Origin of the sequence: Variovorax sp. HJSM1_2 (genome assembly GCF_049316285.1) — a bacterium.
In the GTDB taxonomy this organism is placed as follows: domain Bacteria; phylum Pseudomonadota; class Gammaproteobacteria; order Burkholderiales; family Burkholderiaceae_C; genus Rhodoferax_B.
In genome coordinates this window covers 114,712-172,382 of sequence record NZ_JBMOXA010000011.1, presented here as the reverse complement: position 1 = coordinate 172,382, position 57,671 = coordinate 114,712, and the positions used below count along the sequence as shown (strand labels likewise).

At 61.5% G+C, this 57,671-nt stretch carries 50 protein-coding genes (2 of these 50 only partly in view); 39 read left to right on the top strand and 11 right to left on the bottom strand.

All coding sequences use genetic code 11. The annotated features are described in order from the left end of the window. On the bottom strand, positions 1-557 hold the 5' portion of the coding sequence (gene rfbF / locus ACFQ95_RS14540) for a glucose-1-phosphate cytidylyltransferase (RefSeq protein ID WP_422832053.1). Its footprint begins 214 nt before the window's first position; the window shows 557 of its 771 coding nt (coding positions 1-557); the start codon lies at positions 555-557; its stop codon lies off the left edge, out of view. Next, positions 554-8,254, bottom strand: coding sequence for a tetratricopeptide repeat protein (locus tag ACFQ95_RS14535; protein ID WP_422832052.1), 7,701 nt, complete (start codon positions 8,252-8,254; stop codon positions 554-556). The genes rfbF and ACFQ95_RS14535 overlap by 4 nt, the downstream gene beginning before the upstream one ends. Positions 8,255-8,656: 402 nt before the next feature. Between ACFQ95_RS14535 and motA the strand changes: the two genes are divergently transcribed. The 9 genes from motA to ACFQ95_RS14490 all read left to right on the top strand — a co-directional run bounded on the left by motA (position 8,657) and on the right by ACFQ95_RS14490 (position 17,944). Beyond that, on the top strand, positions 8,657-9,517 hold the full coding sequence (gene motA, locus ACFQ95_RS14530; RefSeq protein WP_422832050.1) for a flagellar motor stator protein MotA: 861 nt from the start codon (positions 8,657-8,659) through the stop codon (positions 9,515-9,517). A 34-nt stretch (positions 9,518-9,551) separates the two neighbouring features. Beyond that, positions 9,552-10,511: a flagellar motor protein MotB gene (gene motB / locus ACFQ95_RS14525; protein ID WP_422832048.1), complete on the top strand. Its 960-nt coding sequence runs from the start codon at positions 9,552-9,554 to the stop codon at positions 10,509-10,511. Positions 10,512-10,584: 73 nt separating this feature from the next. Continuing rightward, on the top strand, positions 10,585-10,980 hold the full coding sequence (gene cheY, locus ACFQ95_RS14520) for a chemotaxis response regulator CheY (protein WP_422832124.1): 396 nt from the start codon (positions 10,585-10,587) through the stop codon (positions 10,978-10,980). Beyond that, complete coding sequence (locus ACFQ95_RS14515; RefSeq protein ID WP_422832046.1) at positions 10,977-11,621, top strand: protein phosphatase CheZ; 645 nt, start codon at positions 10,977-10,979, stop codon at positions 11,619-11,621. The genes cheY and ACFQ95_RS14515 overlap by 4 nt, the downstream gene beginning before the upstream one ends. A 100-nt stretch (positions 11,622-11,721) precedes the next feature. After that, positions 11,722-12,879 carry an EscU/YscU/HrcU family type III secretion system export apparatus switch protein gene (locus ACFQ95_RS14510; protein WP_422832044.1) on the top strand — a complete coding sequence of 386 codons (1,158 nt, stop codon included), beginning with the start codon at positions 11,722-11,724 and terminating at the stop codon, positions 12,877-12,879. After that, entirely contained in the window at positions 12,876-14,957 is a 2,082-nt protein-coding gene (gene flhA / locus ACFQ95_RS14505; RefSeq protein WP_422832042.1) for a flagellar biosynthesis protein FlhA, read from the top strand. The genes ACFQ95_RS14510 and flhA overlap by 4 nt, the downstream gene beginning before the upstream one ends. Then, positions 14,954-16,435, top strand: coding sequence for a flagellar biosynthesis protein FlhF (flhF, locus tag ACFQ95_RS14500; protein WP_422832041.1), 1,482 nt, complete (start codon positions 14,954-14,956; stop codon positions 16,433-16,435). Before flhA ends, flhF begins: the two co-directional genes overlap by 4 nt. Then, on the top strand, positions 16,428-17,225 hold the full coding sequence (locus tag ACFQ95_RS14495; protein WP_422832039.1) for a hypothetical protein: 798 nt from the start codon (positions 16,428-16,430) through the stop codon (positions 17,223-17,225). The genes flhF and ACFQ95_RS14495 overlap by 8 nt, the downstream gene beginning before the upstream one ends. Further along, the gene (locus ACFQ95_RS14490; protein ID WP_422832037.1) at positions 17,225-17,944 is read left to right on the top strand and encodes an RNA polymerase sigma factor FliA; all 720 of its coding nucleotides are present in this window, start codon (positions 17,225-17,227) and stop codon (positions 17,942-17,944) included. The genes ACFQ95_RS14495 and ACFQ95_RS14490 overlap by 1 nt, the downstream gene beginning before the upstream one ends. A 106-nt stretch (positions 17,945-18,050) precedes the next feature. Here ACFQ95_RS14490 and ACFQ95_RS14485 read toward each other — a convergent pair whose 3' ends face one another. From ACFQ95_RS14485 to flgA, 3 genes are all read right to left on the bottom strand, one after another. Beyond that, positions 18,051-18,437, bottom strand: coding sequence for a hypothetical protein (locus tag ACFQ95_RS14485; RefSeq protein WP_422832036.1), 387 nt, complete (start codon positions 18,435-18,437; stop codon positions 18,051-18,053). Positions 18,438-18,465: 28 nt separating this feature from the next. Beyond that, positions 18,466-18,792, bottom strand: coding sequence for a flagellar biosynthesis anti-sigma factor FlgM (gene flgM, locus ACFQ95_RS14480; RefSeq protein WP_422832034.1), 327 nt, complete (start codon positions 18,790-18,792; stop codon positions 18,466-18,468). A gap of 98 nt (positions 18,793-18,890) precedes the next feature. Next, positions 18,891-19,640: a flagellar basal body P-ring formation chaperone FlgA gene (gene flgA / locus ACFQ95_RS14475; protein WP_422832032.1), complete on the bottom strand. Its 750-nt coding sequence runs from the start codon at positions 19,638-19,640 to the stop codon at positions 18,891-18,893. A gap of 253 nt (positions 19,641-19,893) precedes the next feature. Here flgA and flgB point away from each other — a divergent pair, with 253 nt between their 5' ends. From flgB to ACFQ95_RS14415, 12 genes are read left to right on the top strand one after another with little or no spacing between them, the layout of a single operon-like run. Next, positions 19,894-20,307 (top strand): flagellar basal body rod protein FlgB, encoded by a 414-nt coding sequence (gene flgB, locus ACFQ95_RS14470; RefSeq protein ID WP_422832031.1) that lies wholly within the window; start codon positions 19,894-19,896, stop codon positions 20,305-20,307. A 33-nt stretch (positions 20,308-20,340) separates the two neighbouring features. Then, entirely contained in the window at positions 20,341-20,745 is a 405-nt protein-coding gene (gene flgC, locus ACFQ95_RS14465) for a flagellar basal body rod protein FlgC (RefSeq protein ID WP_422832029.1), read from the top strand. A 26-nt stretch (positions 20,746-20,771) separates the two neighbouring features. Beyond that, entirely contained in the window at positions 20,772-21,428 is a 657-nt protein-coding gene (locus tag ACFQ95_RS14460) for a flagellar hook assembly protein FlgD (RefSeq protein ID WP_422832027.1), read from the top strand. Positions 21,429-21,469: 41 nt separating this feature from the next. Continuing rightward, positions 21,470-22,699 carry a flagellar hook protein FlgE gene (gene flgE, locus ACFQ95_RS14455; RefSeq protein ID WP_422832026.1) on the top strand — a complete coding sequence of 410 codons (1,230 nt, stop codon included), beginning with the start codon at positions 21,470-21,472 and terminating at the stop codon, positions 22,697-22,699. Between the two features lie 38 nt (positions 22,700-22,737). After that, positions 22,738-23,478, top strand: a complete 741-nt coding sequence (gene flgF, locus ACFQ95_RS14450; protein ID WP_422832025.1) for a flagellar basal-body rod protein FlgF — start codon at positions 22,738-22,740, stop codon at positions 23,476-23,478. Between the two features lie 48 nt (positions 23,479-23,526). Then, positions 23,527-24,309, top strand: a complete 783-nt coding sequence (gene flgG / locus ACFQ95_RS14445; RefSeq protein WP_422832024.1) for a flagellar basal-body rod protein FlgG — start codon at positions 23,527-23,529, stop codon at positions 24,307-24,309. Positions 24,310-24,351: 42 nt separating this feature from the next. Further along, positions 24,352-25,068, top strand: a complete 717-nt coding sequence (locus tag ACFQ95_RS14440; protein WP_422832022.1) for a flagellar basal body L-ring protein FlgH — start codon at positions 24,352-24,354, stop codon at positions 25,066-25,068. Positions 25,069-25,114: 46 nt separating this feature from the next. After that, on the top strand, positions 25,115-26,254 hold the full coding sequence (locus tag ACFQ95_RS14435) for a flagellar basal body P-ring protein FlgI (protein WP_422832020.1): 1,140 nt from the start codon (positions 25,115-25,117) through the stop codon (positions 26,252-26,254). Position 26,255: 1 nt separating this feature from the next. Then, complete coding sequence (gene flgJ / locus ACFQ95_RS14430) at positions 26,256-27,128, top strand: flagellar assembly peptidoglycan hydrolase FlgJ (RefSeq protein WP_422832019.1); 873 nt, start codon at positions 26,256-26,258, stop codon at positions 27,126-27,128. A 15-nt stretch (positions 27,129-27,143) separates the two neighbouring features. Beyond that, entirely contained in the window at positions 27,144-29,042 is a 1,899-nt protein-coding gene (gene flgK / locus ACFQ95_RS14425) for a flagellar hook-associated protein FlgK (RefSeq protein ID WP_422832017.1), read from the top strand. 34 nt (positions 29,043-29,076) lie between these two features. Next, positions 29,077-30,336, top strand: coding sequence for a flagellar hook-associated protein FlgL (gene flgL / locus ACFQ95_RS14420; protein WP_422832015.1), 1,260 nt, complete (start codon positions 29,077-29,079; stop codon positions 30,334-30,336). A gap of 16 nt (positions 30,337-30,352) precedes the next feature. Then, positions 30,353-31,615, top strand: coding sequence for an HDOD domain-containing protein (locus ACFQ95_RS14415; protein ID WP_422832013.1), 1,263 nt, complete (start codon positions 30,353-30,355; stop codon positions 31,613-31,615). Positions 31,616-31,627: 12 nt separating this feature from the next. On the opposite strand, the gene ACFQ95_RS14410 is transcribed toward ACFQ95_RS14415, so the two are convergent. Further along, positions 31,628-33,052 carry a PLP-dependent aminotransferase family protein gene (locus tag ACFQ95_RS14410; RefSeq protein ID WP_422832012.1) on the bottom strand — a complete coding sequence of 475 codons (1,425 nt, stop codon included), beginning with the start codon at positions 33,050-33,052 and terminating at the stop codon, positions 31,628-31,630. Positions 33,053-33,196: 144 nt separating this feature from the next. Between ACFQ95_RS14410 and ACFQ95_RS14405 the strand changes: the two genes are divergently transcribed. From ACFQ95_RS14405 to ACFQ95_RS14375, 7 genes are read left to right on the top strand one after another with little or no spacing between them, the layout of a single operon-like run. After that, a complete protein-coding gene (locus tag ACFQ95_RS14405) occupies positions 33,197-34,156 on the top strand; it encodes a DMT family transporter (RefSeq protein WP_422832010.1) in 960 nt (319 codons plus the stop codon). Further along, complete coding sequence (locus ACFQ95_RS14400; RefSeq protein ID WP_422832008.1) at positions 34,153-34,749, top strand: LysE family translocator; 597 nt, start codon at positions 34,153-34,155, stop codon at positions 34,747-34,749. The genes ACFQ95_RS14405 and ACFQ95_RS14400 overlap by 4 nt, the downstream gene beginning before the upstream one ends. A 58-nt stretch (positions 34,750-34,807) precedes the next feature. Next, positions 34,808-36,028, top strand: coding sequence for a PLP-dependent aminotransferase family protein (locus tag ACFQ95_RS14395; protein WP_422832006.1), 1,221 nt, complete (start codon positions 34,808-34,810; stop codon positions 36,026-36,028). Positions 36,029-36,031: 3 nt separating this feature from the next. Next, positions 36,032-36,652, top strand: a complete 621-nt coding sequence (locus ACFQ95_RS14390; RefSeq protein WP_422832004.1) for a glutathione S-transferase family protein — start codon at positions 36,032-36,034, stop codon at positions 36,650-36,652. A gap of 33 nt (positions 36,653-36,685) precedes the next feature. Beyond that, a complete protein-coding gene (locus ACFQ95_RS14385; protein WP_422832003.1) occupies positions 36,686-37,636 on the top strand; it encodes a PhzF family phenazine biosynthesis protein in 951 nt (316 codons plus the stop codon). Then, on the top strand, positions 37,633-38,325 hold the full coding sequence (locus ACFQ95_RS14380; RefSeq protein WP_422832001.1) for a VOC family protein: 693 nt from the start codon (positions 37,633-37,635) through the stop codon (positions 38,323-38,325). Before ACFQ95_RS14385 ends, ACFQ95_RS14380 begins: the two co-directional genes overlap by 4 nt. Positions 38,326-38,332: 7 nt before the next feature. After that, positions 38,333-39,289, top strand: coding sequence for a threonine dehydratase (locus ACFQ95_RS14375; RefSeq protein ID WP_422831999.1), 957 nt, complete (start codon positions 38,333-38,335; stop codon positions 39,287-39,289). Positions 39,290-39,293: 4 nt separating this feature from the next. Here the strand turns inward: ACFQ95_RS14375 and ACFQ95_RS14370 are convergent, their stop codons facing one another. After that, complete coding sequence (locus ACFQ95_RS14370) at positions 39,294-40,199, bottom strand: LysR substrate-binding domain-containing protein (RefSeq protein WP_422831997.1); 906 nt, start codon at positions 40,197-40,199, stop codon at positions 39,294-39,296. A 69-nt stretch (positions 40,200-40,268) separates the two neighbouring features. Between ACFQ95_RS14370 and ACFQ95_RS14365 the strand changes: the two genes are divergently transcribed. Beyond that, a complete protein-coding gene (locus tag ACFQ95_RS14365) occupies positions 40,269-41,339 on the top strand; it encodes a YeiH family protein (RefSeq protein ID WP_422831995.1) in 1,071 nt (356 codons plus the stop codon). A gap of 54 nt (positions 41,340-41,393) precedes the next feature. Next, on the top strand, positions 41,394-42,065 hold the full coding sequence (locus ACFQ95_RS14360) for a histidine phosphatase family protein (RefSeq protein WP_422831993.1): 672 nt from the start codon (positions 41,394-41,396) through the stop codon (positions 42,063-42,065). A 3-nt stretch (positions 42,066-42,068) separates the two neighbouring features. Here the strand turns inward: ACFQ95_RS14360 and ACFQ95_RS14355 are convergent, their stop codons facing one another. After that, a complete protein-coding gene (locus tag ACFQ95_RS14355; RefSeq protein ID WP_422831992.1) occupies positions 42,069-42,893 on the bottom strand; it encodes a creatininase family protein in 825 nt (274 codons plus the stop codon). Positions 42,894-42,940: 47 nt separating this feature from the next. Further along, positions 42,941-43,426, bottom strand: coding sequence for a hypothetical protein (locus ACFQ95_RS14350; protein WP_422831990.1), 486 nt, complete (start codon positions 43,424-43,426; stop codon positions 42,941-42,943). A gap of 448 nt (positions 43,427-43,874) precedes the next feature. Between ACFQ95_RS14350 and ACFQ95_RS14345 the strand changes: the two genes are divergently transcribed. The 3 genes from ACFQ95_RS14345 (at position 43,875) to ACFQ95_RS14335 (ending at position 47,412) form a co-directional block, all read left to right on the top strand. Continuing rightward, positions 43,875-45,461 carry a methyl-accepting chemotaxis protein gene (locus ACFQ95_RS14345; protein ID WP_422831988.1) on the top strand — a complete coding sequence of 529 codons (1,587 nt, stop codon included), beginning with the start codon at positions 43,875-43,877 and terminating at the stop codon, positions 45,459-45,461. A gap of 198 nt (positions 45,462-45,659) precedes the next feature. Further along, positions 45,660-46,217: a ferritin-like domain-containing protein gene (locus ACFQ95_RS14340; RefSeq protein WP_422831986.1), complete on the top strand. Its 558-nt coding sequence runs from the start codon at positions 45,660-45,662 to the stop codon at positions 46,215-46,217. Positions 46,218-46,362: 145 nt separating this feature from the next. Beyond that, complete coding sequence (locus ACFQ95_RS14335; RefSeq protein ID WP_422831984.1) at positions 46,363-47,412, top strand: purine-nucleoside phosphorylase; 1,050 nt, start codon at positions 46,363-46,365, stop codon at positions 47,410-47,412. A 28-nt stretch (positions 47,413-47,440) separates the two neighbouring features. Here ACFQ95_RS14335 and mdeB read toward each other — a convergent pair whose 3' ends face one another. Next, the gene (gene mdeB, locus ACFQ95_RS14330) at positions 47,441-50,077 is read right to left on the bottom strand and encodes an alpha-ketoglutarate dehydrogenase (RefSeq protein WP_422831982.1); all 2,637 of its coding nucleotides are present in this window, start codon (positions 50,075-50,077) and stop codon (positions 47,441-47,443) included. A gap of 128 nt (positions 50,078-50,205) precedes the next feature. On the opposite strand from mdeB, the gene ACFQ95_RS14325 reads away from it, so the two are divergent. From ACFQ95_RS14325 to ACFQ95_RS14315, 3 genes are read left to right on the top strand one after another with little or no spacing between them, the layout of a single operon-like run. Continuing rightward, positions 50,206-50,676 (top strand): Lrp/AsnC family transcriptional regulator, encoded by a 471-nt coding sequence (locus ACFQ95_RS14325; protein WP_422831980.1) that lies wholly within the window; start codon positions 50,206-50,208, stop codon positions 50,674-50,676. Positions 50,677-50,695: 19 nt separating this feature from the next. Beyond that, complete coding sequence (locus tag ACFQ95_RS14320; RefSeq protein WP_422831979.1) at positions 50,696-51,169, top strand: hypothetical protein; 474 nt, start codon at positions 50,696-50,698, stop codon at positions 51,167-51,169. 32 nt (positions 51,170-51,201) lie between these two features. Further along, on the top strand, positions 51,202-52,083 hold the full coding sequence (locus tag ACFQ95_RS14315; protein WP_422831978.1) for a DUF2145 domain-containing protein: 882 nt from the start codon (positions 51,202-51,204) through the stop codon (positions 52,081-52,083). On the opposite strand, the gene ACFQ95_RS14310 is transcribed toward ACFQ95_RS14315, so the two are convergent. Beyond that, the gene (locus tag ACFQ95_RS14310; RefSeq protein ID WP_422832123.1) at positions 52,076-53,116 is read right to left on the bottom strand and encodes a zinc-binding alcohol dehydrogenase family protein; all 1,041 of its coding nucleotides are present in this window, start codon (positions 53,114-53,116) and stop codon (positions 52,076-52,078) included. The genes ACFQ95_RS14315 and ACFQ95_RS14310 overlap by 8 nt on opposite strands. Before the next feature lie 114 nt (positions 53,117-53,230). On the opposite strand from ACFQ95_RS14310, the gene ACFQ95_RS14305 reads away from it, so the two are divergent. The 3 genes from ACFQ95_RS14305 to aspT all read left to right on the top strand — a co-directional run. After that, positions 53,231-54,166: a LysR substrate-binding domain-containing protein gene (locus tag ACFQ95_RS14305; protein ID WP_422831976.1), complete on the top strand. Its 936-nt coding sequence runs from the start codon at positions 53,231-53,233 to the stop codon at positions 54,164-54,166. 424 nt (positions 54,167-54,590) lie between these two features. After that, positions 54,591-57,317 (top strand): decarboxylase, encoded by a 2,727-nt coding sequence (locus tag ACFQ95_RS14300; protein ID WP_422831975.1) that lies wholly within the window; start codon positions 54,591-54,593, stop codon positions 57,315-57,317. Between the two features lie 56 nt (positions 57,318-57,373). Further along, positions 57,374-57,671: the 5' portion of an aspartate-alanine antiporter gene (gene aspT, locus ACFQ95_RS14295; protein ID WP_422831972.1), read on the top strand. 1,394 nt of this gene lie beyond the right edge of the window; 298 of the gene's 1,692 nt are visible here — the first part of the coding sequence; it begins with the start codon at positions 57,374-57,376; its stop codon lies off the right edge, out of view.

Genomic DNA, 57,671 nt, shown 5'->3' with positions numbered 1-57,671 from the left:
TTGATCAAACCGCCGTCGCCGCGCGGCTTTTCGGTAAAACCGCGCACCTGCTCGCCATCAAGCTGCAATGCCCCGTAACGCCCTGGTGGCTGCACCGCCGTGACGGTGGCCAGCTTGCCGTGCGCGCGGTGGAACGCGATAGAGGCGCCGATATCAACATCGGCTACACCATCACCATAAGTAAAGCAAAACGCCTCTTCATCACGCACGTAATCGCCGATGCGGCGCAGCCGCCCACCGGTCATGGTGTCTTCGCCAGTGTCGACCAAGGTGACGCGCCAAGGCTCGGCGTGTTTGTGGTGCACTTCCATGCGGTTGCTGGCCATGTCGAACGTCACATCCGACATGTGCAGGAAGTAGTTGGCGAAGTACTCTTTGATGATGTAGCCCTTGTAGCCACAGCAGATCACAAACTCGTTCACGCCATGTGCCGAGTACATCTTCAGAATGTGCCAAAGAATCGGCTTGCCGCCTATCTCTATCATAGGCTTGGGGCGCAAGTGGGTTTCTTCAGAAATCCGGGTACCCAAACCACCGGCCAGTATTACGGCTTTCATACGGTCTCTCTACACCATTGGTCAAACATTGAGCGATACGCTTTTTCCACGTTCTGGGCAAATGCCGGCTCATCCATAAATCCGCTGGCCTGCAACTTCTGCCGTAGCCCGGCCCTGAGCTGGCTCAGCCTTGCCACATCCTGCGCAAGAGCAGCGGCCTTTTCAATATATTCAATCTCGGATTCGGCAATCCATTCGGCGTGTCCTACCCCTTGAAGAATCGAGCTGCCCAAGCGGCCCACACTCGGCCTGTCAGCCAGGGTCACGTAGGGCACGCCCATGTACAGGGACTCGAACAAGGTGGTGCCCGAATTGTGCGGAAAACAGTCCAGGCTGATGTCGATGCCACGCAAGACGTCCCACCCCGGGCTATGAAAACCGATCAACAAACGCTCGTGCTCAATGCCCTGCGCCACAAAACGAGCGGCCAACGACTCTTGGGTTTCACTATCTTTGTAGCTGCTGCTGTCGATCACCAAGCGCGCATTCGGCACACGGCGTAACAGCTCCGCCCAGACACGCACCGTTCGGTGGTTCACACGGATGGCGCGGGTCAGGGTGCCGAAGGTCACGTATCCATTGTTGAGGGCCGGCAGCGGGCCGACCTCGCCGATCTGCGCGACACCAGCCGGCCGGTACACCCACCCCACGGGCATTCGCCAGGGCTTTTCAGAAAAGTAGACTTCGCTGCCGGGAGGTGCGCTCACCGCATCCGTCAGGAAATAATCCATGGCCCGCAAGCCGGTGGTATAGCCGTAGCCCAGCCACGACACCGATACAGGCGCTGGTCTGCGGGCGAAAACGCCAAGCCGGTTGCCGCCGGTATGACCCGCCAGATCCACCAGAATATCGATCCCATCGGCCCGAATACGCTCAGCCAGTGCGGCGTCACTCATGCCCCGTGTCGGCACCCAGTGGTCTACCCAGCTCTTGTAGCGAGCGGTCGCAGCATCTTCGTTACGCAACTCCGCATAGGCATAGACATGAACCGCATCTTTGTTGTGTTGCGACAGCAGCGGCTCCAGAAAATAGCAACATGAATGGTTGCGGAAATCAGGGGAAACATAGCCGACCTTGAGGACTCGCTTGCTTCGTTTCTGGTTGGTATGCGGCGCCCACTCCGCTTGCAAGGGACGAAAGAACTTCTCGTCCAATGCGCAATACTCGGAAAACACCTCTTCGGCTGTTTTATCCGGGTGGTAGTTCATCACAAAAAGCAAATTGCTGTGCGCAGATACGTTTTCTGGACTCAGCTCCATGCAGCGTCGCATAAAAACCTCGGCTTCTTCAAGCTTCCCTTGGTTTTGCAACACGATGCCCAAATTGCCATGTGCCGGGCCGAGATTGGGGTCAAGAGCCAGGGCCTTGCGAAAGCCCTCCTCGGCCTCCACCAGTCGTCGCGTCGAGTTCCAGACCTCGGCTAAATTGTTCCAGGCAGTCGCGGATCCAGTGTCGAGCGCCAAGACCGCTTTGCAGCTGGCCTCAGCCTCTTCATAACGCCCGAGTTCATTCAATACCGCGCCCATCTGCAAATGCAGCGCTGTATTTTCCGGCTCCACGGACAATCCCTTGCGCACACAGGCCAAGGCTTCGGCACCGCGCTGCAAGGTGCGCAGTGCATTGCTCAGGCAGAGGTAACCAGGTACGAACTCTGGATTGCGCAGCAACACCCCGCGCCACAACATCTCGGATTCAATCCAGCGGCTCTGTCCTTGCAAAAGCCGGTCCAGACCAAACAAGGCTTCTGGGAACTCTGGGCGCAGCGCAAGCGCCGAGCGCAGGCTCAGCTCAGCCTCGCGGAAACTGCTTTGCAGACTGAGGTTCTGTCCCAAGTTGTAATGGGCCGTTGGCGACTCTTTCTGCAATGCCAAGGCCTCGCGAAAGTGGCCTTCGGCGGCAGCAAGTCCACCTTGCCTTTGCAGCAAAATGCCCAAACGGCTATGCGCTTCGGCGAACTCCGGAATGAGTTGGATCGCATGCCGGAAGTGTGCCTCCGCCGCCTTCAGTTGCTCACCATCAAAGCTCGAAATTCCTTTTTGGTAAGCCGCCTCTGCCTGCAAGATGCGCGCCTCCAAGGGGTCGGAACTGCCCTCGCACCAAAGCTGGAACATGCGGGTATAGGCCTGCTCCACTTGATTGGCAAAACCGGTCTCATCCATCAATTGGCTGGCCAGCATGTCTGCTCGCAGACGCTGCCGGATGGCGTCCAACGCTGGCAGATCAAGCGCCAGCGCCACCACCTTTTCAACATAAGCGGCGTGGGAGTCGGTGATCCACTCCGCATGCCCCGCCCCTTGCAAAACCGCACTGCCAAGACAGCCTACACCGGGACGCCCGGTCAAGGTGACATAGGGGACCCCCATGAACAATGACTCAAACAAGGTTGTGCCTGAGTTATGGGGAAAACAATCCAAGCCGATATCGATGCCACGCAACACATCCCAGGGCGGGCTGTGGTAGCCGATATGCAGGCGCTCGGCTTCAATGCCTTGAGCCAGGAACTTCTCCACCAACATCTGTTGCGCCGCTGCGTCGGAGAAACTGCGGCTGTCTACCACCAGGTGGGCCGTGGGCAAGCGTCGCATGATTTCCGACCAGACAGAAATCGTGTGTTGATTGAGACGCACACTGCGCGTGAGCGCACCCAAGGTGATGTGCCCATTCTTCAAAGCGGGCAGGGCTCCCGGCTCACCCATACCCTCGGCGGGACGAAACGTCCAGGCCACCGGCAAACGCCATGGTGTTTCTGCAAAAAAAGGCTCGCTTCCCATAGGCACGCTGGCGCCGTCGGTCAGAAAGTAGTCAATGGCCGTCAGCCCTGTGGTGTAGCCAAAACCTAACCACGACAACGACACCGGTGCTGGCTTGAGCGCAAACACCCCCAGTCGATTGCCCATCGTGTGTCCGGCGACGTCGACCAAAATGTCGATTCCATCCGCTCGTATGCGCGCAGCCAATGCAGCATCACTCAAACCACGCGTAGGCACCCATTGGTCGACGTAACTCCGATAACGTTGTGTAGCCGCGTCTTCCTGCACAAGCTCAGAATAGGCCGTGATATGCACAACCGACTTGTTGTGAGAAGCCAGCAGCGGCTCCAAAAAGCGGCAACAGGCGTGGTTACGAAAATCTGGAGAAACGTAACCGACCTTCAATACCCGTGCCGCAGTTCGATTGTTTGTATATGCCTGCCATTTACCGCGAAACGGCAAACCAAACCTTTGGTCGTACTCCCGGTAAAGCGCATAAATACGCTCAGAGCTCCAGTCAGGGTGGTAATTTGCCGTGAACAATAAATTGCTGTAGATGTCTTCCTGGTGCGGATTCAATCGCAGGGCGGTTTGAAACTCTGCAATGGCCTCATCGTGTCGGCCAAGCTTCTGATACGTAATGGCAAGATTGTTGTGCGCCTCAACCGATGCCGGCTGCAGACTGAGCGCACGCAGAAGCGCACGCTCAGCCTCCATAAAGCGCCCCTGATCCTGCAGCAAGTGCCCCAGATTCGCGTGCACTTCAGGATCTTGAGGTAACAACTCTGCAGCACGCAGCTTGGCCGCCAGGGCCTCTGCATCGCGCCCCTGCGGTTGCAGCATCACCCCCAAGGCCTTCCAGGCAAAGCCACTATCCGGGAAGCGCTCGACCATCGCCCGGGCAAGCACCTCACCCTGCTGAAACTTATGCGCCTTGAACAAGTCGGCCAACTGCTGCATGGCCTCGACACTGGGCTCCGCAACTTGTCGCTTGCGCACGCCCAACTGGCCTGCTGCGGTCGCGAGCGATCGCGCAGCTCCTACCGCGGACTTTTCGCGTCCATTGATAGGCTTGCGAATAACTTGCTGGTGACCACTTGCCTCGACTTTTCCGCCCCGTTTTTCTGCTTTTTCAAGCTCCCATTGCGAAAACATCTGCAGGTAGGCCGCTTCCACTTTGCGCGTGAATCCAAGTTCATCCATCAGCGGGCTGGCCATCATCTCGTCGCGCAACTTGGCGCGCAACTTCGCCAGTTGCGGCACATCCGATGCCAACTCGATCACTTTTCTGACGTACTCTTCTTCGGTGGCGGCAATCCACTCTGGGCGGCCCAATCCCTTCAAGATCGAGCTGCCGATCAGCCCCACACTCGGCCGACCCGCCAAGGTCACGAATGGAATGCCCATGTAAAGGCTTTCAAACAGCGTGGTGCCCGAGTTATGCGGGAAGCAGTCCAGGCCTATGTCTATGCCACGCAAGACATTCCAGGGCGGGCTGTGAAAGCCGATGTCCAGACGATGGCGCTCGACGCCATGGGCTTCAAACTTTTGCAGAATGTTTTCACTGACACCCAGGTCAGCAAAACTTTGACTGTCCAGAACCAAACGCGCGGTGGGCAGGCTGCGCAATATCTCGGACCAAACTCTTACGGTCTTGTGATTCAGCCGAATACTGCGTGTCAGCGCGCCAAACACCACGTAGCCATGCTCCAAAGCTGGCAAGGCGCTGACTTCCCCCATGCCATCCATAGGTCTGAAAGCGGCCAAGGGGGCGTCGGGCAATCTCCAGAGTTGTTCCGAGAAAACCGCGCTGGCGCCTGCGGGCGCACTCGCCTCATCCGTGAGGTAGTAATCAATGGCACGCAGGCCAGTGGTATAGCCATAACCCAGCCAACTCACGGAAACCGGCGCTGGCTTGCGCGCAAAAACACCCATGCGGTTGCCATTGGTATGCCCCGCCAGATCGACCAACACATCGATGCGATCGGCCCGGATTCGGTTGGCAACTTCCTCATCACTCATGCCCAGGGTTGGCACCCAGTGGTCGACAAGAGCCGCGTATCTTGTGGATACAGCGTCACCAGCCGCCAACTCCGCATACGCAAAGACCTCAAATTTCTCCCGGCTGTGCAGCTGAAGCAAGGGCTCTACAAAACGATTGCTCGCATGTTGCCGAAAGTCCGGTGAAACATAAGCTATGCGAAGCACCCGACCTGCGGCCGGGGCGTTTTGGTGTGACTGCCAACTGGATGCATAAGCTTGACCAAAACGCGCGTCGTAATCGGCGTAGGTTTGGAAAATCTGCTCGGCTGACAGGTCTGGGTGATAGTTGAGCAGGAACAGCAGGTTGTCGTACAGATGCTGTGAATCGAGTCCGTAGGACAAGGCCCGCTGATAACACGCAACGGCCTCGACCACATCACCCAGGTGTTGCAGGGCATTGCCCAAATTGTGATGCGCCAGCGCATAGTCGGGGCGAACGCGCAGTGCCGCCTCATAACACGCTACCGCTTTTTGCAGCTGGTTTTTGTCCTGGTAGACCAGGCCCAGGTTGTTGTGCGCCTCCGCAAAGCCAGGACGCAGGGCGAGTGCGGCAGAAAAATGCGACAAAGCCTGATCCAGGTTTTTTTCAGCACGTGCTTGATTGCCCTGGTTGTAAAGCGACTCGGCTTGCAGGGCAGCCATGGGATCGAGTTCGAGACACTGCAGGAAATCCTCGCCCTCTCCTTTGGGCTGAGCCTCAAACCAACGCGCGAACATCTGCCGATAGGCATCTTCAACTCGGCGGGCAAAACCCGTTTCGTCCATCAACGCACTGGCTTTCATCTGGTCACGCAATTGCAGGCGTATCAACTCAAGCTGCGGCAGATCTTGTGCAAGCCCGACCAGTTTTTCCACATATTCATCTTCGGTCGTGGCAATCCACTCTGGTCGCCCCACTCCGCGCAAGATCGCGCTGCCAATTCGCCCAACGCTTGGACGCCCCGCCAGGCTCACAAACGGAACCCCCATATAGAGGCTTTCAATGAGCGTTGTGCCAGAGTTGTGCGGAAAACAGTCCAGGCCTATGTCTATGCCACGCAAAACATCCCACGGCGGGCTATGGCAACCAATATCCAGTCTGGCCCTGTCGATCCCAAATGCCTCAAAACGTCGGATCATCGCCTCTTGAATCGCCGCATCCAGGAAGGACTTGCTGTCGATGACCAAGCGTGCATTCGGCACACGCTTGAGGACACGAGACCAGACGCTGATGGAGCGCTGGTTGATTCGAACACCCCGGGTCAGGGTTCCATAAGTCACGTATCCCCTGGACCTGGCGGGCAAGGCATTCACTTCACCCATGCCTTGCGCAGGACGATAGGCGGTGAAGGGAGAGTCGGCCAGCCGCCACAGGGTTTCAGAAAATAGATGCTCACTCCCCTGCGGAGCACTTGTTTCATCCGTCAGGTAATAGTCGACGGCTCGCAACCCCGTGGTATAGCCATAGCCCATCCAGCTCAATGAAACCGGTGCAGGTTTGCGCGCAAAAACCGCCAGACGATTTCCTTTGGTATGCCCGGCCAAATCCACAAGCACATCGACACCATCGTCGCGAATGCGCTGCGCAAGTTCGTCGTCCGACATGCCCTGAGTGGGCACCCAATGGTCAACATAGCCCTTGTAGCGCTGAGTGACTTCGTCTTCTGTCGTTTTTTCTGAATATGCGTACACCTCCACAACCGAATGGTCGTGACAGGCTAACAATGGCTCGACAAAGAACGAACAAGCATGACGGCAAAAATCAGGCGACACATACCCGACCTTGAGACGTCGCCCCAAGTGAGACTTACGCATAAAAGGTCGCCAGGCTTGACGCAGGGGCTCGCCAAATCGTCGCTCGTACTCCTGGTACATGCGGTAGATTTCTGTCTCCGATTTGTCTGGGTGGCAGTTCAGAATGAACAACAGATTGTCAAATGCGGTGCGATAGTCTGGCTTGATCTGAATCGCCTTTTCCAAGGCCGCAAGGGCTTCATACACCAGCCCCTGCGTGGTGTAGACACCACTCAAATTGTTATGCACCCCGGCCGCATCGGGCTTGATCTCCACGGCACGTAAAAAGCAGTCGTGTGCATCGACGACACGCCCTTGCGCATTCAAGGCCAGGCCAAGGTTGTTGTAGGACTCGGCGTGATCCGGTCGCAGTTCCACCGCCCGCCGCAACGCCACAACCGCGGCGTCGATCTGGCCCAACTCAAACTGCGAGCGCCCCAAATTATTCAAAAGCTCTGCGTCCTCGGGCATCAACTCTGCAGCGCGCAGCTTTACCTCGAGTGCCTCGGTTTTTTTTCCCTGAGACTGCAGCATAGACCCCAAGGCTTTCCAAACGAAGCCCTCGTCCGGGTAAAGCTGCAACAGATCCCTGGCGTGCGCCTCGCCTTGCGCGTAGCGCCCCGATTGAAACAAATCAACCAGCTGGTGTTTCTCGTGTTCCGGCATCGGAACATGCGGCAGCGGCTCCGGCACAACCATCGACGGCGGCAACGCTTGCTCTGCGGGCTGTTCGCGCGAGGGCCGCTCAACCAGACGGTCATCCAAAGTGGCCGCAATGGCGGGCTGCAAGCCATTCGCACGGGCCATCATCAACACCTGCTGCGCCAGCGGGTGTTGCCCGTCGCGAATCAGCGCATCGACGTAACTGAACCAATATTGCTGCTTAGCGCTATCCGCATTGAGCGCAGCCTCAAAATGAGGCAATGCCGCCGCCGGCTGCAGCCCCTGGATCGCCAGCAGCACACCCAAATTGTGATGGGCGTCCCCGTGCTCGGGCTGCTCGTCCAGGACCTGGCGGTAAAGGCGTTCAGCGCCTTCAAAGTCCCAGGCCTGATGCAGGGCCATGGCTTGCTCGAACAGGTTCTCCACTTCGGACGACTTGCTTTCCATCGGTGCGGGGGCTTCAATCATGTTGATCCATCGTTTCAACGCTGATCGCCCATAGGTAGATGGGCGCACCAGCTTTGCCGACTGAGGATAAGACCATCAAGGCACACGAATGAGCCGAATAGACGGCAATATCACCAGCACTTCGCCGCATGCGAAACCGCACAATCCGCGCCTCAGATGCTACGCTGCACACACGCTCGGATGCTGCGCAACGGATGTGCACAAACGTCTTTTTACTCCCCTTGCCGGAACCCCTGTCACGGCAGCGTTATGGCGATTCAGTTGAATGGGCCGATTTAACCCGGCTACTTTTGCTTTAAAACGTCACCGACTGCGGCACCATCCGATACATTTATACACAGCGGTTCGTTGAACAGGGTTCACCGCTCTTTTACGGATCTTTGTCCAGAAATACAACCAATCATGATCGTTCTCATTGGTTATGCCGTCGCGATGGGCTGCATCTTCGGCGTGTACATCCTCCACGGTGGCAACATCGGGGTAATTTTGACCGCCCTGCCCTTCGAACTGATCACCATCTTCGGCGGCGCCTTGGGCGCCTTCGCGGTGAACAACCAGCCCAAGGTCTTGAAGGCCACACTGAAGCTGTTGCCCACGGCGCTGAAGGGGTCCAAATACACCAAAGAGCGTTACCTCGAGCTGTTGACGCTGCTCTACGACATCTTGCAAAAGGCGCGCAAAGAAGGCCTGATGTCGATCGAAAAGGACGTTGAAGAACCGCACGATTCGGAGATCTTCAAGAAATACCCGGTGGTCGGCTCCGACCACCACGTGGTCGAATTCATGACCGATTACTTGCGCATGATGGTGTCGGGCAACCTGAACTCGCATGAGATCGAAGCCCTGATGGACAGCGAAATCGAAACCCATCACCAAGAGACCCATGCACCCATTGCCGCACTGACGCGCTTGGCAGGCGCCTTGCCTGCCTTCGGGATTGTGGCGGCCGTGTTGGGTGTGGTGAACACCATGGGCTCGGTGGGTCAACCCCCGGCAGTCCTGGGCGGCATGATTGCCTCGGCCCTGGTGGGTACGTTTTTGGGCATTTTGCTGGCGTACGGCGTGGTTGAACCATTGGCCGGCCTGCTGGAGCAAAAGACCGAAGAAGGCTCGAAAGAGTTTCAGTGCATCAAAACCACCCTCCTGGCCAGCATGCAGGGTTACAACCCAGCGACAGCCATCGAATTTGGCCGCAAAGTACTGTTCTCCACCGAACGCCCGAGCTTCCTGGAACTGGAAAGCCACGTTCGCGGGAAGAAGTAATTGAATTCACCGAAACAATCAGTAGGACGCTGACATGGCAGGCGAAGGCAGCAAGCTTCAACCCATCATCATCAAACGGGTCAAAAAGGGTGGTCACTCGGCGCATGGCGGCGCTTGGAAGATCGCCTACGCCGACTTCGTGACCGCCATGATGGCGTTTTTTCTGCTGATGTGGCTGCTAGGCTCCACCACAGAAGGCGACCGCAAGGGACTTTCCGACTATTTCAATGCCCCACTGAAAGTGGCCATGCAAGGCGGCACGGGCGCGGGCGCGAGCAACAGCATCTTGAACGGCGGCGGCGCCGATCTCACCAAAGACGTGGGGCAAGCCAATAAGAGCCCGCAGAGCGCAGAAGAAGCTGCGGCACAAAAAAAGGCCGCCGAAGCCGCCGCCAAGGCTGAACTGGCGCGGCTGGATCGCAACCGCATGGCGGCACTGCGTGCCAAGATCGACGCCATGATCACCAACAGCCCCAAGCTGACGGAATACCGCTCGCAGATCAAGATAGAACAAACACCCGACGGGCTGCAGATACAGATCATCGACGACCAGAGCCGCCCCATGTTCGACAGCGGCAGCGCCCTGGTGAAGCCTTATATGCGCGATATCTTGCGCGAAATCGGCTCGGCCCTGAGCGGCATTGAGAACCGCGTCAGCCTGGCCGGGCACACCGACCGCACACCCTATGGCAACGGCGAACGTGGCTATAGCAACTGGGAATTGTCTGCCGACCGGGCCAACTCTTCACGCCGGGAATTGGTGGCGGCGGGCATGCCAGACGACAAAATGGCTCGCGTCGTGGGCCTGGCATCCAGCAGTTTGTTGGACACAAGCAACCCATTGGCCCCGGTCAACCGCCGCATCAGCATTACGGTGATGACACGTGAAGCTGAAGCCCGCTTACTGGGCAATAGTAGTGCCACAATACCGTCCGAGACACAATCTGCGGCCGAGCCTGTGCAAAATCCGCAACCGACGGGGCAGAAACCGTAGGTTTGTGATCGGAGTTACCGAGGATCCATTAGATGCGCCTCTTTTTAGCAACCCCACATCGAAAGGGTCACCCGTGGCAAACGAACTACGTTTTCTAATCGTAGACGACTTCTCCACAATGCGTCGCATTGTGCGCAACCTGCTCAAAGAAAGCGGCTTCGCCGATGCCGAAGAAGCCGAAGATGGCGCCGCAGCATTAAACAAACTGCGCAACGGGCATTTTGACTTTGTTGTCAGCGACATCAACATGCCCAATATGAATGGGTTTGAACTGCTCACAGCCGTCAAGGCAGACGAGAAGCTCAAACACATTCCGGTGCTGATGGTGACCGCGGAAGCCCGCAAGGAAGACATCGTGATGGCCGCCCAAGGTGGTGCCGCCGGCTACATCGTCAAACCCTTTACCAAAGCGATTCTCGAAGACAAGGTGCTGGCAATCCTGAAGAAACTCGGGCTGCAACAAGAATGAGCAACGATCCGACCTCAACGCAAGTGGAGTCGGATGCCGTTGAATCCGATGTTCACCACAAGATTGGGTTGTTGACTCGGCAATTACACGACTCGCTGAATGAGCTCGGATACACCGACAAACTCAAAGGCAGTGTCAGCGAACTGCCGGACGCCCAGTCCCGCCTGTCCTACATCGCCCGCCTCACCGGCGAAGCCGCCGAAAAGGTGCTGATGCGGGTGGAAATGGCGAAGACACAACACGACTACATCGCCGACGAAACCCGCCGCGTCGGTGCCTTGCTTGTCAAGGACCCCGTACATGCGGTCGCGACCGGTGCGGTCTACAACTTCGTGGCAGATGTGGAGCGAGCCACCAAGGACATCGACAGCCACCTCACCGAAATCATGATGGCCCAGGATTTTCACGATCTGACGGGCCAGGTCATTGCGCGGGTGGTGAATCTCGCCGCCACCATTGAAGACCAGTTGGTGCAGCTGCTGATCAAGACCGCACCACCTGGCACCGAGTTGGCGGTCGCTGCGGCGCCAGCCAAGCCACCAGAAAAACTGGCCGGCCCGGTGGTTGACGCCAATCCAGGCGGAGACGTGGTCACCGACCAATCGCAGGTCGACGATCTGCTGGCAAGCCTCGGGTTCTAAGCCCGCAAGGCTTGGGATAAGAGGGGCAAGCGCCCCACTTTTCCGCCTTTAGCCCTGGCATGGGGTGCAGACAATGGGAAACCGTTAATGCCCCATTGCCATGGAATCATCCAGCCAAGACAAAAACCTACCCGCCACTGAGCGAAAGCTTCAGCAGGCGCGCAAGGATGGTCAGGCCTCCCGCTCGAAAGAACTGTCCCACCTCGCCGTGTTAGGCGTGGGATTGACGTCCTTGCTGATCTTCGGACCAGCCGCTTTCGAGCGCTTCAAGCTCAGCATCAGCCAGCAGCTGACGTTTGGCACGGGCACGGTCAACAACCCCAACATCATGCTCGACCGCCTGATGAACATGACCGCCATCGGTCTTTTGTCCAGCGCGGCGTTTGCGTTCATCGTGCTCGCTGCCGCCATCGGCAGCACCATTGCCGCAGGCGGCTGGATCGCCAGCACCAAGCCGGTGATGCCCGACCTGACCCGGCTCAACCCCCTGAGCGGTATCACCCGGCTGTTCTCCCTGCAGCAGTTGACCGACGTGGCCAAGCTCGTGCTCATCACCTCGATTCTGTTTGCGGTGTCCTGGAGCTACATCTCCAGCAGCCTGCAATCGGTGGCTTCACTCATCATGCAACCTTCGGTGTCGGCCTTGTCCCAGCTGGCGCAATGGATTACCTCCGGCCTGGCGATGCTGATGCTGGTGGTGTTTGCCGTGGCGCTGATCGATGTGCCGCTGCAGCGCTTCCTGCTGCACAAGCGCTTGAAGATGTCGCACCAGGAAGTGAAGCAGGAACACAAAGAGGCTGACGGCAACCAGCAGATGAAGGGCCGCATGCGTAGCCGCGCACGCGAAATCGCCAACCGCAGCAGTGTCAGCGCGGTGCCCAAGGCCGACTTTGTGTTGATGAACCCGACCCACTTTGCCGTCGCCCTGAAATACGACGAAAAGACCATGGTTGCGCCGCAAGTCATCTCCAAGGGTGCCGACCTGGTCGCCATGAAGATCCGCGAAGTGGCCAACGCCCATTCCATCCCCGTGCTGCAGTCCCCCACCCTGGCGCGCGCCCTGTATGCCCACGCCGATCTGAACAAAGAAATTCCCTCCTCGCTCTACACCGCGGTGGCGCAGGTGCTGGCCTATGTGTACCGCGTCAAAGCCGCCATGCGTGGTGAAGGCCCCATGCCCGATATTTTTGCCCAGCCTTTTGTCCCGCCCGAGCTGGACCCCCTTAGCAAGACTGTTCTCCCAGAGAGCGCCACATGAACACGCAAGTCAATTCCATGAAACTATGGGTGGGCAAGAATGCCGCACTCATGCAAGGGGTGTCGGCACCAATCCTGGTGATCGCCATCCTGTCGATGATGGTTCTGCCGATGCCGGCCTGGCTGCTCGACATCTTCTTCACCGTCAACATCGCCGTGGCGCTGATGGTGATGATGGTCGCCGCCTACATGATCCGGCCGCTGGACTTCGCGGCGTTTCCATCGGTGCTGCTGCTGACCACCCTGATGCGGCTGTCGCTCAACGTCGCCTCCACCCGGGTGGTGCTGCTCGAAGGGCACACCGGCCCCGGCGCTGCAGGCGCGGTGATCGAAGCGTTCGGACACTTTCTGATCGGTGGCAACTTCGCCGTCGGCTTGATCGTGTTTGCCATCCTGGTGGTCATCAACTTCATCGTGGTGACCAAAGGTGCAGAACGCATTGCCGAAGTCTCGGCGCGTTTCACCCTGGACGCCATGCCCGGCAAACAGATGGCGGTGGATGCCGACTTGAACGCCGGTCTGATCAACGAAAAGGAAGCCAAACGCCGCCGTGCCGAAGTGGCCGAGGAAGCCGATTTCTTCGGCTCCATGGACGGTGCCTCGAAGTTTGTGCGCGGCGATGCCGTCGCCGGCATCTTGATTCTGCTCATCAACATCGTCGGTGGCTTCACCATCGGCATGTTGCAACACGACCTCAGCGCCAAACAAGCCGCCGACAGCTACATCCTGCTGGCCGTGGGTGATGCGCTGGTGGCGCAAATTCCCGGCCTGTTGGTCTCTGTGGCAGCGGCCATGGTGGTCTCGCGCGTGGGCAAGGACGACGACATCAGCAAACAGATCGTTGGCCAATTGTTCACCTCCCCCAAAGTGCTGGCCATCACCGCTGGCATTCTGGCGCTGCTGGGCCTGGTGCCCAACATGCCGCACCTGGTGTTTCTGTCCATGGCCGCGGTCCTGGGTTATGGCGCCTGGCTGATTGCACGCCGTCCGCCGCCCGCAGACACCGCGGTCGTCGCACCGCCCTCGCCCACCGATGGCGAAGCCACCTGGGACGACTTGCAACCCGTGGACCTGCTGGGCCTGGAACTGGGCTACCGCCTGATCACCCTGGTCGACAAGTCCCGCCAGGGCGATTTGCTCACCCGCATCAAGGGGGTGCGGCGCAAGTTTGCGCAGGAGGTGGGTTTCCTGCCACCTGCCGTGCACGTGCGCGACAACCTGGAACTGAAACCCAGCGCCTACCGCATCACACTGCGCGGCGTGGTGGTGGGTGAAGGCGAAGCCTTCCCCGGCATGTACCTGGCCATCAACCCCGGCGGCATCACCACACCACTGATTGGCACCGCCACCACCGACCCCGCGTTTGGCTTGCCAGCCCACTGGATAGACGAACGCCAGAAGGAAGCGGCGCAATTGGCAGGTTTTACCGTGGTTGATTCGGAAACCGTGATGGCGACGCATTTGTCACACTTGATGCAAGTCCAGGCAGCCCGTTTGCTGAGCCGGACAGAAACCCAGCAGCTGGTGGATCACATCAGCCGCCAAGCGCCAAAGTTGATCGAAGAAGTTGTTCCCAAAATGGTCTCGATTGCCACATTCCAGAAAGTCCTGCAGTTGCTGCTGGAAGAGTCTGTGCACATCCGCGACATTCGCACCATCGTCGAGTCGCTGGCCGAGCATGCCACCAGCACCACCGACCCCGCCGAACTCGCCCGCCGCATCCGTGTGGCGCTGGCCCCGGCCATCGTGCAGCAGATTTACGGCCCGGTGCGCGAACTGAACGTGATTGCCATAGAGCCCAGCCTGGAACGCATGCTGGTGCAAGCCCTGGGCAACACCGCCGGTCCGTCGCTGGACCCCAGCGTCGCCGAAATGCTGACCCGCAGCGCCGCCGACGTGGCACTGAAGCAAGAAGAACTTGGCGTGCCGGCCTGCCTGCTGGTACCCGACCCGATTCGCAATGCCATCTCGCGCCTGGTTCGCCGCGTCGCCCCGCGGCTGCAGGTGCTGGCGCACAGTGAAATTCCTGAAACACACACCATTCGCATCGGCCCTATCCTTAGAGGTGCACTCACATGAACATCAAACGCTTCCACGCCGCCACTTCCCGTGAAGCACTGGCCAAGGCCCGCATGACTTTTGGCGAGGGCACACTGATTCTCTCCAACCGCCCCACCGCCACCGGCGTTGAGGTGGTCGCCACTGCCGAGGACTCACTCGCAGCGCTGGACCAGGTGCACTCCAACATCCAGGCCGGCAAGATTTCGCAGAAAGCCGCCGAAACCCTCAGCCGCCCCAGCGCCCTCAGCAATTTTGCCGAGGAAGAAATCATGGCCAACGCCGTCGAAGACGACGTGGAGCAGCTCACCATGAGCACCTTGTCGTTCCAGGACTACGTGCGTGAACGCATGCTGCGCCGCCGCCATGAAGTAGAGCTCGACAGCGGCGACACCGGCCTGGGCAGCAATACTACATTTGCCGCCACGGCGCCCGCACCAGCCCCCGCTCCCGTGCAAACCGCCGCGCCACGTGCCAACCATTCGGCGCCATTTTCCCGGCCCACAACGAGGCCTGCGGCAGCACCATCGTCGATATCTTCGAACAATGCGCCTTCGCAGAGCATTGTCAAAGAGTTGAATGCCATGAAGGAGTTGATTGAAGAACGCTTCAATACCTTTGCCTGGCTGGGCCAAGCCAAACAGGACCCGATCCAATCCAACCTGATGCTCAAGCTGATCCGTGCCGGCTATTCACCCGCATTGGCCCGCGCCATCTTGGAACGTTTGCCTGAGGACACCGCGCCAGCAGAAGCCGTGCGCTGGTTGATGGACGTGCTGGAACGCAACCTGAAGACCGACGCAGCCGGTCAGTCGCTGGTACAGGAAGGCGGCATCTACGCCTTGGTCGGTGCCACTGGCGTGGGCAAGACCACCACCGCCGCCAAGCTCGCCGCGCAGTGTGTGCAGATGCACGGCGCCAACAGCGTAGGCCTGGTCACGCTGGACACCTATCGCGTGGCCGGTCACGAACAATTGCGCGCCTATGGCCGCATGCTGGGTGTCGTCGCCCATCTGGCCCACGACCGTGCTGCACTGCAAGATTTGCTGAGCCTGCTGGCGAACAAGAAGATGGTGCTGATCGACACCACCGGCATCGCCCCGCGCGACCCGCGCAAGCGTGACATGCTCGGCGTACTGGACCTGCCGGACATCAACCGCCTGCTGGTGTTGAACGCTGGCGGCCATGGCGACATGTTGGAAGACGTGCTGACCTCGTTCAAAACCACGGGCACACAACAGGCCATCCTGTCCAAGGTGGACGAAGCGGTCAAGCTTGGCCCTGCTCTTGACGCGGTGATTCGCCACCAGTTGGTGTTGCGTGGGGTGTGTAATGGGCAACGGGTGCCAGAAGATTGGGAATCCGCCGATGCCGGCAAGCTGATCCGCAACTCCATGCGCTCAGCGACCAAATCGGTTTTTGATCCCAAGGCAGCGGATTTGAACTTCTTCTTCTCACCCGCATCTCCTGTTGACTACAAGGACCGTGCTCATGCTTGAACCCAGCATTGACCAAGGGGAAGGACTCAGGCGCTCCATGCCACATGTGGGGCTGCGGGTCATTCCGGTGGTTAGTCGTGGAGAATCAAAAGCGGAACAACCGCTGCTGCTGCAGGTCTGCCTGTCGCTGCAGAAGTTCGGGCAATCGGTGGCCGTGCTGGATGGCACCGCCACCGAAACCGAAGACAACCCGGGCCTGAGCAGCCTGCTGAACCGTGGCAACTGGCTGGCCGACTTCCAACAGGAATCCGCAGCCTTACACATCATGCCGGCGCGTTTGGGGCTGAGCCAATTGGTGGCGCAGCGCAGCACCCACCACAGCAGCCTGCAAACGCTGACCAATCACCTGAAAAACTACGACGTTGCCGTGGTTTACGCACCTGCGGCACAGTTGATGGAATTGATGCCCGAAACCGCCTCGCGGCCGCTTCTGATGGTGGCGCCATTCAAGAAATCCATCGTGAATGGTTACCAGACCTTCAAGCAGTTTTTGGTGGAGACCAACATGACGCCTACGCTCGTGTCCCTCGTCACCGACGCACAAGGTTCGGCAGAGCGCCGCGCCAACTCGGCGGGTGAAACCCTGCAGCACTGCGCCCGCACCTTTCTGCACATGGACACGGAAGTCATGACGGTGCGCTCGTTCGCGGTGCGTGGCAAAGCCCGCCCGAACACCCCTAAGCTGGCGATGCGCCTGCTGGAAGACTCGTTCGCCGTGCACAAGGCTGGCTTTCGCACAGCCGCGGCCGAACCTCCGCTGCAAACCTGGCCAGAGGGATGGAGCCGCTGATGTACACAGCCAAAGGCCATCTCGATCGCGAACACATGATTCGCCAGTACGTGCCGCTGGTGCGGCGCCTGGCACATCACATGATTGCCAAACTGCCCCCCAACATCGAGTTGGACGACCTGATACAGGTGGGCATGATCGGCTTGACCGAAGCGTTGACCCGGTACGAAGTCAACCAGGGCGTGCAGTTCGAAACCTTTGCCACCCAACGCATTCGCGGCGCCATGATCGATGAGTTGCGCGAGGGCGACTGGATGTCGCGCAGCTCGCGCAAGAGCCAGAAGGACATTGAACAGGCGGTGCGCCGGCTGGAGCAAAAGCTCGGCCGCGTGCCTATCGAATCCGAGATCGCCGCCGAGCTCGACATGAGCCTGCCCGATTACCAGGAACTGCTGGGCAAGGTACGCGGCACCCAGTTGGTCTACCTCGAAGACATGTCCGGCGGCTACGATGACGAATCGGGCTTTCTGGATCACCATGTCTCCGACGAAGGTGAAGCCGACCCCATGCAACTGTTGCGCGACCATCGTTTGCGCGCGGCCCTGGTGGAAGCCATCAAGACCCTGCCCGAACGCGAGCAGCACATCATGAGCATGTACTACGAAAAAGATCTCAACCTGAAAGAGATCGCGGCTGTCCTGGGCGTGACCGAATCGCGCGTTTGCCAACTGCACAGCCAATCCATCGCCCGCCTGCGTGCCAAGATGCGCAGCCACTGAGTCTGTTGGGCGATCTCGCCGCTGGAGGCGCCAAGCGTTACGCCATAAAAAAAACGCCCTTGAAAATCTCAAGGGCGTTTTTGTTTGTGAAACAAATGCAATCGCGTCAGGTGGCCAGGGCTGTGTAGATGCGCGGCGGAGATGAACGTTTGCGGCTGGCCATCACTTGATTGGCGTAGGTGGTTTCGTCTTCACCCGGCAGGACCGCAGATAACGCACGGTCGACCACCACCGCACGGCGACGCACACCTTCGCGTTGACGGGCCATTTGCAAAGACAACTTTTCCATGCGCTCGCGCAAAGCCGGATCCAACATCGGCTTGAGGCCGGACTTGCCACGGGACACACCGGCCAGCGAAGCCACGGCATCACGCAAGGCCGCGCTGGCAGCCGTCAATTCATGCACATCACCCGAGACCAGGGCTTCGGACACCGCTTCAACCAAGGCCTCAATCCGATTCAAATCAGGGGTATCAGACAGTTGTGCGGTCATGTGCCGGCCCAGTTCTCGGTAGTTGTATTCAGTAATTGCGATTCACGCTGAGCATTTCGCTCGCGTTGGCCAGCAATTTGTCGGCGATCGCTTCTGCATCGACCTTGAAAGTGCCATTGGCGATGGCGGCACGCAACTCGGCCACCTTCTTTTCATCAAAATCGGCCGTCACGCCTTTGCTGGACTGCTCAAGTGAACGCACCATGGTCGATACCGATACAGATGCGCCGCTAGTGGTTGCGCGCACCCCTTCACGCGCCACGCCGGCCGGCGCCGCTTCTTTTTCCTGCACAACTTTCTTGTTGTCAGGCACACCAGCCAAGGCTGGCAATTCAGGGGTCTGTCCAATCTTCATCACACGCTCCGTAGTTCCCATGTGCGGGACCTTGTAGTCATGGTATCGACCATCTGGCGGCTTACTTTAGACATTTTCACTGCGTATACGCAATTTGTCTACATTTCTAATTTGATGGTGCGTGCATCCAAAACCACGCCCGACATTACCCGGCCATTTTCCATGCGCACACGTGCGGGTTGGCCGATCACGCCGGCCTGCATGGCTTGCCCATCCGAAGCCACCTGGAAACCATTGCCTTCAGCCACGACACGCACCTGGGCTCCGGCCTGGAACACTTGCGGCTGCTTCACCATATGAAATCGCATCGCCTGCCCAGGCATCAAAGCCCGCGCAGCCACCGCACCTACCCATTGGTCAGCATTGGCGACGATGGGGGAAAAATCTTCGGCCCAATCGATCTCGCCCTGCATGGCATCGTCCTGGGTGAGTACTGCGCCTGCGGCCACCGGTCCACGCAAGATCCAGGCCGGGCCATAGGCTTTGACGGTGATGGGCAAAAACACATTCCAGCGCGTCACGCCATCCACACAGCGCAGGCCAATGCGGCTTTTGCCCCAGAGCTTGCCACCAGTGGGCAAATAGGGTTCAACCTTGCCGCAGGACGCCAGGCGCAGACGCGAATCCAATGCGCCCACCGTGACCTCCATGCGCAGTGGCATGGCGTTGGTGGCACTGGATTGGGCCAGAGCGTCGTCCACCCATTGGCGGGTCGCGGCGGTGTAGCCGCCGTCTGCCGTTGCCGGCGGCTGCGCTTGCTGCGCAAAACCACTCAGCGCCGAGCCCGATAACGCCAACGCAGCAGCAAGCCCACGGGCCCAGGGCATGACTTTTGAAGATGTGTGCATAAAACCTCCTGGCGACACCGCCTGGACATCTGCCACAGAGTCGGCAAACCACCACACGGTCCCAGCACTATAGGGAGAACAGGCTGCGGCAAACCCTGGAACTGCACCGCATTCACCCCCCTCTTCGCCACTTCGCGCGAAGCTGGCGTTCCCATAATTTCCCCATCGCATCAGCGGACCACTCCTATGGCGCCGCTGCCGTGCAACTACTGCACAAAAGACCGCACATACGACCGCATTCAAGGGGAACACTATGCTGGACAAACTGGTTGGAAGCCTGGACATTCAAACCAAGGCACTGCTGCTGCGCGCCGAGCGCCAGCGCACGATCTCCAGCAACATCGCCAACGTGGATACCCCCGGGTATGTGGCGCGCGATTTCAAATTCGGCGATGCCATGGCAGCGGCCATGGGTGGCGGCTCCACGATTGCCGGAGCCAGCCAGACCGACAAGCGGCACATGCAGATCCCCAGCCCCGATCTCTCGGGTGCCAGCACTCTTGCGCTGGGTTACAGCGTGCAAAGCCAGCCCAACATGGACAACAACACCGTTGACCTGGACCGCGAACGCGCCAACTTCGTCGACAACGCCGTGCGTTATGAAGCCACGCTGCGCTTCATCAACGGCCAAAGCAAAACCATGCTCAGCGCCATCCAAGGCCAGTAAAGCACCTCATTTCAAACATCCAAGGAGCACCTCATGTCGATGTTTTCCATTTTTAGCGTCTCTGGAAGCGCGATCAGCGCGCAGTCACAACGCCTCAACGTTGTGGCCAGTAACCTGGCCAATGTCGACGCCGTAGCCGGCCCCGATGGCAGCGCATACAAGGCCCGCCGCGTGGTGTTCCAAACCGAACTGCTGGGCGCAGAAAGCTCAGCCGGCGTGCGCGTCAAGGAAATCACCGAGGACGACACCCCCGGCCGCAAGGTGCTCGACCCCAACAACACCCTGGCCGACGCTGATGGCTACGTGACCCACTCCAACGTCAACCAGGTGGAGGAAATGGTCAACATGATCTCCGCCTCGCGCTCCTACCAGAACAACGTCGAGGTCATGAACACGGCCAAGACCCTGTTGCTCAAAACCCTGCAAATGGGTCAATAAACAAAACAACAACCAAGGACCAAATCATGGCAGTCAATGGCATTAGCAGTTCGTGGGACACCGCGAGTTCCTCCAGCACCAGCTCGTCGTCCTCGACGATTGGTGACCAGCAAGATCGATTCCTGAAGCTGCTGGTGGCGCAGTTGAACAACCAGGATCCGATGAACCCTATGGACAACGCCGAAATGACCACTCAGATCGCACAGATCAACACGGTCACCGGCATCCAGCAGCTCAACGAAACAATGAAGAGCATGTCGGACCAATTCACCTCGCTGCAGGTCATGCAAGGCGGCACCATGGTCGGCCGCACGGTGATGACCGAAGGCGACACGCTCAACCTCGACACCGAATCGAAAACCGGTGGCGGAGCCTTCGACCTGGACGGCAAGGCCGCCAATGTGACGGTACAAATCTACTCGTCCTCCGGCAAGATGATAGGCACGCTGCCCATGGGCTCGCTGGAAGCGGGTCGTTACTCGTTTGCCTGGGACACCTCCACCTACAGCGGCACGGGCGACCTGACGTTCAAGGTGGTCGCCACCAATGGCTCCAGCGCCGTCGGCTCCACCGCGCTGATGTCCGACAAGGTCTTGTCGGTCGGCGCCGAAGACGGTGCGCTCAAGCTGTCGCTGCTCAAAGGCGGCACGGTCGACTACAGCGCCATCAAGGCCATTCTCTAAACCAACCTCTTCATCACCTCCATTTCTAACAGGAGTTCATCATGAGTTTTCAACAAGGCCTGTCCGGGCTGAACGCAGCCAGCAAGGGATTGGACGTCATTGGCCACAACATCGCCAACGCCAACACCACAGGCATGAAAGCCTCGCGCGCCGAGTTCGCCGAGCTCTACGCCAGTTCCCTGACCCAAGCCGCTGGCGGCGGCGCCGGCATCGGTGTGGTGGTGAATGCCATCTCGCAACAATTCACACAAGGCAACATCACCGTCACGGGCAATGACCTGGACGTGGCCATCAACGGCTCGGGCTTCTTCCAGCTGCAGCTCACCGACGGCAGCATGGCCTATGGCCGCGCCGGCAACTTCAAGCTCGACGAAAGCGGCAACATCATCACCAATGATGGTGCCAAGCTGATCGGCAACGTCACCGACCCCATCACCGGCGCCGTGCAAACCGGCGTGCCGCTGACACTGCCCACGGGCAAGGGTGTCGCGGGCACGGTCACGGACAATATTTCGCTAGAACTGAACCTGGACACACGCACGGCGATTGCCGCCAGCACCACACCGCCGACCGCCGTCACCACCTACGGCACTTCGCTCGACGTGTATGACACCCAGGGCGCCTCGATCCCCGTGGGCGTCTATTTCTCCAAGACCGCAGCCAACACCTGGGACGTCTACGCCGACTACTCCAAAGGCGGTGGCACCACCAGCGACATGACCACACCGATTGGCTCCGTCACCTTCGACGCCGACGGAAAATATGTGTCGTCCACACCAACTGACCCGTTATCGCTGACCGGCGTGCAAGTGGCCTCGAGTGCAACGGCCGCGTTCGACATTCCGCTGGACCTGAGCCGTCTGACGCAGGACGCCAAGTCGTTTGCCGTGACCGACATCACGCAGACCGGCAGCGCGCCCGGCCAATTGACCGGCATCAGCATCGCCGACAACGGTGACATCACCGCTCGCTTCTCGAATGGTGTGACGCAAATCGCCGGCTCCATCCAGCTGGTGAACTTCCGCAACGTGCAAGGCCTGAACCCGCAAGGCAGCTACTGGCTGGCCACGTCGGAATCGGGCGCACCCGTGCCCGGCACACCAGGCAACGGCAACTTCGGTTCGCTGCAGGCCGGTGCGCTGGAAGACTCCACCGTCGACCTGACCGCCGAGCTGGTCAACATGATGACCGCGCAACGCGCCTACCAGGCCAACGCACAAACCATCAAGACACAGGACCAGGTGATGTCTACCCTGGTCAACATGCGCTAAGCACGCGCCCTTTAGCAGTCACATAGAGGCCCCGCGCCATGGACCATTTAATCTACACCTCAATGACCGGTGCCGCCACCGCCTCGCAACGGCAGGCGGTGCTGGCCAACAACCTGGCCAACGTTTCCACCAACGGATTCCGCGCCGAGTTGTCGACCTTCCGTTCGGTGCCGCTGAATGGTCCTGGTTCGAGCACCCGCGTGTTTGCCCTGGAAGCCACGGCCGGCCACTCCAACCTGGCCGGCCCTATCCAGCGTACCAACCGCAACCTGGACGCCGCAGCCTCGGGCAACGCCTGGTTCGCGGTGCAGGGCCTGGATGGCACTGAAGCCTATACGCGCAACGGCACCTTTGAAATTTCGCCCGAAGGACAACTGGTCAACAGCAAGGGTTTGCTGGTGTTGTCCGACGGCGGCGCGCCGATTGACGTGCCCCAGGGCGCCCAAGTGAACATGGGTTACGACGGCAGCATCACCGCCACCGTGGAAGGCCAGGCGCCCACCAAATTGGGCCGACTGAAACTGGCCACGCCGGCCGATGACGAGCGCCTGGTGCGCAGCGACGATGCGCTGTTTCGCACCGCCACTGGCGAGCCGCTGGCGAATGATGCGAATGCCAAGATGGAGCCGGGCGCAATTGAAGGCTCTAACGTCAACGCCGTGGAAACCATGGTCGGCATGATCCAGGTGGCACGCCAATTTGAAGCCCAAATGCGCCTGCTGCAAAACGCCGAAACCAATGACAAGACCGCCAGCCAGTTGCTGAGCGTCCAGGGTTGATAGGCCCTAAAGCCTGCTTCGACCCACGCACCTAATCGAGGAAATGACATGATCAACTCTCTGTGGATCTCCAAAACCGGCATGGAAGCCCAGCAAACCCAGCTGGACGTGATCTCCCACAACTTGGCCAACGTGTCCACCACCGGCTACAAGCGCGCCAACGCCGTGTTCGAAGATTTGATCTATCAAAATCTTCGCCAGGTGGGCGCCGACACCACCGAACAATCCCAATTGCCCACCGGCCTGCATTTGGGCCTGGGTGTGCGCACCGTCGCCACCAGCCGCTCCTATACACAAGGTAGCCTGCAGCAGTCGACCAACGCGCTCGACGTGGCCATTCAAGGCAACGGTTTCTTCCAGGTGAACATGCCCGACGGCTCGATTGGCTACACGCGCGACGGCACGTTCCAGCTCGATTCACAAGGCCGCGTGGTCACCGCCAACGGTTTGACCGTGGCCAACGGCATCACCATCCCGCCCACCGCACAAAGCATCACCATCAGCGCCGCCGGTGCCGTGACCGTGGTGCTGCCGAACAACCCCACGCCACAACCCGTGGGCAACCTGGCGTTGGCCACGTTTATCAATCCGGCTGGCCTGGAGCCAAAGGGACAAAACCTGTTCACTGAAACCGCCGCCTCTGGCCAGCCGCAAAACGGCACGCCCGGCACCAACGGCATGGGCCAGGTATCGCAGGGTTTCCTGGAAACCTCCAACGTCAACGTGGTGCAGGAGCTGGTCACCATGATCCAGACGCAACGCGCCTACGAAATGAATTCCAAGGCCATCCAGACCTCGGACCAGATGCTGCAAAAGCTGGCCCAGCTCTGAGCAGCCCTGAAAAGTTTGCTCCCGCGTTTCACCGAGACTGCCATGAACACAAACACCAACCTCGATTCCTCCTCACGGCTGTGGTGGCCCCTGCTCGTGGCGGTCTGCATTTTCTGCACCGGCTGCGAAACGCTGCGCCAGTCGCCCAAGGTCGACTTCGTACAACCCACCGTCCCGCTGCAAATTCCAGCCGAAGCACCGCAGGTCATACCCACCACCGGCGGCATCTACATGGCCTCGCGCTACCGTCCATTTTTTGAGGACCGCCGCCCGCGTCTGGTCGGCGACAGCCTGACGATTCAAATTGTGGAAAACGTGTCGGCCAAGCAGTCGTCCACCTCCACCATTGACCGCACGGCTGAGAACGAAGCCGGCATCACCGCATTGCCGCTGGTCAAACCTGGCGCCTCCATTTTTGACAAGCTCAACCTCGGGGCCAGCTCGTCAAACAGCTTCTCCGGCAAGGGCGGAACCGAAAGCGCCAACACCTTCACGGGCGCCATCACCACCACCGTGGTGCAAGTGCTGCCCAACGGCCATCTGGTGGTCAGCGGCGAGAAGCAGATTGGTGTGAACGAGAACGTCGACGTGCTGCGCTTCACCGGCACGGTAGACCCACGCGCCATCCTGCCCAACAGCATCGTCAGCTCGAATGCTGTGGCCAATGTGCGCATCGAATCCAAGGGTCGCGGGGCCCAGGGCGAAGCCCAATCCATGGGTTGGCTGTCTCGCTTCTTCATGAATATCGCCCCGTTCTAAGCCACACAGAATGCTCTTCAACCAGCTCCAAACAGGACGGTCTGCCATGTTTTCCCTGCGACTACCCCTACTCAAAACCGCCTCCCTCTGGGCCACTGGACTGGCGCTCGCGCTGGGCCTGGCCGCCACACCCGCGCAAGCGCTTCGTATCAAGGAAGTGGCTGGTGTGCAAGGCGTACGTACCAACCAGTTGACCGGCTACGGCCTGGTCGTTGGCTTGGACGGCACCGGCGACCAAACCACCCAGATGCCCTACACCACGCAGAGCTTGGCCAACTACCTGCAGCAGATGGGCATCGTGCTGCCCGCCAGCGTGGCGTCCTCTTTGCAATTGAAAAACGTGGCGGCTGTGGTGGTCACCGCGGAACTGCCGGCCTTTGCCCAGCCCGGCCAGCAGATCGACGTGGTGGTGTCCTCCATGGGTAATGCCAAGTCGCTGCGCGGCGGCTTGTTGATTGCCACACCCATGCGTGGTGCCGACGGCGAAATCTATGCACTCGCCCAAGGCAACCTGATGGTCGGTGGCGCGGGCGCTGCCGCAGGTGGCAGCAAGGTGCAGGTCAACCATTTGAACGCAGGCCGAATTCCCAGCGGGGCACAGGTCGAGCGTGCCGTGCCGTCGCCACTGCAGACCGGTGATTTCGTCACCCTGGATCTGAATACCAACGACTTCCAAACCGCGCGCCGTGTGGCGGCAGCGATCAACTCGCGTATGGGCGCGGGATTGGCCAACGCCCTCGATGGCCGCACAGTGCAGGTGCGCGCACCCATCAACACCAATGCCCGCGTCAGCTTTTTGGCCGATGTGGAGGAAATTCCGCTCGAGGCCAGTGTGCCCGCGGCCAAGGTGGTGATCAACTCGCGCACCGGCTCGATTGTGTTGAACCAGGCCGTCACGCTGGGGCCATGCGCCATTGCCCACGGCAACTTGTCCATCAGCATCAGCACCACGCCGGTGATCAGCCAGCCCAACGCGTTCACCCAAGGCGCCACCGTGGTGTCGCAGCAAAGCAGTGTCGAAATCAAGACGGGCCAGGGCAAGGTCATCCAGGTGCCTGCCTCGCCACAACTTGGAGATGTGGTGCGCGCACTCAACACGCTGGGCGCCACACCACAGGATTTGCTGGCCATTCTGCAAGCCATCAAGGCCGCAGGTGCCCTGAACGCTGACCTGGAGGTAATCTGACATGACCATCTCTTCCACTTCCACCATGTCGCCGCGCAACGTGCTGGCAGCCGATGTCAAGTCGCTTGATGCACTGAAGTTCCAGGCTGGCAATGACACCCCTGCGGCGATCAAGGAATCGGCCAAACAGCTGGAATCGCTGTTCATGCGTGAGCTGATCAAGAGCATGCGCGACGCCACCGTCAAATCCGGCCTGCTCGATAGTCCTGCCGGTGACCTGGGCTCCGACATGCTGGACCAACAACTGTCCTTGGCCATGTCGGGCCAGCCCGGTGGTTTGTCCGAAGCGATTGAGCGCCAGCTTTCGCGCCAGGTGGTGCGGCCGGACGGCACTACGGTGGGCGGCGCTGGCGGCAAAATCAACCTGGCCCCGCCGGTGAGCAACTTCAAGACGCCACCCAGCGCGAGCCAGACCAACTTTGTGCAGCAGCACAACGAGGTGGCCACCAAGGTTGAACAAGCCAGCGGCATTCCCGCCAGCTTCATGCTGGGCCAGGCCGGCCACGAAACCGGCTGGGGCAAAAGCGAAATCCGCAAGGCCGATGGCAGCAGTTCGTTCAACCTGTTCGGCATCAAAGCAGGGGCGAACTGGACCGGCAAGACCGCCAGCGTGACCACCACCGAATACATCAACGGCGAGCCGCGCAAAGTGGTCGCCAAGTTCCGCGCCTACGACTCGTACGAAGAGTCGTTCAAAGACTATGCACGCCTGATCAACGAGAACCCGCGCTACGCCGAAGCGCGCGACAAGACCTCGGCCCTGGCCTATGCCACCGAGCTCAAACGTGCCGGCTACGCCACCGACCCGCAATACGCCAGCAAGCTCAGCCGCGCCATCGACCGCACCGAGCAACTACGCCGCGCCTACGTTTAAAAAAAGGGAACTACTGTGAGCAGCTTACTCAACGTCGGTGCACGTGCACTCCAGGCCAACCAAGCCGCGCTGACCACCATTGGTCACAACATCGCCAACGTCAACACCGCCGGTTATTCGCGCCAAACGGTGGTGCTGGAACAGGTGGCCGGCCAATTCACCAATGGCGGCTACATCGGCAAGGGTGTGGACATCCTCACGGTGCAACGCACCTACAACCAGTTCCTGACCAAGCAAGCCGCGCTGACCGAATCCATACAGTCGGCCGACACTGCGCGCGCCGACAAACTCACCGGCCTGCAGGACATCTTCACCACCGGCACCTCGGGCCTGGGTGCCGCCGTCAGCGACTTCCTGAACTCGTTCTCGGACATCGTGAATGCGCCTACCGACCTCACGGCGCGCAATGTGGCACTGACCAGCGCTGATGAACTGGCCGCGCGTTTTCGCACCACGGCGCAGCAGATCAGCGACATCCAGGACAGCGTGACGGCCGAGCTCAAGGAACAGGTGTTGTCGATCAACAGCCTGACCTCGCGCATCGCCACGCTCAACGAGCAGATCGCCCGCACCAACGGCACCGGCCAGGCCCCCAACGACCTGCTGGACCAGCGCGACGAACTGATCAAGAACCTGAACTCGCTGGTGCAGACCTCCACCGTGGCCGCCGATGACGGCACGGTCAGCGTGTTTGTCGGCAGCCAGGCGGTGGTGCAGAGCAACCGCTCCGTGCCGGTGATCCTCACCGACAACAACACCAAGCTGGCGGTGCAGCGCGACACCATCGTCACACAAATCGACGAGGCGCAGATTGGCGGCGGCTCCATGACGGGCCTGCTGAAGTTCCAGAACGACGATCTGGTCAAGGGACGCAACCTGCTGGGCCGCATGGCGCTGGCGATTGCCACCGAAGTCAACGACCAGCACAAGCTGGGCCTGACCATGGACGGCACGCAGGGCGGCAACCTGTTCACGCCCATCAGCATCGACCCGGTGTTGTCCGACTCGGGCACAGCCACGATGGGCATCACGGTGACCGACGGCACACAGCTCAAGGCGACCAACTACGAAATCAACATGACCAGCGCCACCGCCGGCACGCTCACGCGTATTCCGGACGACGGCTCGGCCCCGGTCGCGTTCACCTCGGTGCCGGTCACCGTCGACGGCCTGACCTTCACCCCCAGCGCCAGCGCGGCGGCGGGTGACCGCTTCGTCATGCAGCCGCTGGCCAACGTGGCGGCACAGATGGGTGTGGCGATCAGCAACCCACGCGACCTGGCCGCGGCCAGCATCATCGAGCCGGTGATAGGCGCGGCCAACACCGGCACCGTCGCCGTGGCCTCGCTGGAAGCCACCGCCAACGGCTTCGACATGCCCGGCGCCACCGGCGTGACGCTGACCTTTGATGCCAGCACCTCACCAGCCACCTATACGCTGGCCGGCTCCACCAATCCAGCCGCAGGCTCCTACACCTACACCCCAGGCAGCACCATCACCATCGACGGTTGGGCGCTGAAGCTGACGGGCACCCCCGCCACCGGCGATGTCATCAAAGTGCAGGACGCCACGCCAGCCAACGGCGGCACGGGTTACTACACGCTGAACGCGGGCAACGCCGACAAGCTGATGGACCTGCGCGACCTGGCCACGTTTGACGGCGCCACCATGACCGACGGCTACGCCAGTCTGATCGCCGAAATCGGCGTACGCACCCAGAGCGCGCAATACGCGGCCACGGTGTCGCAGGCGATTGCCGCCAACGCGGCCTCCGACAAGGCATCGGTCAGCGGTGTCAACCTCGACGAAGAAGCCGCCAAGCTGATCCAGTACCAACAGGCCTACCAGGCATCGTCCAAGATGATCCAGGTGGCGCAGACGATCTTCGACTCGATGCTGCAAAGCGTGGGCTGAGCTTCTTTTCGAACTGTATTTACCGGAGCCTTTCATGTCCTACTCCCGCGTCAGCTCTTACAACACCTATGACTCCGCCATCCGCAATCTGCAGACCCGGCTGAGCACCCTGTCCACCCTACAAGAACACATCACGGCCGGCAAGCGCGTGGTGCGCCCAAGCGACGACCCGACCGCCGCTGCCCAGGCCGAACGTGCCCAGACGCGTATGGCGCGCGTGGAAACCGAGCAGCGCGCCCTGGCGGCGCAACGCAACTCCATGGAAATGGCTGAATCCACGCTGGGCAGTGCCACCGACCTGCTGCAAACCTTCCGCGAGAAGGTGGTTGCCGCTGGCAACGGCAGCTACAGCGCCACCGAGCGCAGCGCACTGCTGCAGGAACTGCAATCGCTGCGCGACCAACTGTTCAGCTATACCAACAAGACTGACGGCAGCGGCCAGCCGCTGTTCAGCGGCCTCAACAGCTCGGCCACACCTTTTGTCGATGCCAGCACCGGCACGCAATACCTGGCCACGCCGGGCCAAAAGCCCAGCAGTGAAGTGTCCGTGTCGCCCACGCTGGACGGCCAGGCCGCCTGGATGAGTGTGCCCACCGGCAATGGTGTGTTCACAGTCGATTACGCCAGCACCAACACCGGCGGCGCCTGGGTCGATCTGGGACAGGTGGAAACCCCATCTTTATTGACCGGCAACGACTACAGTCTTACATTCACGGTGGACCCGACCACCAAGGCCACGACCTACTCCGTCATGAACACCACCACCGGCTTACCGGCTGAATATCCTGTGGGGACGCCCTTGACGAATATTGCCTACACCTCGGGCACACCGATCAAGTTCGACGGCATGATCATCACCCCCAGCGGCGCACCCGCCAACGGCGACAACTTCACCATCACCGACAGCACCAAGACCGATGTGTTCAGTGTGCTCGACAAGACCATTGCCGACATCCGCAACGCCGGCGCCAACAGTGGCACCAACACCACGGCCAACACACTCACCGGCAACCTGACACACGGCATCACCCAAGCGCTGACACAGATCGACGCCGGCATGGCACGCATCGAATCCTCGCGCGGTTACGCTGGCGACCTGCTCAACCGGGTGGACCGCATCGATGCGCTGCAGCAAACCCGCTCGGTTCAGCTGGAGTCGGACCGCTCGCGCGCCGAAGACATTGACATGGTGCAAGGCCTGTCCGACCTGGCCACGCAACAAACCGCTTACTCGGCCGCGCTACAGTCGTACGCACAGATCCAGAAACTCTCGTTGTTCAACTTCATCAGCTGAAAGCGCACCCTCATAAATGTCTCCTTCCGTCCTCGGCAGCATCACTCTGGGTTACCGGCCACTCTGGGGCCGCGACCGCGAACTCGCAGGCATTCAGCTTTTGATCGAGGCGGTGCCGAATGCGCCCGTCGACGCACCGCATCTGCTGCATACCCTGACCGAAATCGGCACCCTGACCGCGCCGCCATTGCTGCTGTCACTGCAATCGGTGGAACTGCTGATCGACGCGCTGGAGCACGCCCCCACCAACACCACCACGCTGTGGATCGAAGTACCCCAGCGCTGGCTGGAGAATGACGCCGCCATGGAGCAGCGTGTGCGCGCCGCACACGCGCGTGGTTTGCGCATGGTCTGGCGTGGTGCGGTGGACGCCCAGCCGGATGCATCGCTCGCTCCCTGCTTCTCCCGCCAGATGCATACGCTGTCGCCCCAGCAGGCACTCACGGCATTGCAGGCCGCGGCCGCGCTGCGTGCCAACCGCGCCGCTGGCGGCGCCGGCCAGACCGTGCGCTCGGCCGGCAGCCCGGTCACCGCAGGCCACATTTACGAAGACATCCACAGCCGCCCGCTGATGGAGCACTGCCTGGACCAAAGCGACGCCTTCGCCTTGCTCAACTGGCCCGACGAAGATGTGTTGCACGCACACCGCCACCACGCCATTGCCCCCGAGCATCGCACCATGCTGCGCATCATCAAGGGGCTGGAAGCCGACAAGTCGATGGAGCAGATCGAATCCATCATGGGTGAGGAGCCGGTGCTGGCCTATCGCTTCCTGGCGCACGTCAATTCCGCAGGCATAGGTCTGCGCACCGGCATCTCATCCTTGCGCCACGGCTTGATGATGATGGGTTATGGCTCGCTGGCGAAGTGGCTGGCAGCGCAACTGCCCAAGGCCTCGAACGACATCAACATGCACCCCGTCAAGGTGGCCATGGTGCTGCGCGCGCGCCTGATGGAACACCTTCTGGACGCCGGCATAGAAGAAAGCCTGCGCCGCGACATCTACCTCTGCGGCCTTTTCTCGCAGCTCAACCTGCTGCTGGATGAGCCCCTGCCAGGGCTGCTGCGCCGCCTGCCGCTGTCGGACCGCATCTACGACGCCACGGTGAACCACACCGGCCCGTATGCGGCCGCACTCGACATCGCCTGCTCGCAAAGCCGCGACGACACCGCCGCCATACGCGCCACCTGCGCCAAACACAATATGCCCATGGATGACGCCAACCGCGCGCTGCTGCGCACGCTGGTCACGCTCAAGGTGCAGCCGGTGGTGAAGTAAAAGCTTTAGCGCTCAACCCGCGCGCATCTCATCCCGCGCCAGCACAAACGCCTGCCAGAAAGCCGGCTCCTGTGTCGCCGCAAAGTTGATACGCATCAGCGTAGAAGGTTTGCGCTCGGCGTGGAACAAGGCACCGGGGGCGATCATGTAGCCCTGGTCAAGCAGGCGCTGCAGCAAGGCGTCGGTGTCCACACCGGTGTCCAGCCAACCAAACAGACCCGCCGGTTCCGAGGCCAGCGTACAACCCGAGGCCAGCGCCAGCTTGACGCTGCGCACACGCGCCTGGTCGAGCTTGGCGCGCACACGTTCGGCGTGGCGGCGCAGCTGGCCCTGGTCTATACACCAGGCCAGAGCATGCTCCAGCAATGAAGGCGTTGACAGCGTGGCCAGCAGCTTGGTCTCGATCAACGGCTCGACCAGTTCTTGCGGCGCGGCGATGTAGCCCACGCGCCAGCCGGGTGCCAGGATTTTGGCGAAGCCGCTGACGTAGATGGTGCGCTGCAGGCCGTCGAGCACACACAGGCGGGTGGCGTGTTCGGGCGCAAGATGGCTGTAGGTGTCGTCTTCGGCGATGTAGAAGTTGTGCGCGTTGGCCAGCGTCAACACGCGGTGTGCGCTGCCCGGCGAGATGCTGTGGCCCGTGGGGTTGTGCAGCACACTCACACTGACGAACAACTTCGGCGCATGCGCCTGGCAATAACGCTCCATCACCGCCAGGTCCGGGCCGTCGGCACCCCGCGGCACCGGCAGAATACGTGCGCCCAGCGCCGCCAGGCGCGCAAACTCCACGCTCCACCCAGGCTCTTCCACCATCACGTAGTCGCCCGCACGCAGCAGGGTGCGGCTCACGATGTCCAGCCCGTGGGTGGCGCCCACGGTGGTGATGAACTGCTCTGGCCCCACATGCAAATGAATGGCGGCGAGCTTTTTCGACAAAGCGCGGCGCAACTCTATGCTGCCCGCCGGGTCGCCGTACTGAAAAGACTGGTCGGCGTACTGCGCGGCGGCGCGGCGCAGCGCCCCCGCCACAAAATCGTTGGCCAGCCATTCGGGCGGGAACACCCCCATGCCGGGCTGCAGGCGGTCGTTCTGCCCATGGAACATGCCACGCATCAAGGCTGCCGCATTTACCGGCTTGGGGCGTGCTGACGACACCGGTGGTGCTTCTGAATTAGTAGCTGCTCGCGCTTGTGCCATCAGCGCAGAAGGCGTTTCTCGTATAAAAAAACCACGGTTTTTACGGGCTTCGACCAAACCCTCGGCCAGCAGTCGGTCGTAGGCCGCCACCACGGTGGACGGACTCACCTGGTGCTGCGCAGCACATTGGCGTACCGATGGCAAACGCGAGCCGGCCACCAGCAAATGGTTGCGGATACGCTCGGCAAAGTGGGCCGCCAACTGCTCGGTGAGCGAGTGGGCGTCGGTTTTCATCAGCATCTCAAACTCCGAACACCGGGTGAAGTGTATTGATCGATCCGCCGGTACAGATCTCAGTGTGATACGGTCAACTGTATTGGTTGTGTATTGCTTAAAAGCATAGACTACATCCCTCACCAACGCAAGCCAATCCCCGTCTTTCCCATGTCGTCACCCAGCCGCGCCAAACTTTCCATGAAGCCCGAAACCCTGGGCATGTGGCTGGGCGTCTTGGGTGTCTTCATGTTCGCCATCACCCTGCCCATGACACGGCTGGCCACGGGCACCACGGAAGCGCCGCAACTCTCGCCGTGGTTTGTGACCTTTGCGCGCGCCGCTTTGGCGGGCACGCTGTCGGCCATCTTTTTGCTGGTCACGCGCTCGCCACGGCCCAGCGCCAGCCAGGCCAGGTCGCTGGGCATGGCCATGCTGGGCAATGCCATCGGTTTTCCGCTGCTGCTGGGGTTTGCGCTGCGCAGCGTGAATGCCAGCCATGCCGCGGTGATCACGGCGCTGCTGCCGCTGGCCACGGCGGCGGTGGCCGCCCTGGTGCTGCACCAGCGCGCGCGGCTGGGCTTTTGGCTGTGCGCCGTCGCCGGCAGTGCCCTGGTGCTGGTGTTTTCGCTGCTGCGCGGCCACGACGCCGCATCACCCTTCGGCCTGGCCTGGGCCGACCTGTTGCTGGTGGGCGCGGTGATGGCGGCTTCGGTCGGTTATGTGTTTGGCGCGCAGGTCACGCCGGCGCTCGGCGCCGAACGTGTGATTTGCTGGGTGTGTGTGATGGCGCTGCCCATCACCTTGCCCGGCACGTGGCTCAACTGGCCGACGCAGGCCGTGCAAGCCAGCGCCTGGGGCGGCTTGTTGTACGTGGGCCTGTTCTCGATGTGGATTGGCTTCTTCGCCTGGTACCGCGGCCTGGCCATGGGCGGCGCGCTAAGGGTCAGCCAGACGCAGTTGCTGCAACCGTTTTTCTCCATCCTGGCCGCCGTGCCGCTGCTGGGCGAATCGCTGGACATGGTCACCGTGGGCTTCGCCCTCGCCGTGGTGGCCACGGTTTTTGCCGGCAAACGCCTGAGCCAGGCACCAACCCCTTCCCCCGTTCACCGCCTGGAGAAAGCCGCATGAGCTTGGACACCTGGATCGCCTTCGCCTTGTTCGCCTTCGTGAGTTCGGCCACGCCCGGCCCCAACAACACCATGCTGCTGGCCTCGGGGGTGAACTTCGGCTGGGTGCGCACCATTCCGCACATGCTGGGTGTGACACTGGGCTTCAGCGCCATGGTGCTGCTGATCGGCCTGGGCCTGGGCCAGGTGTTTGAGCGTTTTCCCATGCTCTACAGCGTGCTGCGCTACGTCGGCGGCGCCTACATGTTGTACCTGGCCTGGAAGATTCTCAACTCCGGCCCGGTGGGCAACGCGGCTGAAGCCGGCCGCCCCATGGGTTTTTTTGCGGCCGCCGCTTTCCAATGGGTCAACCCCAAAGCCTGGGTCATGGGCCTGGGCGCCATCACCACGTTTTTGCCGGTTGACCATTCGGTCTGGCAGTTGGTGCTGATGTGCCTGGTGCTGGCCCTCATCAACCTGCCCAGCTCAGGCAGTTGGGCGGTGTTTGGCAGCGCCATGCGGCGCTTTTTGCAGAAGCCGCGCTTTCTGCGCATCTTCAACGCCGTGGCCGCTCTGGCACTGGTACTGTCGCTGTATCCGCTGTTGCATACCTGACTGAAAGCCATTTTTTTTGAACAAGCACGATACTGTGCCCACGTCTTTCGGAGAAAACATGTCGAACCCCAACAAACCCAACCACTGGACCCTGTCGGCACGTGCCGAAAAAATGAACCCCTCGGTGCTGCGCGAGATCCTCAAGGTCACCGAAAAACCCGGCATCATCAGCTTTGCCGGCGGCCTGCCCTCGCCCAAGACCTTTCCCGTCGAAGCCTTCCGCGAAGCCTGCGACAAGGTGTTGCGTGAGGACGCACAAGCCGCGCTGCAATACGCCGCCAGCGAAGGTTTTGGCCCGCTGCGTGAACTGGTCGCCTCGCGCCTGCCGTGGGACGTGTCGCCTTCGCAGGTGCTCATCACCACCGGCTCGCAGCAAGGCCTTGATTTGGTCGCCAAGGTGTTGATCGACGAAGGCAGCAAGGTGCTGGTCGAGACCCCGACCTACCTGGGCGCACTGCAAGCCTTCGCTCCTATGGAGCCCAAAGTGGTGGGCGTGGCCTGTGACGAAGAAGGTGTGGACATCGAGGACTTCAGCCGCAAGGCCGAGGGCGCGCGTTTCTTCTACGTGTTGCCCAACTTCCAGAACCCCACCGGCCGCACCATGAGCGAAGCGCGCCGCGCCGCGCTGTCGGCCGCCGCAGCCAAGCTGGGTGTGCCGCTGGTCGAAGACAATCCCTATGGCGACCTGTGGTTCGACCAGGCCCCGGCGGCGCCGCTGACCGCACGCAACCCTGAGGGCTGCATCTACCTGGGTTCGTTCTCCAAGGTCCTGGCCCCTGGCCTGCGCCTGGGCTACATCGTCGCACCTGCGGCCATCATGCCCAAGATCCTGCAAGCCAAACAAGCGGCCGACCTGCACAGCCCAAGCTTCACGCAGCGCATGGTGGCCGAGGTCAGCAAGAACAACTTCCTCGACGAACACATCCCCACCATCCGCGCGTTGTACAAGCGCCAGTGCGAAGCCATGCAGGACGCGATGAAACGCGAAATGCCCGCCGGCACCGAATGGAACACGCCCACCGGCGGCATGTTCCTGTGGGTGCGCCTGCCCGAAGGTGTGGACACCGTGAAGCTGCTGCCCGAAGCCGTAGAGCGCGGCGTGGCGTTTGTGCCCGGCGCGGCGTTTTATGCCGACAACGCCGACAGCCGCACCATGCGCCTGTCGTTTGTGACGGCCAGCGTCGAGCAAATCAACATCGGCATCAAAGCCTTGGGCGAGGCCATTCGCGCGCACCTGGCCGCACGCTCTGCCAAGCCTGAACCAGCCCTGGAGACCTGAAGCATGCTGCACCTGTGGGGCAGGCTGAACTCCATCAACGTCCGCAAGGTCGTGTGGGCAGCCCAAGAACTTGGCCTGACCCTGCAGCGCACCGATGCCGGTGGTCAGCATGGCATCGTGCGCGAGCCGCATTTTTTGCAGCGCAACCCCAACGGCCTGGTGCCCTTGCTGGAAGACGGCGACGTGCGGCTGTGGGAATCGAACGTCATCGTGCGTTACCTCTGCGCGCGTTATGCGCCGGGCACACTTTGCCCCGAGCCCATGGGTGCGCGTTTTGCGGCCGAGCAGTGGATGGACTGGCAGCAGACCAGCTTCAACCCGGCCGCGCGCCCGGCGTTTATGCAGCTGGTGCGTGTGCCCGAGGAACAGCGCCAGCCCGCGGTGATTGAGCAATCGATCCAAGCCATAGAGCCGCTGTTGGACCTGCTGGATCAACACCTGGCACAACACGCCTATCTAGGCGGTGCGGCGTTCACCATGGCCGACATCCCGGTGGGTTGCGAAATCCACCGCTGGCGCCAGTTGCCGATCGAGCAGCCTCCGCGCCCTAACCTGGAGCGTTGGTATGCGGCGCTGAATTCCCGCCAGGCCGCCAAAGGTGTGCTCACCTTCGTCTGTACTTAGTCTTTTGTTCCGTTGACCTTTTTGAAGCTGATCATGCAAACCCCGTCCTCCGCCCGCAGCCGACCCTTTACCCAGGTCGACGTTTTCACCGGCCAGGCCTACTACGGCAATCCGCTGGCGGTGGTGCTCGATGGCGAGGGCTTGACCGAGGCGCAGATGCTGCGCTTCGCCCATTGGACCAACCTCTCGGAAACCACCTTTCTGCTGCCACCCACGCCCGAGGGCGCGGCCAAGGGTGCGGACTACCGCGTGCGCATCTTCACGCCCGGTGGCGAAATGCGTTTTGCCGGCCACCCCACGCTGGGCACCTGCCACGCCTGGCTGCAAACCGGCGCCAAGCCGCGCAATGCCAAACGCATCGTGCAGGAATGCGCTGCCGGCCTGGTGGCGATTCAGCCGGTGGATGGCAAGCTGGCCTTTGCCGCACCCGCGCTGCAGCGCCGTGCGCCCGGCCCCATGCACCTGGCCCAGGTAGCCGCCGCGCTGGGGCTGAAGTCGGCGCAAGTGGTGGCCGCGCAAATGCTGGACAACGGCGCCGCCTGGATGGGCATTCTGGTGGACGACCCGAACACCGTGCTGCAATTGCAGCCCGACTTTTTTGCACTGAAGCAGCTCAACGCCGACGTGGGGGTGGCCGCGTTCTACCCCGAGGTGTCGAGCAGCAGCGCGCTCATCGGCCGCTCGAACCGTGAAGCCCGGGCGTTTGGTTCCAGCGCTTCACCGGCCAGCCCGCAACTGCGTCAAATGGAAGTACGCGCCTTTGCCCCCGCTGCGGGCATTGCCGAAGACCCGGTCACCGGCAGCTTCAACGCATCGCTGGCGCAATGGCTGATGGCCGATGGCCTGGCGCCCGAGCACTACGAAGCCATACAAGGCACCTGCCTGGAACGTGCCGGCCATGTGAGCCTGCTGCGCGACGCTGACGGCCAAGTGTGGGTGGGCGGCGAAGTGGTCACCTGCATACAGGGCCACGTGACCCTATGAGCCTGCGGCCCGAGCCCGACCACCTGGTGATTTTCGCGGCCAGCCTGGATGAAGGTGTGGCCTGGTGCGAAGCCACTTTGGGCATCACTCCCGGCCCTGGCGGCGCACACCCGCTGATGGGCACACACAACCGGCTTTTCAGCATCGCCACAGCGCAGTTTCCGCGCGCCTATGCCGAGATCATTGCTATCGATAATGAAGCAATCCCCGCACGTGCAGCGCCGCTCAAGCGTTGGTTTGACCTGGATTCTGCGGCTTTGCGCGAGCGCGTGGCACAACACGGCCCGCAACTCATCCACTGGGTGGCGAATGTGCCTGATCTGACCGATGCGCTCGCCAAGTTGGCTGCACAAGGCATTGACCGAGGCCCATCGATTGCGGCCTCGCGCCCCACGCCGCGCGGCCTGCTCGAATGGCAGATCAGCGTGCGCGACGATGGCCAGCGCCTGTTCGACGGTTGCCTGCCCACGCTCATCCAATGGGGCAGTGTGCACCCGGCGCAGCACATGCCGGCCAGCGGCGTCACGCTGCAAGGCATTCAACTGCAACACCCCGAGGCCACACGTTTGCAAGCGGCGTTCGACGTGCTGGGTTTGCAACACATACAGATTCAAACCGGCCCCGCGCAGCTCACAACGATGCTGCACACCCCACGCGGTGACGTACGCCTTGCCTCCCACCTGACCTGAATAACCCATGCACACGCTCGCCCAGATCGAAGCCGCCGCCACCACCGTTTACCGCTCGTTCCAGGCCACACCGCAATACCGCTGGGGCTTGCTCAGCGAACGCCTGGGCAGCGATTGCTGGCTGAAACACGAGAACCACACCCCAGTGGGCGCGTTCAAGATCCGTGGCGGCCTGACCTACTTCGAGGCCCTGCGCCAGCGCGGTGCCCTGCCACGCGAGGTGATGAGCGCCACACGCGGCAACCACGGCCAGAGCATTGGCTGGGCGGCGCGTGCCAATGGCATTGCCTGCACCATCGTTGTTCCCAAGGGCAACTCGGTCGAGAAAAATGCCGCCATGCGCGCACTCGGTGTGCAACTGCTGGAGCATGGAGAAGACTTTCAGGAAGCGCGCGAGTTCGCCATCCAGCTCGCTTCTGAGCGCGGCGCCCACATGGTGCCCAGCTTCCACACCGACCTGCTCAGCGGTGTGTCCACCTACTGGTGGGAATTCATGCGCGCCGTGCCGCAGTTGGATGTGATTTATGTGCCGATTGGCCAGGGCTCGGGCGCCTGTTCGGCCATCACCGCCAAACTCGCGCTGGGCCACAAGGCGCGCATCGTCGGTGTGGTGAGCGCACATGCCACCACCTATGCCGACTCGCTGACGGCGGGCCGCGTGGTGGAAGCGCCGGTCAACACGCAACTGGCCGATGGCATGGCCTGCCGCATCGCCGATGCCGAGGCGCTGGCCTTGATGGCGCCGCATCTGGACCACATCGTGCAGGTGACGGATGCCGAGGTGGCGCAGGCCATGCGCTGGATTTTTGCCGACACGCACAACGTCGCCGAAGGTGCGGGCGCTGCGGCCTTTGCGGCCGCCATGCAAGAGCGCGACAGCCTACACGGGCAAGTGGTGGGTGCGGCGCTCAGCGGCGGCAATGTCGACAGCGCAGTCTTCGCCAAGGTGCTGGCCGCGAGCTAGGAAGTCACCCCAGCAGCGCCACCATGCGCTGCGTGGCCGGTGATGGCGGGCGCCCTTTCAGCAGCAACTGGTACAGCGGCCGCTGCAACGGCACACGCGTCATCGCTGCTGGCAACGGCAGCTCCACCAGAGCGCCCAAGGCCAACAAGTCAGCCACCACGGTACGCGGCAACATCGCAATACCCGCGCCATGCGCCACGGTGCGGGCGATGGCTTCGTTGCTGGCCATTTCCATCCATGGCTTGGCGCTGATGCCATTCGCAGCGCACAAAGCCTCGGTGGCCTGGCGTGTGCCGGAGCCGGGTTCACGCATGATCCAGCGCGCCTGGTCCAGTGTTTGTGCATCTGCCGCCTGGCCCGGCGCGGCAACGATGGTCAAGGGTTCGTCTTTCCAGGGCCGCACCTCGATGCGGTCAAGCTGCGCGTCGTCCACCTGCCCTTCCACCAGGGCCAGGTCTATGCTGCATTCGAGCAACTGCGCACACACCCATTCGGTATTGCCCACCAGCACACGCGGCACGATGTCCGGGTATTGCCGGCAAAAAGCGGCCATGGCTTCGGGCAGCCAGTAACTGGCCACCGTGGTGCTGGCGCCTATGACCAGGCTGCCACGCTGCACCCCCACCCGGGCGCGCACGTCTTCCATGGCGGCCCGCTCCATCGCAAAGATGCCACGCGCATGCGCCAGCAGCGAGCTACCGGCCTCTGTTAAACGCAACCCCTTGGCGGCGGCATTGCGGCCACCGCCCGCGCCGCGCTCGATCAACACCAGGTCGAGCTGATGCTCCAGCTCACGAATGCCCTTGGAGACCGCAGGCTGGCTGATCCACAGCGCCTCGGCGGCGCGCGAAAAGCTGCCGTTGTCGGCCACGGCGACAAACAAGCGCAAAAGGTGCAGATTCAGCCGCATAACTTAACTTCATGCATTCGTGAATTTTATGTCTTTGACTCATTATTTGACTGTTTCTACAGTCGCTGCATGTCTGTTCATGCCGCCGCCCTAGCCCTGATACCTCGTTTTTCACCACGCCATTGGGCGCAGGCAGCTCTCCCGGGCCTGGGCCTGGCCGCCGCGCTGGCCGGACTCGCAGCACTGCTGGCGCAGGGGTCGGCGATGCAGCAAATGGGCTTGAGCGCACTGACCTTGGCGATTGCGCTGGGCATGCTGGCGGGGCACAGCGTGCTGCCGGTGCTGCCGCCCAGAGCGTCGCAATCGCTGGACCGGGGTGTGGACTTCGCGCGCAGCACGCTGCTACGCGCGGGCATCGTGCTGTATGGCTTCAGGATTTCGTTCCACGACATCGCCGGCGTGGGCTGGCCCGGTGTCTGGATCAATGTGGTGATGGTGGCCATGATCCTTGGGGCGGCCATACTCATCGGCACCCGCTGGCTCAGCCTGGACCGGCAATCGGCCTTGCTCATCGGCGCCGGCAGCGCCATTTGCGGCGCCGCTGCGGTCATGGCCACACAACCCGTGGTGCGCGGCGACGAACACAAGGTGTCCATGGCCATTGCCACCGTGATGGTGTTTGGCACCTTGTCTATGCTGCTGTATCCGCTGGCCTACCCCTACCTGGGTTTGAGTGCACACAGCTTTGGCCTGTTTGCGGGTTCCACCATCCACGAGGTGGCGCAGGTGGTCGCGGTGGGCGACAGCATTGGTCCCGCAGCGGCGCAAGCGGCGGTGGTCGAGAAAATGCTGCGCGTGATGCTGTTGGCGCCGGTGCTGCTGGTGTTGTCGTTGCACGGCGGCTCTGCCCCACAAACACGCAGCAGCTGGCGCCAGGTGCAAGTGCCATGGTTTGCTTTTTTGTTCGTAGCCGTCAGTGGCCTGCACTCGGCACAGCTGCTGCCAGCCGCCTGGGTGGCCGCGCTGGTGCAGCTGGACACACTACTGCTGGCCACCGCTATGGCCGCCATGGGCTTGCGTACCCGCGCCAGCAGCCTGCGGCGCGCGGGCGTGCGGCCGCTGCAACTGGCCGGCTGGCTGTACCTGCTGCTGACCGTGGGTGGTTATGCCGTCAACGTGGGCATCACCGCCTTGTTTTGAAACTGGTCACGCCCGTGACTTCCGCGCATGCGCTTTGTCGCCAGAATGCCTGGCATGGGAACACTTTATCTCGTGCGCCACGGCCAGGCCTCGTTTGGTGCAGATGACTACGACCAACTCAGTCCACTGGGGCTGCAGCAAAGCCAGCAGCTTGGCGCTTATTTTGCAAGCCTGGGCCTGTCATTCCACGCGGTGTTGACCGGCACGCTGCGCCGCCACACACAAACCCTGGCCGGTATTGCCGAAGGCATGGTCAGCCCACTGCCCGAAGCACTTGCGCTGCCCGGCCTGAACGAATACGACAGCCACGCGCTGATCGCCACCATCCACCCGCACCCACTGGCCAAGCCCGACACACCCGAGGTCTACAAGCAGCACTTTCGCCTGCTGCGCGATGGCCTCACGCAGTGGATGAACGGCGTGGTGTCACCCCTGGGCATGCCCACGTATGAAGTTTTTCGCCAGGGTGTGGCCGACGCGCTGGAACATGTGCGCAAGCAAACCCAAGGCGATGTGTTGCTGGTGTCCAGCGGCGGGCCGATTGCCACCGCCGTGGGCCAGCTGCTGGGCTGCACACCCGAGACCACCATAGAGCTGAACCTGCGCATCCGCAACACGGCGGTGACGGAGTTCGTGGTCACACCCAAACGCCTGTTGTTGCAGAGCTTCAACGGCTTGCCACATTTACCGCTGCCAGCACGCCAGGCCTTGCACAGCTACGCCTGAACTTCAGTCCGCCAGGCGCGGTTGATCCACCAGCGTAGACAGCGGCAAATCGGCCACTTCCTGCAGCAGCGCTGCCAATTGCTGGCCGGCCGCCTGCACGATGCTGTGGCCATGCTCGGCCTTGGCCAGGGTGGCGTCGCCGGCGGCGCCGCAGGGGTTGTAGTCCTGCATGTGCCAGCCCCATTTGGCGCTTTTGCCATTGCCCAGAATCGGGTACCTGGCCGCGCGGTCCTGCGAGCTGGAGTGGAAGTTGCGCGCCTGCGCCATGTCGACCAGATCAGGCCGCAGCGCCAGCATCATCGAGGTCTCCACCGCTCCGGCGTGGATGCCAAAGCGCTGCTCATGCGCCGGAAACAAGTTATCCACCGCGTCGCCCAGCGGCAGGCTGTACCAGCTGCAGTGGTAGACGATCATGTCGTGTTCGGTGCGTAGCGCACGCGCCACGATGTCCATCACGCTGAGCTGACCACCATGTGAGTTGAACAGCACCATCTTTTTCACACCGGCACGCGCCACCGAAGCGCCTATGTCGCTCCAGACACGGATCAGTGTCTCGACCGACAAGCTCAGTGTGCCGGGGAAACGGATGTGTTCATCACTTTTGCCAATCTGCTGGGTGGGCAGGAACAGCGCCGGCAAGTCCGCAGGCAGGTGCGGCAAAGCGGCCGCGACCACACCGTCGACCAACGCGCTATCGACACACAAAGGCAGATGTGGACCATGTTGTTCAATGGCCGCCACCGGCAACACGGCCACGGTGCGCGCCGGGTCCAGGTGCGCAAAGTCACGTGTGCCCAGCTCGGCCCAAAAACGGGATTTGAATTGCATACGCCGATCTTAACGACCAGCGCTCCGCAGCGCCGCCGAATACGCGCTCAGCGTCGATAGTCGTCGCGGTCACGGTGGTCGTGACGGTCGTCTCTACCGTGTTTGTCGTGTTTATCGTGTTTGTCATGCTTCACATGGCCGGGCGGTGGGCCGCGGCGGCCGTTGTCCCAGTCACGGCGATCGTCGTAGCGGTAGCCGGGGTGGGCACGTTCATAACGGTCACGCACCCAACGCTCCTGCACAAAATACACCGGCTGGCCGCAGGCGCTGTAGCGGCCGCAGTATTGCGACCAGTGCTGCTGGTGCGCGGGCGGCACATACAGGTAGATGGGCTGGCGTGGAATCGGCCGTGGTGGCGGCGCGATCACCACCGGTTGGGGGTAGACCAGCATGGGCTGGGGCGCATTGCCGATATCGATCCGTCCATAAACACCGGGCTGGTTGATGCCTATCGACACACCCACATTGGTGGAGGCCGAAGCGCCCGCCACAGCGCCCAGGCTCAAGGCGGCGGCGAACAAATACTTTTTCATGTGTTTTCCATCAGTCATAAGTACTGTTTATAACGCAGCAAAATGCCTGCGGCCGACCTGAAACCGCGCTTATTACCTCCGCTTACCAGCACCCAGGCTGTGGTCCTACAAGCCCGTGGGCATCTACACGCCGAAAGAGTTCGCCACCCCCAAGGCCAGATCTTGGAGCTGCCTTTCATAAAGCTTTAAGACTTGCACCGGGCGCAAATGCCGCTCAGGAAATGACTGGAAAAGCCGATATACGTTCAGAGCGGGGGACGTAGCGCAATCACCTCAACCCGTGCAGACGGAACGGCTGCATAAGTAACAGTTGAAAGATTTACGTTACGTTTCGAGATAATCGCGCCGCAGTTTTGGCTGTTTTTCGTCCGGGCCAATGGACGACATGCAGCGGGAATTGCGTCGCGGCCCGCCGTCAACGTCAGATCACTTAGCTATTGGAAATTGCATGCCTTCCTCCATCTCCGGCCTTTCGGTCGCCAAACGCTTGGGGCTCGGCTTCGCCTTGCTGCTGGTCCTGTCAGCCGCCATCCTCGTGGTGAGTATTTCGCGCCTCAGCGATCTAGCCCAAAGCACCCAGCAAATGGTGGCCAGCCCCATCAAGACCGAACGTCTGGTCGGCGACTGGTACCGCAACATCTACACCGGCGTGCGCCGTACTGCTGCCATCGCCAAGAGCAGCGACCCCAGCCTGGTGGCCTATTTTGCGGAAGATGCGGCGGCCTCGACCAAGCAGTCGGGTGAGCTGCAAAAAGCAGTTGAACTGCTGATGGACACCCCCGAAGAAAAAAGCTTGTTTGCGCAGATATCGGAAACGCGCCAGGCCTACCTCAGCGCACGCGACGCCACCGTCAAGCTGCGCAAAGACGGCGCGGCGGACGAAGCCAACAAGATGTTGGAAGAAAAGTTCAATCCCGCGGCCAAAGCCTACATGGCCAAAGCCGAGCAGTTGCTGAACATGCAACGCACTGAAATCGACGAACAAGCCAAGCTCACCGACGAGATTTACGCCCACAGCCGCAACCTGATGATCACCCTGGGGGTGATCAGCCTGGCGCTGAGTGTCTTGATTGCCTGGCTGCTGTCCAAGTCGATCACCGGGCCGCTGGCACAGGCCAGCCATATTGCGCGCCGCGTCGCCGCTGGTGACCTGACCAGCCGCATCGACAACACCCGCAGCGACGAACTGGGCCAACTGTTGACCAGTCTGCAGGACATGCAAACCAGCCTGGCCGGTGTGGTGTCCAACGTGCGCTCGGGGTCGGAGAGTGTGGCGACGGCCAGCGCGCAGATTTCACAGGGCAACAACGACCTGAGCGCACGCACCGAAAGCCAGGCCAGCGCGCTGGAGCAAACCGCCGCGTCTATGGAAGAACTGAGCTCCACCGTCAGACAAAACGCCGACAACGCACGCCAGGCCAACCAGTTGGCCATGAGCGCCTCCAGCGTGGCGATCCAGGGTGGTGAAGTGGTGAGCCAGGTGGTCGAGACCATGAAGGGCATCAACGACAGCTCGAAGAAAATCTCCGACATCATCAGCGTGATCGACGGCATTGCCTTCCAGACCAATATCCTGGCGCTGAACGCCGCCGTGGAAGCCGCGCGCGCCGGTGAACAAGGCCGTGGCTTTGCGGTGGTGGCCAGCGAAGTGCGCAGCCTGGCGGGTCGCTCTGCCGATGCCGCCAAAGAAATCAAGAACCTGATCAACGCCAGTGTGGAGCGTGTCGACCAAGGCACGGCGCTGGTGGATCGCGCGGGTGTCACCATGACCGAGGTGGTGAGCTCCATCCGCCGCGTGACCGACATCATGGGCGAGATCAGCGCCGCCAGCACCGAGCAGTCCTTGGGTGTGGGCCAGGTGGGCGAAGCCGTCACCCAAATGGACCAGGCCACGCAGCAGAACGCCGCGTTGGTGGAAGAAATGGCCGCCGCTGCCGGCAGCCTGCGCAACCAGGCGCAGGACCTGGTGCAAGTGGTGGCCGCATTCAAGCTGGGCCAGGGCGATGGTGGCCCGGCACTGGGCTTTACTCGCTAAATGACCCACTAATTGACCCGCTAACTTACCTCTAAGCGCCACAACGCAGCGCTCTTGAAGTGCCCCGGCCAAAACGAAGCGCGGGGGCACTTCCGCATGTCCTACACCATGGGGCTGGCATCTCTGACACTTGCCAAGCCGCCGGCCTTCTAAGCTGGAGCCATCAGACCCACAGATGGACGCCAACCAAGGAATGCCATGACCAAGAATCCCCCCACCACAGCACCCACGCTGAGCGACATCCCAACCCTTAGAGCGCGCGCACGCCAACACATAGAGGAAGGCGCTGTGACCGAAGGTTATGCCGCCGACCGCCAAGCGGTGTTGAAGATGCTCAACGAGGCATTGGCCACCGAGTTGGTCTGTGTGTTGCGCTACAAGCGCCACTTCAGCATGGCCACCGGCATTCACTCCGCGCCCGTGGCGGCCGAGTTTGCCGAGCATGCAGCCGAAGAAATGGCGCACGCCGACATGATTGCCAAACGCATCGTCGAGCTTCAGGGCGAACCCAATTATTCGCCACAAGGTCTGGCAGAACGCAGCCACGCCGAATATGTGGAAGGCAAGACACTGCACGACATGATCCGCGAAGACCTGGTGGCCGAGCGTGTGGCGATCGAAAGCTACCGCGAGATGATTGCCTACCTGGGCAGCGCCGATCCCACCACGCAGCACATGCTCAAGACCATACTCGCCAGCGAGGAAGAACACGCCGATGATTTGGCGTCGTTTCTCGAGGACATGAAAGAGCACTAGGCGGTACGCTCAAGCGAGACCTTGAGCTCTCGCGTGAAACACCAAACGGTTGGTCCGTCTACTGTAGAAAACGCCGAAAAACATGCGAACGGCATGAATGCTGCTTCATTGGCTTAGCATTCCTTGCTTCATTCAAAGGGTTCTCATGTTTTCCTCTTCTTCAACACCTTGGACACACAAGCGCAGCGTCTGCGCCCTGGCAACTCTCGGCGCCGCCGCACTCCTGGCGGGCTGCGCCACCAGCCCAGCCCCGAAAGCTGCAGCGCCGGTACATGTAAAGGTTTTCGTCGCTACGATGTTTGAAATCGGCAAAAACACCGGCGACCGCGCTGGTGAGTTCCAGCACTGGTACGAGCGCTACTGGAAAGACGCCACGCCCATCAACGTGCCCGGCGCGCTGGGCCCGGTTTATTGCAACAACGACGGTGTTTGCGGCGCGGTGCTGGGCATGGGCAAGGTCAACTCTTCCTCGTCCATGCAGGCAATTCTGTTGAACCCGGCGTTCAACTTCTCCCAGGCTTATTACGTGATCTCGGGTGTGGCCGGCACGCCGCCGCAGCGCGGCACCATTGGTGAAGTCAGCTGGGCCACCTGGCTGGTCGACTACGACCTGGGCCACCGCTGGGCCCCCGAAGAAAACAAGGCCGGCGAGCCCACCTTCATGCCGCGCAAGGGTTATGAAGACTACCGCCGCTTCCAACTCAACCCCACACTCACCGGCTGGGCCATGAAGCTGTCGGCTGACACGCCGCTGCTCGACTCCGACAGCGCACGCAAATACCGCACGCGTTACCCCGATGCCGCCGCACGCCGCGCGCCGTTTGTAGGCACCGGCACCCACGTGACCGGCGATACCTTCTTCCACGGCCCCGGCATGTCCAAGCAGGCGCAATACATCGCCAAGCTCTACGGCGCCGACGATTACGTCATCACCGAGATGGAGGCCACAGCCATCACCCTGGTGATCAAACGCAGCCATGGCACCGACCGTGTGATGAGCCTGCGCGGCGCGGTGAACTTTGACCAGGGCAACCCGAACGAAACCACGCTGGCGCACCTGGACCCAGCGCCGGGCGAAACCGCCGGTGGTTTTGCCGAAACGGTGCAAAACATCGAACTGGTGGGCTCGCGGGTGGTTGACCACATCGTGACGAACTGGGGCAGTTGGCAGAACGGCGCGCCCAAGCTCCCCTGAATACGCCGGCAGCCTGACACCCCCGCCGCTAGCCCTGCGCGGCCAGCGCAGAGAGTGCGGCGCGGACCACACTGGCCGCATCCACACCAAAGAAGTCGCGCAGTGCGGCACGGGTGTCGCTGCGGCCAAAACCGTCGGTGCCCAGCGTGGTGTAGCTGCGGCCTGCGGGGATGAAGGCGCGCACACTCTCGGGCACGGCGCGCACATAGTCGGTGGCGGCGATCACCGGGCCCTGGCTGGTTTGCAGTTGTGTGGTGACAAATGCGGTTTCAGCAGAAGCGGCCGATGCGCATACACGCTGCCCATCACGTGCCAGCTCGCTCCAGCTGGTGACGCTGAACACCTGCACATCTACACCCTGCTGTGCCAATTGCTGCGCGGCCTTGATCACTTCGGTGAGGATGGCGCCAGAACCCAGCAAGCTCACGGCCCTAGGTTTTTTAGCGGTTTCAGGCTGATCTGATGCGCCTGAATAGCTTGCAAATTTATAGCAACCACGGATCACGTTCTCGGCCGCACCCTCAGGCAAACTAGGCTGCGCGTAGTTCTCGTTCATCAGTGTGACGTAGTAGAAAACGTCTTGCTGCTCGACCAGCATCTCGCGTATGCCGCGGTCTATGATGACCGCCATCTCGCCCGCAAACGCCGGGTCGTAGGCCTTGCAGTTGGGAATGGTGGCGGCCCACAGGTGGCTGCTGCCGTCCTGGTGCTGCAGGCCTTCGCCGCCGAGTGTGGTGCGGCCCGAGGTGGCGCCCAGCAGGAAGCCGCGTGCACGTTGGTCAGCGGCGGCCCAGATCTGGTCGCCCACACGTTGAAAGCCAAACATTGAGTAATAGATGTAGAACGGCAGCATCGCCAAACCGTGCACGCTGTAGCTGGTGGCCGCGGCCGTCCAGCTGGCCAGCGCGCCGGCCTCGCTGATGCCCTCTTCCAGAATCTGCCCCTCCAGCGCTTCGCGGTAACTCAGCACCGAGCCTATGTCTTCGGGCGCATAACGCTGGCCCACGCTGGAGTAGATACCAACCTGCTTGAACAGATTCGCCATACCGAAGGTGCGCGCCTCGTCGGCCACGATGGGCACGATGCGCGGGCCGAGTTCCGCATTCTTCAGCAGGTTGCCGAGCAGGCGCACAAAGGCCATGGTGGTGCTCATCTCCTTGCCCTCGGCGGCCAGCGCAAACTGCGCGTAATCGGCCAATGCCGGCACGGGCAAAACCTCGCAACTGGTTTCGCGCTTGGGCAAATAACCCCCCAGGGCTTGCCGCTTGGCATGCATGTATTGCATCTCTACGCTGTCGTCGGCTGGTTTGTAGAAGCTCAGCGAGGTGACTTGTTCGTCCGTCAGCGGCAGGTTGAAGCGGTTGCGAAACGCGATCAGATCCGTCTCGTCAAACTTCTTCTGCGAATGCGTGGTCATGCGGCCCTGACCTGCGGAGCCCATGCCATAACCCTTCTTGGTGTGCGCCAGGATTACCGTCGGTTGGCCCTGGTGTGCGGCGGCAGCCGCATAGGCGGCATGGATCTTCACCACGTCGTGGCCACCGCGTTTCAAGCGGTCTATCTGTTCATCGGTCATACCCTGGGCCAGACGTTGCAGCTCTTCGTTCTGACCGAAGAAATGCTCGCGGTTGAAACGACCATCCTTGGCGGCAAAGGTCTGCATCTGGCCGTCCACGGTTTGCGCAAAGGCGCGTGTCAAGGCACCGCTGGTGTCGCGCGCGAACAGGCCGTCCCAATCCGAGCCCCAGACCAGCTTGATGACGTTCCAGCCGGCACCGGCAAACAGTTTTTCCAGCTCATCGATGATGCGGCCGTTGCCGCGCACCGGGCCGTCGAGGCGCTGCAGGTTGCAGTTGACCACCCACACCAGGTTGTCCAGGCCCTCGCGCGCGGCCAGGGTCAAGGCACTCATGGATTCGGGCTCGTCCATCTCGCCATCACCAAACACGCCCCACACCTTGCGGCCGGCGCAGTTGAGCAACTGGCGGTGGCTCAGGTAACGCATGAAACGCGCGTGGTAGATCGAGCTGATAGGACCTATGCCCATGGAGCCGGTGGGGAACTGCCAGAAGTCGGGCATCAGATACGGGTGCGGGTAGCTCGACAAACCACGTGCGCCTTGCGCCGGTGCGCTCAGTTCCTGGCGGTAGTACTTCAAATCCTGTTCACTCAGCCGCCCTTCCAGATAGGCCCGTGCATAAACGCCGGGTGCGCTGTGCGGCTGGAAGAACACCAGATCCCCAGCTTGCTTGTCGTCCCTGGCCTTGAAGAAATGGTTGAAGCCGACCTCAAACAAATCGGCCGCACTGGCGTAGCTGGCGATGTGGCCGCCGAGTTCGCCATAGGCCTCGTTGGCGCGCACCACCATGGCCAAGGCGTTCCAGCGCATAAGTGAACCCAGGCGTTCCTCCACCGCGAGGTCGCCGGGGAACACCGGCTGCTGCTCTACCGCAATGGTGTTGAAGTAAGGTGTACTCAGCTCGGGCTGCCAACCGATGCGTTGGGCCCGCGCCGTGCGCGCCAAGGCGTCCAGCATCTGGCGTGCACGCGCCGGGCCCTGCGCGGCGACCAGTGCGGCAAAGGCGTCTTGCCATTCGGCGGTTTCTTGCGGGTCGATGTCGGCGTCTGCAGGGCCGAGCCAATTGGATGGTGTGGAAGCGTTCATGGCGGTCGTTTATGAGGGAACGAACAATGACTGTAGACCGCAACGCCGCGCATGTGCTGCCTGGGAGCACTTCAAACATCGACACACGCAGCATAAACTGCTGCAAAAACTGAAATACAGAGACAAAAATGAAACTGGACACCCTGGATCTGCGCATCCTGGCCGAATTGCAGCAGGACGGCGCCTTATCCAACGTGGAGCTGGCGCGGCGCGTACATCTGTCCCCCTCGCCCTGCCTGGCGCGTGTGAAGGCATTGGAAGCCGCTGGCGTGATCGACCGTTATGTGGCCATTGCCAATGCGGCGGCGCTGGGCCTGGGGCTGAATGTGTTCATCTCCATCAGCCTAAAGACCCAAAGCAAGGAATCGCTGGCCTCGTTTGAGCAAAGCATTGCGCTGCACGATGAGGTGATGGAGTGTTATTTGATGACTGGCGACTCCGACTACCTAATACGCGTGGCCGTGGCCGACATGGCGGCGCTGGAGAAATTCATCGTGGAGCAGCTCACGCCCATCCCGGGCATAGAGAAAATCCGCTCCAGTTTTGCGCTGAAACAGGTGAGATACAAAACGGCGTTACCCTTGCCGACTTTGAACTAGTCTCCAACAGGGCATCACCATGGCTTTTTCCTCTCTCTTCCGTGTTCTGGGTCTCAGCCTGTCGGTCCTGTGCCTGACGCAACCGGCGTCGGCCGAAAGCTTTGCCTCGTCGGCGTCTAGCGCTGGCTCGGCATCCTCGGGCAGTGTGTCGGACTCGATCAAGGATTCGAGCAACAGCTCCAATAGCAACCGCAACGTGGCCGAAGGCCCTTACCGCGTGATGGACGTCGCCCAGATCGATGCCACGCCCGGCAAACCAGCCATGACACAACTCACGCTGCGCGCCACCGACGCCGGCCCCGCACGCGAATTCGTACTGCAGCTGCCGCGTGTGGCGCTGGCCGACCGCCCCCTGGCCACCGGTGACCTGGTGCAGGCCAGCCAACGCCCCTATGGTTTTGAGTTTGCGCGTGGCGACAACCGCCAAGCCTTCTTTCTGGTGCTGACCGACGACTGGCAGCGCGAATTCGATTCGCACCCCGTCACCCTTTGAAGCACGGTTACACGCCAGGGCTACGGCGAAGCTTGATCGCAGTAGCCAGTCTGATGTGGCTAGGCGCCGTGCAAGCCGCCAACCTGCGAGCTTGCGACCGCCCCGCCACCATCAGCGCCGCCGAGCAGGACCGGCAACTGCGCGTGGCGGCGCTGATACGGCAAACACTGCAACAAAGCGGCCAGCAGGTGGCCTTGATCGCACGCGCCGGACTCGACCTCAGCCGCTTTGGTGTGCGCTACTCGCATGCGGGTATCAGCCTGCAGGCCAACCCCAACAGCGCATGGTCGGTGCGCCAGCTCTACTACGCCTGTGACGAATCGCGCCCGCGCCTGTTCGACCAGGGGCTGGCGGGCTTTCTGCAAGGCTCGGACAACCCCTCGCAAGGCTTCATCTCGGTGCTGCTGCTGCCCGAGCCACAGGCCACGGCGCTGGCGCGCGCCGCGCTCGACCGCCCGCAAGCCCTGGCCCTGCTGGCCGGCGACTACAGCGCCAACGCCTATGCCTTCAGCACACGTTTCCAGAACTGCAACCAGTGGGTGATGGAGCTCATGGCCAGCGCCTGGGGCGGCTTTGCCGGGGATAGACCGACGCGCGCGCAAGCCCAGCAGTGGCTCGCCGCGCAAGCTTACACACCGGAGCCGATCAACGTAGGCTCACACGCGCTGATGCTGGCCGCGCACTTCACGCCGCTGATCCACGTGGCCGACCATCCGCTGGCCGACATCCAGGCACTGAAGCTGCATGTGAGCATGCCCGCGTCGATTGAAGCCTTTGCGCGCCAGCAGGCACCACGGGCCCAGCGCATAGAGTTTTGCTACAACCCGCGCCAGGCGGTGCTGCGGCGCGACGGCCCGCCCCTGGGCGACGACTGCGCAGCCGCGCCTGGCGACGAGGTGCTCAGTTTCAACTGAGGCTTGAGGCCGGCCAACCGGCCAGCACGACCTTGCCCAGCATGCGCCCCGACTCCACCAGCCGGTGTGCCTGCGCCAGGTTGGCCGCGTTGATGGCTCCCACCGTCTGGGCCCAGGTGGTCTTGATTTTGCCGCTTTCCACCAGCGCGGCCACGGCCGTCAGCAAGCGGTGCTGTTCCACCATGTCGGGCGTGCCATACATGCTGCGTGCAAACATCATCTCCCAATGCAGGCTCAGGCTCTTGCCTTTGAGCAGCCGTACATCCGGGGCTTCGCTCAGGTCGTCGATCAAGCCCAGCTTGCCCTGAGGCGCCAGCACCTCCACCAGTTGCGCAAAGTGCTGCTGCGTGTGGGTGAGGCTGGCCACCAGGTCGACCTGCGGCAGGCCAATCGCCTGGAGTTGCGGGGCGAATGCTTTGCTGTGGTCAATGACGTGGTGCGCGCCGAGCGACAGGCACCAATCGCGCGTCTCGGCGCGGGATGCCGTGGCGATCACCGTCAGTTGCGTGAGCTGGCGCGCCAGTTGTATCAGGATCGAGCCAACACCGCCCGCCGCCCCGGTGATCAACAAGGCCTGCCCGGCACCACCACCTTGCGGCACGCCCAGCCGGTCGAACAACAACTCCCAGGCGGTGATGGTGGTCAGCGGCAACGCGGCGGCTTCGGCATCCGACAAATTGGCGGGGGCACGGCCGACGATACGTTCGTCCACCACATGGCGCTCGGCATTGGCACCGGGGCGCACTATGCTGCCCGCATACCAGACGCGATCACCCACCTTGAACAAACGCACCGCGTCGCCCACCGCCAGCACGTGGCCCACGGCGTCCCAACCCAAGACTTCGGCCTGACCCTTCTGCGGCGCACGGTTGCGGCGCACCTTGGTGTCCACCGGATTGACCGATACCGCCTGCACCGCCACCAGCAAGTCGTGAGGTGCCAGGCTTTGTGTTGTAGGTGCGGGCAACTGCAGGTCTATCAGCACCTCGGGGTGCTCGGCCGGCAGCGACTGGGTGTAGCCAACGGCTTTCATGGTGGCTGTGGATATGGACATGGCGAACTCCTTTTGCAGAAAACGATGAACAGGCAGAGAATTTAAAACCTCGTTGCAATTTGATAAACCAGCCAAATTCACCATCACTTTCAAATGAAATTTGATAATCTGGACGAACTGCACATCGTGCTCGCCTGCCACGAGATGGGCAACCTCACCGGCGCGGCAGGGCGCTTGAGCCTGACACCCGCCGCGGCCAGCGCCGCGTTGAAAAAACTCGAGGCGCGGCTGGGAGTACGCCTGTTCGAGCGCAGCACACGGCGCATGCGCATCACCCCTGCGGGCGAGTTGCTGGTGGACTATGCGCGGCGCGCCATCGACCTGTTGGCCGAAGCCCAGGCGCAGTTGACCGAAGGGCAACGCCATCTGGTGGGCCTGATCCGCATCTCCGCGCCCAGCGACCTGACACGGCGTGTGCTGATGCCGTGGCTGGACGAGTTCATGGACGTGCATCCAGGCGTGGAGGTGCAGTTGGCGGTGAGCGACATCTTGAGCGACGTGATCCGCGATCAGGTCGACGTGGCCTTACGCTATGGAGAACTGGAAGACTCGCGCCTGGTGGCGCGCCGCCTGAGCTTCACCCGCCGCATCGTCTGCGCCGCTCCCGCCTACCTGGCACGCCACGGCACACCGCAACACCCGCAAGACCTGGCGCAGCACGAATGCCTGACATTCCAGATCCGTGGCAAACGCGCGTTGTTATGGCCCTTTGAGCGCAGTGACAGCCGCCAAGGCAACGAGAAAATCGTCGTGCGTGTACACGGCCGGCGCAGCGCCGACGACGCCGAAATCGCCCACCGCTGGGCGCTGGCCGGCCACGGCATCGTCTGCAAAAGCGAACTCGACGTACGCGCCCACGTTCAAAGCGGTGCACTGGTGCACTTGCTGCAGGACTGGCAAGGCATTGCCATGCCAGTGCATGCGGTTTTGCCCAGCGGACGTTTTTTACCGGCACGCGTGCGGGCCTTGGTGGACTTTCTGGCGCAGAAGATGGCAGGCCTGGATCTGCCGGGAAGCCAAGCGCCATAAGCGCCTGGCATAAGCCCTTCCCCTGTAAGCACAGCAAGCAAGCGTGTGCCCGGGCTCACAGGCCCGGCCGCACAACGGGAACACGGCTTCAGGGAACAGCAGCATCAAGCTCCATGCTGCCATCATCCCATGTCAACAAACCGTGGCGGCCTGCAGGCCTCACCGGCTGCATCACAGGCCGGGATGAAGACCTCAGCCAGCCCGCTGAATCTTCATATCAGCACGCTCTTGCCATCCGGGTTGGCCCCCACATCAGTGCTTCCCCAAGGGGAAATTGACCTCCCTAATGTGTGAACGCATACTAATTCTCGCTCTTGCGCAGGGGACAACGCATCAACGCGTCGGCGCATCGACTTGATTGCGTTTGATCTGGTGCGCGCCGGACCTTACCTTAAATTTCTTGCGAGGATTTATGAGTGCAAACATGGCTTCCGATACCACCAAGTCGCTGTCGCAGTATTACGCTGCATCCGAAGCAAGAGTTGACGAGTGGCGTGTCCTCTCAAGACTGGCCAAGTCACTCGATGGTCGCGGGCCCGACGCCGGTGCACTGTCCGAGATTCAACACCGCATGCGTCTTCTGCAGCCCATAGAGGACCTGCATGCCTATCCGGGTGCGGCGCTGCTTGAGCAGGTCGTCGACCGATTGAAGCGCGGCGAATGGGCGGCGTTTCACCGCATGGTGACACGCATCAGCAGCGCGCTTCTGACCAATGCCTATCGCGAAGACCTGGCCGCCTGGGCTCTCGACGATGAGACCGAAACGGTGGTCGGCGACGTGCTGCCTCCGGCTCAAAGCCATGCGCAAACCAGAAGACCGTATTTCGAGGTTCTGGTCGTCTCACCCATGGCGCCTAAACAATGGTCTAGCCTGAGAGAGATGTTCCGGCGTCTGCGACGGACCGAGGACGAGTTCATCTACGAGGTGGTGGTGGTCGGCAGCTTCGAGGACGCTGTGCTTGCGGCAAACTTCAACTACAACTTGCAGGCGGTATTGATTTCCGAGGGATTCACATTCGATTCTGAGCACGATATTCCAGTGCTGCGCGAGATGTTGGCACCGTTCCTCCCCGGTGATGCGCGCGATGGCGACCTCGGCACCTCGCTGGCAGGTGTGTTGAACGATTTAAGGCCCGAGTTGGATGTCTATCTCACGACCGATAGGGATCCCGCGACGGTGGCTGGCTCCGATGCCGTGGCGCGTGTTCGGCGCGTCTTTTACGGACCGGAGGAACCGACTGAAATGCATCTGTCGATCCAGGGCGGCATCAAGGATAGGTACCGCACGCCCTACTTCGACAACCTGAAAAAATACGCCGCGCGGCCGATCGGAACCTTCCATGCGCTGCCGGTTGCGCGCGGCAAGTCGATCTTCAAGTCCAACTGGATTCGCGACATGGGCGAGTTCTATGGCACCAACCTCTTTCTGGCTGAATCCTCTGCGACGACCGGCGGCCTGGACAGCCTGCTTGATCCGACCGGGAACATCAAAGAAGCGCAGGATATGGCGGCGCGCGCCCTGGGCAGCGACCGCGCCTTCTTTGTCACCAATGGCACCTCGACGTCGAACAAGATCGTTCACCAGGCGATCCTGACACCCGGCGATATCGTGCTGATTGACCGCGACTGCCACAAGTCGCACCACTACGGCGCTGTCATGTGTGGCGCCCAACCGCTCTACATCGACGCTTTTCCCTTGAAGCAGTATTCGATGTATGGCAGCCTGGGCATACGCCCTATCAAGGAGGCATTGCTGACCCTGAAGGCAGAAGGACGGCTGGACAAAGCCAAGATGCTGGTGCTGACCAACTGCACCTTCGACGGACATGTGGCCAATGTGCAGCGCACCATGTTAGAGGTGCTGGCCATCAAGCCCGACATGGTCTTTCTGTGGGACGAAGCTTGGTTCGGCTTTGCGCGCTTTTCCCCCTACCTGCGCCGGCGCACGGCCATGGGCGCGGTTGCGGCGCTGCGCAAACTGCTGCCCAGCGCAGCCTACAAAGAGCAATATGCCAAGTTCAAGGCCGAAGTCGGCGAGATCGATCCGGGCAACAAGGCCTTGCTGGACACACGGCTGTGGCCCGATCCGGAAGCCGTAAGCCTGCGTGTCTACGAGACCGATTCGGTGCACAAATCGATGTCGGCTTTGCGCCAGGGCTCTATCGTGCTAGTCTCCGATCAGAAATGGCGGCAGGTCGAAGGGCCGTTCAAGGAGGCCTTCTATGCCCATACCTCAACCTCACCCAATCTGCAAATCATTGCCTCGCTGGACCTGGCGCGCCGCCAGGTGGAACTCGAGGGTTTCGAGCTGGTCGGCAAGGCCACCCAGCTGTCGATCGAGATCCGCAGCCAGGTCAACAACCATCCGCTGATATCAAAATACTTCCGCTGCGCCACCCCGGCGGAGATGATCCCGGCCCAATATCGGGCGAGCGGCCTGGCGGACTTCAATGCACCCGACCAGACCGCGATAGACATCGCGCGGGCGCTCAACGACGACGAGTTCTTCCTCGACCCCAGTCGCATCACTCTGCTTTGCGGCAATGCCGGTTATGACGGAACGCAGTTCAAGGCGCTGCTGGCAAGCGAGCATGACATCCAGATCAACAAGACCTCGCGCAACAGTGTGCTGGTGCAGATCAATATCAACAATACACGCAGCGACATGGCGCATTTGATCAAGGCGCTGGCAGACATCTCACGCGACATCGATCACCGTTTGGCAGAGGGCGGCGAGAGCGCGCGCAAGACCTTTGATGCGCGTGTCCGTGATCTGGTCGAAGACGTGCCGGATCTGCCCAACTTCAGCAGCTTCCATGACGCTTTCCGGGACGACCCTGCCAGCAAGAGTTGTGAAGGTCATATGCGCGATGCGTACTACATGGCCTTCGATGAGGACAATTGCGAGTACCTGCCCCTCAACGACAAACGCGTCGACGAGCGGCTGGCAAATGGTCCGGCGCTGGTCTCGGCCAAGTTCGTCATTCCCTATCCGCCGGGCTTCCCCATCATGGTGCCTGGACAAGTGATCTCGGAGGAGATCATCACCTTCATGCGCAAGCTCGACGTGAAGGAGATCCACGGCTTCAATGCGGCGCGCGGCCTGCAACTGCTGCGCGCCGACATCCTGGAGAAGAAGCGGCCGGCCTGAGCGCTTAGGCAGCAAAAAGCGTCATCAGCGTCATCGACCCACTCGAAAGGTTTTCCATGAACTGGTTGGTAGATACCCTCAAGCATTACCCGGAGCTCGGGCTGTTCGCCGCCCTGGCCTTCGGCTTCTGGCTCGGACCGAAGAAACTCTTCGGCTTCAATCTCGGCGCCGTCACGGCCACGCTGATTGCCGGCGTCGCAATCGGCCAGTTGGGGCTGGCGATCCCCGGACCGATCAAGTCGACCTTCTTCCTGCTCTTCCTGTTCGCCGTTGGTTATGGGGTCGGACCGCAGTTCTTCGCCGGCCTGGGTAAGGACGGGGTCAAGCAGATCATCTTCACTCTCGTCGTGATGG

Coding starts and splice junctions, on each gene's coding strand:
- ACFQ95_RS14495 (WP_422832039.1), top strand. CDS start 16,428: ATGCTTGAACCCAGCATTGACCAAGGGGAAGGACTCAGGCGCTCCATG.
- flgE (WP_422832026.1), top strand. CDS start 21,470: ATGAGTTTTCAACAAGGCCTGTCCGGGCTGAACGCAGCCAGCAAGGGA.
- ACFQ95_RS14390 (WP_422832004.1), top strand. CDS start 36,032: ATGCTGCACCTGTGGGGCAGGCTGAACTCCATCAACGTCCGCAAGGTC.
- ACFQ95_RS14320 (WP_422831979.1), top strand. CDS start 50,696: ATGGCTTTTTCCTCTCTCTTCCGTGTTCTGGGTCTCAGCCTGTCGGTC.
- ACFQ95_RS14490 (WP_422832037.1), top strand. CDS start 17,225: ATGTACACAGCCAAAGGCCATCTCGATCGCGAACACATGATTCGCCAG.
- ACFQ95_RS14395 (WP_422832006.1), top strand. CDS start 34,808: ATGTCGAACCCCAACAAACCCAACCACTGGACCCTGTCGGCACGTGCC.
- flgC (WP_422832029.1), top strand. CDS start 20,341: ATGTCGATGTTTTCCATTTTTAGCGTCTCTGGAAGCGCGATCAGCGCG.
- flgG (WP_422832024.1), top strand. CDS start 23,527: ATGATCAACTCTCTGTGGATCTCCAAAACCGGCATGGAAGCCCAGCAA.
- ACFQ95_RS14345 (WP_422831988.1), top strand. CDS start 43,875: ATGCCTTCCTCCATCTCCGGCCTTTCGGTCGCCAAACGCTTGGGGCTC.
- ACFQ95_RS14440 (WP_422832022.1), top strand. CDS start 24,352: ATGAACACAAACACCAACCTCGATTCCTCCTCACGGCTGTGGTGGCCC.
- flgJ (WP_422832019.1), top strand. CDS start 26,256: ATGACCATCTCTTCCACTTCCACCATGTCGCCGCGCAACGTGCTGGCA.
- ACFQ95_RS14380 (WP_422832001.1), top strand. CDS start 37,633: ATGAGCCTGCGGCCCGAGCCCGACCACCTGGTGATTTTCGCGGCCAGC.
- motB (WP_422832048.1), top strand. CDS start 9,552: ATGGCAGGCGAAGGCAGCAAGCTTCAACCCATCATCATCAAACGGGTC.
- ACFQ95_RS14410 (WP_422832012.1), bottom strand. CDS start 33,052: ATGCTGATGAAAACCGACGCCCACTCGCTCACCGAGCAGTTGGCGGCC.
- ACFQ95_RS14355 (WP_422831992.1), bottom strand. CDS start 42,893: ATGCAATTCAAATCCCGTTTTTGGGCCGAGCTGGGCACACGTGACTTT.
- ACFQ95_RS14340 (WP_422831986.1), top strand. CDS start 45,660: ATGACCAAGAATCCCCCCACCACAGCACCCACGCTGAGCGACATCCCA.
- ACFQ95_RS14350 (WP_422831990.1), bottom strand. CDS start 43,426: ATGAAAAAGTATTTGTTCGCCGCCGCCTTGAGCCTGGGCGCTGTGGCG.
- flgB (WP_422832031.1), top strand. CDS start 19,894: ATGCTGGACAAACTGGTTGGAAGCCTGGACATTCAAACCAAGGCACTG.
- flgM (WP_422832034.1), bottom strand. CDS start 18,792: ATGAAGATTGGACAGACCCCTGAATTGCCAGCCTTGGCTGGTGTGCCT.
- ACFQ95_RS14335 (WP_422831984.1), top strand. CDS start 46,363: ATGTTTTCCTCTTCTTCAACACCTTGGACACACAAGCGCAGCGTCTGC.
- flhA (WP_422832042.1), top strand. CDS start 12,876: ATGAACACGCAAGTCAATTCCATGAAACTATGGGTGGGCAAGAATGCC.
- flgL (WP_422832015.1), top strand. CDS start 29,077: ATGTCCTACTCCCGCGTCAGCTCTTACAACACCTATGACTCCGCCATC.
- ACFQ95_RS14375 (WP_422831999.1), top strand. CDS start 38,333: ATGCACACGCTCGCCCAGATCGAAGCCGCCGCCACCACCGTTTACCGC.
- ACFQ95_RS14300 (WP_422831975.1), top strand. CDS start 54,591: ATGGCTTCCGATACCACCAAGTCGCTGTCGCAGTATTACGCTGCATCC.
- ACFQ95_RS14510 (WP_422832044.1), top strand. CDS start 11,722: ATGGAATCATCCAGCCAAGACAAAAACCTACCCGCCACTGAGCGAAAG.
- ACFQ95_RS14460 (WP_422832027.1), top strand. CDS start 20,772: ATGGCAGTCAATGGCATTAGCAGTTCGTGGGACACCGCGAGTTCCTCC.
- ACFQ95_RS14405 (WP_422832010.1), top strand. CDS start 33,197: ATGTCGTCACCCAGCCGCGCCAAACTTTCCATGAAGCCCGAAACCCTG.
- ACFQ95_RS14310 (WP_422832123.1), bottom strand. CDS start 53,116: ATGAAAGCCGTTGGCTACACCCAGTCGCTGCCGGCCGAGCACCCCGAG.
- mdeB (WP_422831982.1), bottom strand. CDS start 50,077: ATGAACGCTTCCACACCATCCAATTGGCTCGGCCCTGCAGACGCCGAC.
- ACFQ95_RS14535 (WP_422832052.1), bottom strand. CDS start 8,254: ATGATTGAAGCCCCCGCACCGATGGAAAGCAAGTCGTCCGAAGTGGAG.
- ACFQ95_RS14415 (WP_422832013.1), top strand. CDS start 30,353: ATGTCTCCTTCCGTCCTCGGCAGCATCACTCTGGGTTACCGGCCACTC.
- ACFQ95_RS14385 (WP_422832003.1), top strand. CDS start 36,686: ATGCAAACCCCGTCCTCCGCCCGCAGCCGACCCTTTACCCAGGTCGAC.
- flhF (WP_422832041.1), top strand. CDS start 14,954: ATGAACATCAAACGCTTCCACGCCGCCACTTCCCGTGAAGCACTGGCC.
- ACFQ95_RS14400 (WP_422832008.1), top strand. CDS start 34,153: ATGAGCTTGGACACCTGGATCGCCTTCGCCTTGTTCGCCTTCGTGAGT.
- ACFQ95_RS14435 (WP_422832020.1), top strand. CDS start 25,115: ATGTTTTCCCTGCGACTACCCCTACTCAAAACCGCCTCCCTCTGGGCC.
- ACFQ95_RS14360 (WP_422831993.1), top strand. CDS start 41,394: ATGGGAACACTTTATCTCGTGCGCCACGGCCAGGCCTCGTTTGGTGCA.
- flgA (WP_422832032.1), bottom strand. CDS start 19,640: ATGCACACATCTTCAAAAGTCATGCCCTGGGCCCGTGGGCTTGCTGCT.
- ACFQ95_RS14365 (WP_422831995.1), top strand. CDS start 40,269: ATGTCTGTTCATGCCGCCGCCCTAGCCCTGATACCTCGTTTTTCACCA.
- ACFQ95_RS14305 (WP_422831976.1), top strand. CDS start 53,231: ATGAAATTTGATAATCTGGACGAACTGCACATCGTGCTCGCCTGCCAC.
- flgF (WP_422832025.1), top strand. CDS start 22,738: ATGGACCATTTAATCTACACCTCAATGACCGGTGCCGCCACCGCCTCG.
- motA (WP_422832050.1), top strand. CDS start 8,657: ATGATCGTTCTCATTGGTTATGCCGTCGCGATGGGCTGCATCTTCGGC.
- ACFQ95_RS14370 (WP_422831997.1), bottom strand. CDS start 40,199: ATGCGGCTGAATCTGCACCTTTTGCGCTTGTTTGTCGCCGTGGCCGAC.
- ACFQ95_RS14515 (WP_422832046.1), top strand. CDS start 10,977: ATGAGCAACGATCCGACCTCAACGCAAGTGGAGTCGGATGCCGTTGAA.
- ACFQ95_RS14325 (WP_422831980.1), top strand. CDS start 50,206: ATGAAACTGGACACCCTGGATCTGCGCATCCTGGCCGAATTGCAGCAG.
- ACFQ95_RS14485 (WP_422832036.1), bottom strand. CDS start 18,437: ATGACCGCACAACTGTCTGATACCCCTGATTTGAATCGGATTGAGGCC.